Below are 57,671 nucleotides of genomic sequence, written 5' to 3' on the forward strand. Positions count from 1 at the left end.
GTTGCGCATTATGCCAAAAAGATCCTGCTTGTTAGTGATAATGATGCTTTTAACAGGTTATATGAATTCATTGGACAAGAAGAATTCAATGATTCGCTGCACAAGAAGGGCTTTAAAAATGTTCGGATTGTTCACCGCCTGGAATCATCCATTGGTGCGGAAAACAACCGATACACGAATCCGATAAAGTTTGAAAAAGATGGAAAAGTCATTTTTGAACAACCGACCAAATATGCTGCCAAAGAGCTGAAATCTGCAACCCCGATTTTGGAAGGCAAGGGTTATATGAAGGGCACGGAGCTGGTGAATGAGCCTTTTGACTTTTCAAGTAAAAATTATTTTGCCTTGGAGGATCAGCATCGCTTGTTAAAAACTATTTTTTTCCCGGATCAGGTGCCAGCGAGCCAGCGGTTTAACCTCACGCCCGACGATTATCGTTTCATGTATCAATATATGTCACAATTTCCTGTTGAAACGAGTTTTCCGGAACATTACACGGATGATTATTACGATGGTTATGCCAAGTTTTTGCTTTTTGGGGCGACAAAAACGAGGTTACCAAGGCACATTCGACTGTTCAATAAAGTGGGCGACGCTTATGGCTTCCTTTTGGACAACGCTTACATTGCCGACTTTGAAAAGGGAATTGAGTTTATGCTGACTGCCGTAATCTATTGCAATGAGGATCAGATCTTTAATGATGATAAATACGATTACGAAAAGGTGGGATTTCCTTTTATGGCAGATTTGGGCAAAACCATTTTTGAATATGAATTGAATCGAAAAAGGCCGAATAGGCCGGATTTAAGCCGTTTTGAAGTGCAATACGATAAATAGAAGTTACGAAACCTTCCATTTAATCTTGGGTGCGATCTGGCAGAGATATAAATTGAGCAAGTGGCCGAAAATCAACAACGCCGAGCCTGCATAGCCCAACCATGTGAACACTAGATGCTTAGCTTCCAAGATCAGGGAAACCGAAAAGATGGCCAGTGCTCCCCAAAGAATTGCTCTCACTGCCAGTGATTTATGATTGCGTGTCGCGTAAAACACAGCCACCCCATTGATCAAGATAAAAAGATAATCGAGCGAAACCAGTCCTGCATGCGCGTGATGCGACATCGTTGTTCCAAATGCCAAAGCAGGAACCAGCAGGCAATGCACAATGCACAACACCGAACCTAGAATTCCAATATAATCTGCCTTGCTGTGGGAATGTGATGCTTTCATGCTAAATACAATAACGTTGCAAAAATAAGGTTATCATTCTTCACATGCAACAGAGTTGCACAATTATTTTCTCTGCTTTTGCTTGTAATGTTTCCTTGTGTCGGAAATGCGCATTGAAAATATAGCAGTAAGAACTTAACTTTGGCAGGAGGGGTTTTATTTAAAGAACACCAATAAACGATAAACTGTTGGAAACAATGGACCAGTTAAGAGAAACGCTGAAAGGGCATCAATTGCGGACAACAACATGCCGTGAGGATGTGCTTTCGACATTTATCAATAAGAAAAATGCGCTGTCGCACGGAGATTTGGAAGGAGCGTTGGGAGAAAATTACGACCGCGTAACGATTTATCGTACGTTGAAGACGTTTCTTGAAAAAGGCATTATCCACAAAGTTTTAGATGACGAGGGACTTCGTTACGCTTTGTGTTCGCACAGTTGCTCTGAGGAAAAGCATCAGCACGATCACATTCACTTCAAATGCAGTGCTTGCGGAGAAACCAATTGTTTGGAAACCCTTCATATTCCTTCCATTCAGCTTCCAAATGGTTATCAGCCGGAGAATTTTAATCTGCTGATTCAAGGCGTTTGCCCCAAATGTAATTAGAAGTTAACCCGCCTTCTTGGCACATTAAGAGCCAAATTTCCATTTCAGACGCAGTGACGCATTGCGTCCCATTTCATCTGCGTAATAGCGGAATCGGTTCAGGTAATCCCTGTAAGCAACATTGAAGAGGTTTTGAACCGAAATTCCAATTTCGAGTTCCTGTTTTTCGGATAAACTAAGCGAAGCGCCCATTTGCAAATTCCACAAAGAATAAGCACTCGGCGGCGCCAAAAAATCGCTTGCTGGCGGCACACGTTTTTGCCTCGCCACATAAAGGTTTCCAATTGAAATAAAAGGCTTCCGCAACTTTCCAGCCTCCGCAACTTCATATTTGATCATGTTATCAACCCTGTTTGATGGAATCATCACGAGATAACTGTCATTCCGCTGATCATAAACGCGCAGATAACTTACTTTGCTTGAAGCCGTTAAGTTCTTCGCGAATTCCCAGCTTGCCGTCAGGTCAAAGCCCTTGAAAGTCGCATCCGTTTGTGTGTATTTGAAATAAGGAAATGCGCCGCGAATGGTCAGAATCGGTTCAGATTGCGGTTTTAAATAAATAAAGTCAGAAATGAAATTATAGTAACCGCCGATTTCTGCTGAAAATCTTGGCGAAGCATATTTTACACTGGCGATGGTGTTCAGCGCCTTTTCCGATTGCAAACTTGCATCACCCTTTTCATAAGCCGCCGCGCCGTGGTGAACGCCGTCGCTAAAAAGCTCGCTGACATTCGGTGCGCGCCACGCCGTCCCGAAATTCAATCGGGCTGATAAGCGCTCAGACAAAGTTTTTGTTGCCCCAATCGTTCCTGAGAAATTGGCGAATGTAAATTCGCGAGACACTTTTTCGCGGTTGACAATGCGATAAGTTTTCAATGTTCTGTAATCATATCGCGCGCCAGCTTCCAGCTCCCAGCCATTTTTCACATAACGTTCAATCCAAAAAAGACCAATGTTGAATTGATTGAAATTGGGAATAAGCGGCCGCCCGTCCATCAAATTATATTGATATAACGAGCTCACACCCACCTGGCCGGTCAGTTTGCCAGCAATGGGCTTGTGGTCCCAAACCACATCATTGGTTAATGTGCTTAGCCTGAAAGTAAGCTCGGGATGGTTGAGGTTTGCTATGGAATCATTGCGCGGGCGGTGCAAATCATATTCGTTGCGATCATTCAACTGGCGGGCAATGGTCCATTGCAAACGGTTGCCGTTTGCGAAATGATAATGTGTCTCGACTTTAATCAGCTCATGAATTACATTTTGGTTGGGCCTTCCAATGGCATAGCTGAAACCCGATTTCACAAACGGCTCGCCATTTTCGATCACATTCAAAAGGTCCGTGACGCTTCCAATGTGTGAGCCCGAGAATATGCCAATTTTTGTATCAAAACGACTGTAAAACGCATCAATGCCAAATCCTTTGACGCGATAACCTGCTGCAAGCGAGAAGTTTTGCTCGCTAATGCCCGTGTTGTCCAGGAAATAATTGGGCGTGCGAATGTTCCCGCCCCGCTTCATTGTTCCCTGCGCGCGCCAGCCAAAACCGTTCAAACCCTTAATGCCGCCCTGCAAGGTGCCCGACGCCACGCCTTGCCGACCATTGGTAAAGCCAACTGCATTCAGTTCACCGCTTATCGATTTGTTAAACGGAAGTTCTTCCGGCTCAACCAAAATAACGCCTCCAATGGCATCAGAGCCATAACGAACGCCAGCCGCTCCCTTCACAACGCTCAATCGGGTTGCGATAAACGGGTCGATTTCTGGCGCGTGCTCCGAACCCCATTGCTGACCCTCTTGCCGAACGCCGTTGTTCATAATGAGAATGCGGTTGCTGTGCAATCCGTGAATGACCGGCTTCGCGATCGAAGATCCTGTTTGGAGAGAAGTCACTCCCGACAGACCTTTTAGGCTTTCTGCGAGATTTTGCCCGCGTGTTTTTTCCAAGTCACTGCCGCTGATCGTTGACAATGGCTGCGAGCTTGGCGAGTCTGTCCGATGCGCTGTAATTTCAACGTCTTTTAAATGGACTTCCTGTTCCTGTAAATTGAAATTCTCCTCATGACCAGCCGTCAAATCAAGCTTCTCCTGAAAAGCATTATAGCCAATAATCCTGCATTCAAGCGTGTAGGAGCCCGGACAAAGATCACGCAGTTCATAACGGCCTTTGTCATCTGTAAAAACACCCGTGTTTTGCCCAACGATCAAAACAGTTGCACCGACGATCGGCTGCCCCGTATGCTGGTCCTTCACAACGCCTTTGACAAAACAGGCGCAGCCGGCATTCTGCGCTTGGGAAATATAGGAAGTGAGTAAAAAAATGAAGCTTAAAACAATTCTGGTCATTGGTTTGCGCTGCGCTCGATAAGTGGGTCCGTGCAACTGTGCGGTGTTACAATTGTAAACTTATACTATCTGCAACTGTGTTGCAAATGAATGTGCGAACTATTTTTCGATTTTAACAGCGGTTTAATTGCTTGCTTGTAAATTTGCGATTGAAATTTATGCCCTACCACCTTGTCAGATCTATTGTTAGCCAAAATCCTCCTGATGCCTCCATTGATCGCAGGCGTTACACTTGCCGTTCGTAAATGGGGAGAAGGCCTGGGTGGCTGGATCGGTGGATTTCCATGGGTTGCAGGGCCCATATCGTTTTTTATTGCATTGGAGCATGGCCCATTATTCGCTGCTTCCACAATCACGTCGGCATTACTGGGCTCCGTCGGCACCATCCTCTTTGCATTGGTTTACTCGGTCGTTTCTTCCAGACTTTCGTGGTTGCCAACTGTTTTGATCAGTTATGTGGTCTTTTTCATTGTTGCGCTTTTGTCTCTCGGGAGCACAATTTCGCTGATATCGGCGGTCGTTTTGAACTTGGTTGTGTTAACCGCCGTCTTATATTTTTTTCCAAAACCAAAAGGGAAGGGAGAAGCCAGGAAGCAGCCGGTTTACGACATTCCTTTGCGCATGCTGGTGGCGACGCTTTTTGTGGTTCTACTAACGCAGGCAGCGGATTATCTTGGGCCAACTTGGAGTGGAATCCTCACTCCATTTCCGATTATGACGTCAACATTGGCCGTTTTTACACATTCGCAGCAAGGCTCAGACGCAGCAGTGCGCATTCTTTATGGGTTGCTCCTAGCAGGTTATGGATTTGTGGCTTTTCTGGTTGGCGTGGCTTATCTCGTGCCGCAAATGCCAATCGGCGCCGCTTATGCTCTTTTGACGGTGGGAACAATGATTGTCAACGGCATTACAATCAAGCTGATTCGCTAACTGGCTGCAAATCAGCCTGAATATTTTGATTTAAACACGCTCTAACTTAACTGGATAAGTCTTTTTCGCGTTCCACTGACAAACGTAAATGTTTTCGTCATTGTCAACACAAACGTCGTGGCAATGCATGAAAATAGGCTTTTCCTGCACCATTAATTGTAATTCGCCGTTTTCGTAAACTGGCTTGGTGCCTCCGGGATTGGAAATCACTTTGTTATTTTTATCAATAATTGTTACAAAACCTGAGTTTGGAGTCTGGTTCAAATAGCGCAGTCTTGACCAGCAAACGCCTGCAAAAAGCGTGTCGCCTTTGAAAACAGGCCTGCACACAAATGCGCCGGGCAGGAATAATGTGCTGAGATATTTGCCGTCGAGCGTGAACTTCTTGAATGAATTGTGCGCCCGCGAAGTCACCAGCAGCGTCGGATTTGCCTTGTCCCGATAATCTATCGCGACGCCGTGCGCAGTTGAAAACTGTTCGTCGCCGTCGCCTGAGCCGCCAAATTTGTCAATAAATTCACCTTTCTGATTGTATCGCAAAATCCATTGCGAGCCGTAACCGTCTGCAACATAGATCGTTCCGTCTGGCCCGATGGCAGTTTCAGTTGGCTTGAACGGATCTGCTTCTTTATAAGCGCCTACTTTGGAAGGATGCTCAATGGTCAGGAGGATCTTGCCTTTCAAATCCGTTTTGAAAACTTTGCCGATGTTCGGATCGCTTACAAAAAGAAACTCTTCACCATTTGCATTCCAAAGCGTTAAGCCGTGACCGCCGGGAAATTCATGACCCCAGCTTTCAAGCAATTTACCCGACCTGTCGTATATAAGAATGTTGTTTTTAACCTCGTCGCCCACCATGATCAGCCTGCCTTTGCTGTCCTGCACCATTTCGTGACAATTGTTAACCGGAAATTTGGAAGCGTCGAGATTTCCCCAACCCTGGTGCACCTTGTATTGATAAGCTCCATGACCAATGACTTCCCCGTCAACCTTTGGTTTGGCATGAAGAATGTAAAATGGCTTGAAAGTCAATGCGGCAGCAGTGACGGCAGTCAGTTTCGCAAAATCGCGGCGGGAATGTTTTTCAGGCATGACGGATGTTTTCTATGCAAAAGACGCAGGCAATAATTTCTTACTATTTGCGCCTCACACCAGAAACTCAGCTTGCTGAATAGCGCTTTCCATAACGGTTCAGCCAATCCATCAATCGGTTGACGTCCTGCATTTTAAACAATTCGCTGCCTGAGTTCATTGTTGCGGCTGTTCCGCATGCAACGCCCATTCTCACGGCTTCACGAGCTGATTTGCCTTGCGACAATGTCCATACAATTCCTGCAAGCATGCTGTCGCCGGCTCCTACAGTGCTTTTTGGTTCTACGGGAGGCGCAGGAATGTGTTCAACCTGGTCTTCTGTAACGAGCATAGCGCCCATCGCACCCATGGAAACAACAACGATTTCGCATTGACCGCGGATAATGAGTGCTCTTGCGGCATCGTCCACTTCGTCAAGCTCCAATTTTTCAACGCCTACGAGTTCGCTCAGCTCGTCAATGTTGGGCTTTAAAAGATAAATTCCCGCTTCTGTGGCATATCTGAGCGCATCTCCGGAAGTGTCTGCAATGAATTTGGCGCCTTGCTTGTTGGCTATTTTGGCGATTTGTCCGTAAAAATCGGCCGGAACGCCTGGGGGAAGGCTCCCGCTGGCAATGATGTATGAAGGTTTCGGATCAAGTTCTTCCAATGTTTCCAGGATCGCCCTGACTTCCGTTGGCATCATTTCGATTCCAGGCATCCCGAAACGATATTGAAATCCAGTGCTCGTTTCCAGAACATGAAAATTTTCCCGCGTCCATTGTTTCGTTTCGATGACGATCGTTTCCACGCCTTCCGCTTTTACAAGCTTGTGCAATCTTTGGCCGGTCGGGCCGCCGATGGTGAATATTGCGATTGGATTTCCGCCCAGTCTGTGCACGGCTTTGGCAACATTAATTCCTCCACCGCCCGCCTCAAAATTGGGCGCGTCGCAACGCAGTTTGTTGTCTGGGACAATGCGTGAAACGTTTGAACTCTTATCTAGGGCAGGATTAATAGTTAATGTTACAATAGGGCCGGTTGCCATATAAATACAATTGCGTGAGTGAAAAACCGATCAGTGGATTACTTATCCGACGAATTTACGCGAATAAAACAAAAAAAGTGATGTTCACAGCGCGCATTACGAATTCTTCACAAAAGCATTAACCTTGCAATGTTAAAACTGACCGTCGGTGATTTCCCAGCCACCATCGACTGTGAAGATCTGCCCGGTTGTAAATCTTGCATAATCAGACATGAAATATACCGCCGCGCCATCCAAATCGCCAGGAAGTCCATATCGACCTCCATCGAGCGGTTGTTTGGTTTTGATAAACTGACCTGATTCTTCAGTGCTGTTTTCCAAACCTTCAATAATGCCAGGCGTGAGCACATTAACCCTTATATTTTTTTGCGCATAAGACGACGCAACGGACCTTGAAAAGCCGATGACCGCTGATTTGGCTGTTGCGTAAGCGTGATTGGAAAAATGCCTGGATGAAGGAGAATGGGCTAAAACAGAGCTCATGTTCAAAATGCTGCCACCTTTGTTCATGCCCATGAATGTCCGGATCGCGGCTTGATTGGACAACATTAAGGAAGTCAAATTGAGATCCAATGTCTTATTCCAGCCTTCCAGCGACAATTCATGCAGAGGCCCGTCGCCAAATTGCTCTCCACTTCCGCCGGCAACATGATATAGGCCATCGAAACTCCCGAATTCGCGGATGCAAAGCTGAATGGCGTCCAATGCAGTTTGCGAATGTGTTGCATCGCCTTGTTTTGCGCGGGCAGTGTTTCCCAATTGCAGTTCAGCCACAAGGCAATTTTCCGGATTCCTGCCAACAACGACTACATTGGCTCCATTTCTCACAAAAGCCTTAGCAGCAGAAAAGCCTAAACCCGTCGTTCCGCCGATGATTACAATCGACTTATTTGCTAACCAATTTTCCATTTCTTGTAAATTAATTTGACGCAAAATAGGAGGATTGCCATAAAAAGTAAAACGCTCTGCATTCCTGAGCGGATTGCAGAGCGTTTATATCAAGCCTAAATTGCTTCCTAAGCCACAGAACGCAATAAAGACATGGAAGATTTTTCGAATTTGTCTTTCGCATAATCCAGCGAAAGTGTGAATTCTTTTATGTCCTTTTGAGACGGAAGATCGAACATTGCATCGGTCATAATCGACTCGCAGATGGCGCGCAAACCACGAGCGCCAAGTTTGTACGTCATCGCCTGGTCAACAATGAAATCCAGCACTTCTTCTTCAAAATGAAGCGTAATGCCTTCCATCGAGAACAGTTTCGCATATTGTTTTACCAAAGCATTTTTCGGCTCAGTCAAAATCCTGCGCAATGTTTCACGATCCAAGGGATTCAAATGCGTAAGAACAGGCAGACGGCCGATCAGCTCAGGAATCAATCCAAAAGATTTAAGGTCCATTGCAGTCACATAACGCATCAAATTTCCTTTATCGAAAATTTCAATGATGCGGTTATCGCCGGAAAATCCAATCGGACGCGTGTTAATGCGCTTTCCAATGTGTCTTTCGATGCCATCAAATGCGCCTCCGCAAATGAACAGAATATTCTCCGTGTTCAAAGTGATCATTTTCTGATCCGGGTGCTTGCGACCTCCTTGTGGCGGAACATTCACGGACGAACCTTCCAATAACTTTAAAAGCGCCTGCTGAACGCCTTCTCCGCTCACATCCCGCGTGATCGAAGGATTATCTGACTTGCGGGCAATTTTATCAATTTCATCAATGTATACAATCCCGCGCTCAGCCGCTTCAACATTATAATCAGCAGCCTGCAACAATCTTGTCAAAATCGTTTCAACATCTTCACCGACATAACCCGCTTCGGTTACAACCGTTGCATCGGCCACGCAGAAAGGAACTTGTAAAATTCTTGCGATGGATTTGGCAAGATAAGTTTTACCCGTTCCCGTTTCACCCACCATGATAATGTTCGATTTTTCAATAACCACATCATCGTCGGTCGTTACCTGGTTCAAGCGCTTATAATGGTTGTAAACAGCAACAGCCAATGAACGCTTTGCTTCGTCCTGGCCGATTACATATTGTTCAAGAAAACGCTTTATTTCAGTCGGGGGGATTGGTTTGAGTTTGGGTAACTTCGTTTTTTTCTCCTTTTTGTCTTCTTTCGACCCCAACTCTTCTGTAATTACCTGATGTCCCTGCGCAATGCAGTGATTACATATGTGTGCGTCGATTCCGGAAAGTAAAAGATCTACTTCGTTTTTCTTACGTCCGCAGAACGAACAACTTACTTGTGCCATTGATTTCTTAATAGTTTTGAATTTTACCGGTTCGTAATGAAGTTTGCAGAATGTGTAACACTTAAAACCGGAACCAGCTTAACAAGAAGACTGAAAATAATGTTTCAAAAATCTCGCCCGTCCTCATCCACGTAGTTATACTTATACAAATTTCCGGTTTTTTGTCCGGGATACCAAATCGGCCTACATCCTTATAATAAGAACGCCCGGGCAATTCACTTGCCCGGGCGTTTCAAAAAGACTCCAATTAAGATCACTTATCTCTCGTCAACACTTCGTCGATCAAGCCGTATTCCTTTGCTTCTAAGGCTTTTAGCCACTTATCACGGTCAGAATCGATGGCAATTTGCTCAGGCGTCTGGCCCGTGTGGTTAGCCAGGATTTCGTAGAGTTCGTGACGTAATTTTACGATTTCACGTGTAGTAATTTCAATGTCAACAGAAGTGCCTTGTGCGCCACCTGATGGTTGGTGAATCATCACACGCGCATGTGGAAGCGCGGATCTTTTGCCAGCCGCACCGCCTGCAAGAAGCACCGCACCCATGGAAGCTGCAAGGCTCGTACAAACCGTCGCAACATCAGGACGCACATATTGCATTGTGTCATAAATGCCCAAACCTGCGTAAACCGAACCACCCGGACTGTTAATATACATCAGGATGTCTTTTTTTGCATCAGCAGATTCTAGGAACAAAAGCTGTGCAACGATAATGTTCGCAATGTTGTCGTCAACACCAGTTCCCATAAAAATAATGCGGTCGGCCATCAGGCGCGAGAACACATCCACTTCACGGAAGTTCATCGGACGCTCTTCGATAACCGAACGCGTCATATTTTCAACTGTATGGTTTACGTAGCCATCAACTGTAAGGCCATTCATTCCAAGGTGGTGAACGGCATATTTTCTAAATTCATTTCCGTGGTTCATCGATCAACTTAAATTTTAATTGAATTTATAATTAAAGGGCAAATGACTAAAAGAACAAAAAGCACTATATGTTAGTTTCTGATAATAATGAGGCTTCTTCATTCTTGGGGTTTCACAAAATTGACTATTTCATTGAATAATCCTTGTCTATTGAAGCGATAAATTATCGAAAATTGCGAGAGTCAGCGAAGAAGGTCTTTATTACATTGCATAACAAATGATAAATCGGCATGAAAAACACGGTGGCTATGAATGTTACATCAAACTTGTCTGAAAAAATTCGCCTGATCCGTTTGCAAAAAGGGCTTTCTCAGGAAAATATGGCTGATATGCTCGGCCTTTCCACAACAGCATACGGTGATCTGGAACGCGGCCGGACTGAACTTTCCGTTTCCAGAGTCGAAAACATTGCCAAACTGCTGGACGTCCCGCTCCCAGAATTACTAGGCTTTGACGCATTGACCATGTCAGAAACCGAATGGCTTCGTCAGGAAAATACGCGGTTATTGGGAGAAAACCGGCGGATGCAGAACGAGCTCGACCAGTGGAAAATGAAATTCAAGCAATGGTTTGGTGACGGCATCATTCGGCACATTGGTGAAGAACGCGAACGGATAGGTTTTAAATAAAAACACTGGCCCGCATAGGGCGTCCATAAACCGGGACGCCCTATGCAGGCCAATGAAAAAAATATCATTTTAACTGATTAAGCAGCAACTTCTTCGCCCTTCGCCAATTTTTCAAATTCACTTACTTCAATGGTTTGTTCATCCGTAGAAACCTGGCTGCGGATGATCTCCATCACTTTGTTATCAAAAACCTGATTGAAAACATTTGTGTAGTTATCACGCTCTTTGTCTGCAAGATATCCTTGTGCAACGCGGTCGATGGTTTCTTTCATGCTGTCGTCATCGCCGTAGATTCCGAACTGTCCTTTCACTATGTTACGGGTAAATTCAAGGATTTCAGGATATTCGACTTTAACGCTTTCTCTGTCAGCAATTTTATTTTTAATCAAGCTCAACTTCAATGATTTCTGGAAATCTTCGAATTGCTCTTCAATTTGCTCACGTGTGAATTTTCCTTCGTTTGTGCGCTCCAACCAGTCTTTCAAAAAGTCGCCCGGAACTTCAATCTTAATGCTGTCAAGCAAAGCATTCTCGATGTCGCGACGAAGCAATGCTTCTGTTTCGCGTTCGTAGTTTCCTTTGATGATCTCCAAAAGCTTTTCGTTGAACTGCTCTTCGTTTTCAACCTGGCCTGGACCTAACACTTTATCAAAAAGATCCTGGTTCAATTCCGAAGATGCTGAACGCGTTACGTCTTCAACAACCAATGTAAAATCGCCGGAAAGTGTGCCGATATCTTCTTTTTTCTTTCCGGTTACATGCGCAATGGCAGCTTCGTCAGAAAAAGTATTTTGAATATCAAAAACAACTTCGTCACCTTTCTTAACGCCGATGAATTTCGAAAGTGATTCTGCATTCACTTGTTTTGTAGGAATGGCGGTGCGCGTTGTGAACTCAGAAGATTCCTGTTTCAATTCTCCGAAGATCATATCGCCTTCTTCGCTCACCTCAGGGTGAATGTTTTCTGCAAAACGCTCACGCAGGCTTTCGATTGTTTTATTTAATTCAGCATCATCCACATTAATCGTGTAACGTTTCACCGCAGGAAGCTCAGAAAAGTTAACGTCGAAATCCGTCGCTACTCCAAGGTCGTAGCTAAATTCCAATTCGCTAGGGCTGTCCCAGTTAACTTCCGCTGCTTTATCGCGATTCGGAACAGGGTCACCAACCACCTGCAATTTATTTTCTCTGATATAGCTGCTAACCGCAGTGCTTAAAAGGTTGTTCACCTCGTCAACCAGAATGCTTTTACCATACATGCGCTGAATCACATGGGATGGCACTTTACCCGGACGGAAGCCTTTCAGGTTAACCTTTTTGGAATAATCCTTGATCGTCTTATCAATTTTTGGCTGATAATCGTCTTTGGTCAACGTGACTTTAAGAGAGGCTAATGTCGGCGAATTTTGTTCTAATACAACTTCCATGTGTCGCTTATGCTATGGTAAATACCTTTTAGATTAAATAGAAAAGAAAAACAAAAATGCCCTCAAAACGAAGTCCTGAGGGCATTTGACGGGTTTAACTTTGGAGCAGCTCATTTTTCTTATCGAGATAGGAATCTTGACGCCCCGTCATTCCCTTGTTATTCGTACGGGCGGAGGGAATCGAACCCCCACGCCTTGCGGCACTAGATCCTAAGTCTAGCACGTCTACCAGTTCCGCCACGCCCGCTCACTTATTCACCCTTTTTCAACGCCTTTTGTCGAATTGGGAGTGCAAAGGTATTCTTATTTTTTAGATACATGCAAACATTTTTGAAAATTTTATCTTCGGGTAAAATAAAATTGAAAAATGTCGTCGGAATTTGTTATTTTGGTGAAGCATACCAATTAAAATATAGCAGTGGAGCAACTCGTTGAACCCCTCACCATTGATCTGGAACAGGAGCGGAAGGACATTCTTAAAAAGTACCGGAGGTTATTACGAACAGCCAAGCCCTTTTTGAAGGATAATGATGCCAAATTAATTAAAAAAGCCTTTTACACCTCCGTAGACGCACATAAAGACATGCGCCGCAGGTCGGGGGAACCATACATATACCATCCGCTTGCCGTTGCCCAGATCGTTGTAGAAGAGATCGGATTAGGGACAACGGGCATTGTTGCAGCTTTACTTCACGATGTTGTGGAGGATACGGATATGCGGATTGAGGACATTGAAAGATTGTTTGGCAAAAAAGTCGCCAAGATCATTGACGGACTTACCAAAATCTCCGGAAGGTTCGAGTATGGCAGCTCGCAGCAGGCCGAAAATTTCCGGAAAATGCTGCTCACATTGTCTGACGATGTGCGCGTAATTCTTGTAAAGCTCGCGGATAGGCTGCATAACATGCGGACGCTCGACAGCATGCCGCGGGACAAGCAGCTGAAAATTGCCTCCGAAACCATCTTCATTTACGCGCCGCTCGCGCACAGGCTTGGGCTTTACAGCATTAAATCCGAGCTGGAAGAACTATATCTGAAATACACCGAGCCGCAGGAATACCGCGCCGTTGCCCGGAAGCTTAGGGAAACGAAAGGCATTCGTGATCGCTTTATCGCGAAGTTCATGGAGCCTATTGCGCAGGACCTTGAAGCTGCGGGATTGAATTTTATCTTAAAAGGCCGTCCCAAGTCGATCTATTCGATTTGGAACAAAATGAAAAAGCAGAATAAGCCTTTTGAGGAAATCTATGACCTTTTTGCCATTCGCATTGTGCTTGAATCTTCTGCTGAAAATGATCGGGAAAAAGCGATTTGCTGGCAGGCTTATTCCATTGTAACGGATCATTATAAACCCAACCCGGATCGCCTGAAAGACTTCCTCAGCACGCCGCGTGCGAATGGTTACCAATCATTGCACTCCACGGTTATGAGTAAGAGCGGGCAGTGGGTGGAAGTGCAGATCCGGACTTCGCGCATGGATGAGATTGCGGAGAAGGGTTATGCGGCACACTGGAAATATAAGGGCAATGACACCAAAGTTAGGGGCAACATTGAGCAGTGGATCACGCAGGTTAGGGAGACATTGGAGAATGGTTTTGGAGATAAAACGGCCGCTATTGAGTTCTTGGATGAGTTTAGGAGCAATTTGTTCAATGAGGAAGTTTTTGTTTTTACACCAAAAGGAGAACTGAAAGTGCTGCAAAGTGGTGCAACGGCGCTTGATTTTGCATTTGACATACATTCGGAAGTAGGGGCACATTGCATGGCCGCGAAAGTGGGCGGAATTCTGGTTCCGATTAGTTATGTACTTAATAATGGTGATCAGATTGAGATCATCACGTCCGGCAAGCAAAAACCGAATGAGGATTGGCTGCGCATAGTTGTAACCTCTAAGGCACGGGCGCGGATTAAGGATTTTCTCAAAGAAGATAACCGGCGTTACGAAACGGACGGTCGTCAAATGGTTGAGAAGAAGTTGAAAATCCTTGGCGTTGAGCTTACAGCCGAAGTTGTGAATCAGTTAAGAGCGTTTTTTGAATGTAAAACTTCCGCCGATTTCTTTTACAGAATAGGAAAAGGATACATTCAACTCGATGAATTAAAGCGATTCAAAAAAGATAAAGAAGCAAAAGAACGCAAGGCGACAGATAATAACGTCACAACTGCCGCGCCTGCTCCCGGGCCAGGAGATGGCAAAACACTAACCAAATTTTTGAAACACATTCATGGCGACCGGGCGGATAGCGACACGCTGCTGATCGGAGACGACATGGATAAAATCGATTACAAACTTGCCATTTGCTGCAATCCAATTGCCGGCGATGACGTTTTTGGTTTTGTGACAATTAATGAAGGCATTAAAATTCATAGAACAACCTGCCCAAATGCTGCGGAACTGATGTCCAAACATGGAAATCGCATTATTAAAGCTAAGTGGGAATCAGGCAAGGATGAGGCATTTTTGGCAGGACTTTACCTTTCCGGAACGGACCGCGTGGGTTTGGTGAATGATGTAACACGGATTATTTCCAACGAGCTGCACATTAATATGCGCGGCCTGACCATTGATACAAAAGATGGTGTTTTTAATGGCGATATTAAGCTTTATGTGCAGGATACCAAGCACTTGGACATTCTGATCGGGAAGTTGGAACAAGTGGAAGGCGTGTATAATGTGCAGCGTTTTGACACAAACCTGATCGACAAATAGCTGCGTCGAACGATTAACATGGTCATGTGTTATAAATTGAGGCAGTCGGAACTATGACTGCGAAAGTGACAATGATTTAAGTAAAAAAGCGTATTTTCGCGCAAGAATTTCAGAGATATGCCACAAGCCAGCAAACCGAATTTTGAAGCCGCAAAGAAAATCTTAACGGCTTACCTGGAAAATAAAGGACTTCGTAAAACGCCTGAGCGCTTTGCGATCCTGGAAGAGATCTACACTAGGGAAGATCACTTTGATGTAGATGAACTTTACATCAGCATGAAAAACAAGCGATATCGGGTGAGTCGCGCCACTGTTTATAATACATTGGACGTGCTTGTGGATTGTGATTTGGTTACCAAACATCAGTTTGGCAAGAACCTGGCGCAATTTGAAAAATCCTACGGTAACAAGCAGCACGATCACCTGATCTGCACGGATTGCCATAAAGTGATGGAATTTTGCGATCCCCGGATTCAGTCTATTCAGAACATGGTGGGTGAAATGCTGAATTTCAGCGTAATGCACCATTCGCTTATTTTCTACGGTAACTGCACCAAAGAGAACTGCCAAAACCGCAACGAAGTCCGTGAAACTGCTGCGGTCTACGAAGACAGATAATACAATATTAGGCCGGGCAGCACTCGTTTGCCCGGCCAACCTTACACCATATTAGTTTCAGTAATCATAAATTGAATGAAAGTTGACGTATTACTTGGTCTTCAATGGGGAGACGAGGGAAAAGGTAAAATTGTGGACGTTCTTGCGCCACGTTATCAGGTTGTAGCCCGTTTCCAGGGAGGGCCAAATGCAGGTCATACATTGGAATTTGATGGAATTAAGCACGTTTTGCACCAGATTCCATCAGGTATTTTCCGCAGCGATATCCAGAATATTATCGGAAACGGAGTCGTTTTGGACCCCATCGTTTTCAAAAGAGAAATCGAAAATCTCGCCAAATACAATCTGGACCTGATTAGTAATCTTTTTGTTTCCAAAAAAGCATCGATTATTGTTCCAACCCACTCATTGCTGGACGCTGCTTACGAACGTTCAAAAGGTGATTCTAAAATCGGTTCAACATTAAGAGGAATTGGACCTGCTTATCAGGACAAAGTGGCAAGATTAGGCTTGCGCGTAGGAGATGTTCTTTCTCCAAACTTCGCAGCCAAGTATAAAAAGCTTGTTGACGCACACAAGACAATTCTTGATTTCTATGCATTTGACTACTCAGAAGTGCTTCCAAAATCGGAAGAAAACTTCTTTGGTGCAATCGAATTCATGAAGCAGTTTACTTTGGTGGACAGCGAATATGTTGTGAATGAAGCATTAGCAGCATCAAAAACAGTTTTGGCAGAAGGCGCGCAAGGCTCTTTATTAGACATTGATTTCGGTTCTTACCCATTCGTAACAAGCTCCACAACCATGACGGCCGGCGCTTGCACAGGTTTAGGCATTGCGCCAAGCCAGGTAGGAGAGGTTTTCGGGATTTTCAAAGCCTATTGTACACGCGTAGGAAGCGGCCCATTTCCAACAGAATTATTAGAAGAAACAGGCGAAAAAATGCGCCAGGAAGGCCGTGAGTTCGGCGCTACAACCGGACGCCCACGCCGCTGCGGATGGCTGGACTTGCCTGCATTGAAATACGCAATCATGATTAACGGCGTTACGCAGCTGATTATGATGAAAGTGGACGTGTTGACAATCTTTGACAACATTCGCGTCTGCACTAACTATCGTCTTCCAGACGGAACCTTAACCGATCATTTGCCATACGATTTGTGTGACGAAACGGTCGAGCCGGTTTATAAGGATTTCAAAGGCTGGGAAACATCATTGGATGGAATTCATGATTTTGAAGCCATTCCGGATGAATTGTTGGCTTATGTGAAGTTTCTGGAAGAAGAATTGAAATTGCCGATTACATTTATTTCGACTGGACCAGATAGAGAGGCGTTGATCAGCCGTGAGGCATCTGCGCTGTCGGTTTAGAATAAAGTTATATTTTAAAAATGTCATCCTGAATGTTCGGGATGACATTTTTTATGCCAATAAATTCAAAACATCCTCCCGACTTAGCGATTTAATAAACCCTTCTTCATTAGAAATCAAATCGTCCGCAAGTTGCTTCTTAGTCCTTTGCAATGCCAGAATTTTTTCTTCAACGGAGTTTTTCGTAATAAACTTATAAGTGAAAACCGTCCGATCTTGGCCGATGCGGTGGGCGCGGTCTATGGCTTGGGCTTCGATGGCGGGGTTCCACCAGGGGTCGAGGATGAAAACGTAATCTGCGGCGGTGAGGTTAAGGCCTAATCCGCCTGCTTTGAGCGAAATCAGGAAGATTTTAATGTCATCATTGTTTTGGAAAAGCTCCACTTGTTCCTGGCGGTTTTTGGTTGAGCCATCCAGATATGCATAAGTGATTTCTTTTTCATTCAGGAACTGCCTGAACAAATCCAAATGCTTTATATACTGGCTGAAAATCAGAATTTTATGATTCTCGCTGATGACAGTCTGCATCTTGTAAAGCACATCTTCAAACTTTCCCGAGCCGTGTGTATAATCCGGGTCCACCATTAACGGATGGTTTGCCAATTGTCTCAGCTTCGTAAGTCCTTGCAAAACAACGAGCTGTGATTTGGAAATGCCTTCTGTGTCAATGCTTTGCAGAATCATGTTGCGATAATAAGCTTTCGCTTCTTCGTAAGCTTTTTCCTGCTCCTCGGACATGTCGCAATATTGAACGCTTTCCACTTTTTCAGGCAGGTCAGTCGCGACCTGGGATTTTAACCTTCTTAAAATGAAGGGTTTAATGAGATTATATAGTCTTTTCGTTTTCTCCTCATCGCCACGTTTTTCGATCGGGATTTGAAATTCATCCCTAAAAAATGTCTGACTTCCGAGCAAACCCGGATTTACAAAAGACATTTGTGACCACAGATCCAATGTGTTGTTTTCGATGGGCGTGCCCGTAAGTACCAGCCTGTTGGCAGAATTTAATTTCCTAACCGCCTTTGTTATAATAGAAGCCGGATTCTTAATCGCCTGACTTTCATCCAAAATCACATAATTGAAACAATAAGACTGGATAAAGTCAATGTCCAATCTGACGATTCCATATGATGTCAAGATCAGGTCATAATTGTCAAATTGCGCTGTGTCTTTTTCACGGTTTGTGCCTGTGTAAAGTAGCACGCGCAGCGAAGGTGTAAATCTTTTCGCCTCCAATTGCCAGTTATAAAGCAATGAGGTGGGCATAATGAGCATGGACGGTTCCTTAATGCCGATTTCCTTTTCAGCCTGCAATAACGCGAGCGTTTGCACTGTTTTGCCCAAACCCATATCATCCGCAAGGCAACCTCCGAAGCGATATTGTTTCAAAAAGCGCAGCCAATCGTAACCAGTTTTTTGGTAAGGGCGCAAAATCCCTTCAAAATGCTGCGGCGGGTCAACGGCTTCAATGTGATTGAAATCTCTTAGATTTTCGAGTTTGCGGCTGATCACGGCCGTGGCAAGATTCTCTTCTTTAAGCTCCTGAACCAATGCTAAATGATGCATCCGCAACCTGAGCGGATCATCGCCGCCATCGTGCTCCGTAAAAGAAAAGAATTCCGAATATTTGGTAAACCACCATTCAGGAATCACCGCAATTTCTCCGTTAGGAAGCAAAAATTCCTTTTTTCGATTGAGAATGTAACTCCTTAATTGAAGAAACGGGATCTCAAATTCGCCAAACTTTACTTTTGCATTGATATCAAACCAATCGCGCCCTTCCTGGATTGAAATGTCAATGGACGAATAACCCAAGAAATAACGTTTCGCGTCGCTGGTGTTTTGACGCACGATAATACCATTGTCTGTCAGTAAGTTAGCATTGCTTTGCAGCCAACCGAAAGCCTGGGATTTCGGCATTTGAACCTTGCCATTGCGAATGTTGAGTCCCCATTCTTTCAGCAAAGCCACGTTCTGACTTTCGGTTTCAATGCTGCGTTTTACTTTATTGAAAAGATAATCATTGCCTTTTTTTTCCATATGCACGCTTGACGCATGCGCAAAACTGTCGTAATGGAAAGAAAAATTGGCATATTGAAACGACAAATCGAATGCAACGTCGTTATCTTCTTCTTCCAAAACTTCCACGTCCGAATCCTGAAAAAATGCGGGCGCTTTTTTCGTGTTGGAATTGTATTCTGAGATCGTCAGGACCGTTTTGGGCATAGATGACACATTCCTGATCTCGAACCCTCTTGCCACAACGTCATAGGAAGCAATGAGTGGTGCCACGAAACGGCCGTAATATTGCTCCTCAACCTGGCCTGGAATCGCAATAAATTTTTTGGCCAAAAACGGTTTTATTTTTTTGCCGTCGACATGCCCTTCAAAATGAAACAAATGCCCATCCAGGACGAGCCAGGCAGGTTCTTCGCAAATGAGGAAAGCATTTTTATATTGGAAATCAACCTTTTGGAATTTGTGGCGGATCGTGGGAAAGTAATGCGTGTTGTCTTCATTTCTGATAAAATGAAAGCGAATTGTGGCTTTCTCCGGCTCCCAAGCGACCGGTTTCCAAAGCGGATTGCCGTCACTGCCCATGATAAAGATGTCTTTGCCATTCAAACGTTCAAGAATGCGGGCCTTACAATTTTCCAAATAGCCTGCAATGGCTTCCTGAACCGTTTTATCACCTTTTTGCGGATCATAAACTTTCAGAAAAAAATCAACTGCATGGAGCTTTTTGGGATTGAATTTGCGGAGGATGACATCCTGCTGAATGTCATCTATTAAGCCAACGAGCTCCACGTCGCGCTGGTCTATGCCGGTGCGGAATTCCTTGATGTTTTTAGACGATATGTTCTGGATTTGGAAAGTAAAGTCGCCCTGCGCATTCAATTGAACCACGAAGGGTTCGAAGATATATCCCAAAAACTCGTGGTTGAGAATGGAATAAATAATCTTAAACGGCTCTAAGGGAGAGACTTTCATTCTTTATCGTTGGCTAGGCGTGACTTTCACTGTAAAAAGGAGCTTGCCTTACATGATATAAGGGTCTTTACATTTTGGAAAACTTCAAATATAGGTGATAAGCCACCAAAAAAAAAGACTTCACTGAGGAAGTCTTTTATATAATTTATAGAATAAATTCTTAGACACTTGTGGCTGAATGTTTGTTTGCTTCCAGCCTAATTTATTTACAAAACATAAAACTGCTCTGGCTGCAAAACGGTGGCGGGAGCCTGTTTGTCACACATCATTTGCTTCAAATCGCGTTCAATATTTTTCGATATCGTAAGCATTGGCGTGTCTGTTGGCTTATTTTCAAAAGGATCTTGCAGATGAATCGCCATTTTCTCAATCAGGAAAAAACATGCAGTAATTACGATCAGCACAGGAACCATCAAAAATCCGAAGAGTTCGACTAATCCAAACGGCAGCAACAAAATGAAGAAATTGAGCGCCAAATGAATATATAAGCTGTAAGTTGAAGGAAAAACGGTGTTTTTGATCCGTTCGCATCTTCCCATTGCATCAGTCAGGCGCGTCAATGTTGCATCCAGTTGAATCTGCTGATATGGGTTTACCCAGCCTTGTTTCAATGCATTGTTCAGATCCCGGGCATGTAACTGGATCAGCCCCACGTGCTTATTGTCGTAATCTGCCAATGAGTCACATTCTTCCAGCGTAACAAGTCGCTTAATTTCCGGCATGGTGTCTTCCTTGCGAAGGCCGTTTGCAAGCGCAAAACACCATGCGATCTGGCGATTGATAAAGCGCCGTTTGAAGCCATCAATTTGCTCCGGTTCATAAGGATCTTCAATCAAAAACATAACTTGGCGAGCCAGCGATCGGGAGTCATTAACGATCGATCCCCAGATAATCCGGGCTTCCCACCAGCGGTCATAAGCCTGGTTTGAACGAAACGCCAGCAGGAGTGAAATGATCGTTCCCAGCACTGTGGGGACAGTCATTGGAATTGAGATCTCTGTTATATTAAAATTTTTATAGATGATCTCAATGGCAAAACCATAAATGGCGACGAAAAATATTTCGTATTTGATCTTGCCAAAAATATATTTAATAGGAATGTTTTTTTTCAGAAGCATATTTCTTGTGCCTTAGCTGGTTCTTCGAGTAAGTCTGTGTCAATGAGTGGGATTCCGGCTTTTTTAATGACCGGCAAGGCATCCAGGCTGCTTTTGCAAAGTTTGGGAATGCCGAAAGTTTCGGAGTAGGCGATGAAGTCGGCATTTTGTGCGTCAAGAAAGTTCTTGAATGCGGCCAATTTGTTTCCGTAAAAGAATTCGACCTTGATGCTTTTCAGTTTGTTTCCGTACAAGTCTTTGAGAATGTGACAATCCCGCCAGAATGCTTCGGAAACAAAATCGTATTCTTTTTTTCTGTAAGTCGAGAAAAGCAAGTCCTGAATATCGTCTGTCACATGGAACAGATGCGTAAAAACGATGGAAAACTCTTCGTGCGCATTGCGCGTAAATAGCTGCGCAACCTGCATGGTTTCCACACTAAAATCGCCGGGGATAACAACTGTTTTCATATCTTGTCGCTTTTGTGAACAATGCATTTATTTGATGATGCAATGTTAAGGCGAGGATGTTAAGACGGGTTAAATCGGACGTTATAATGTGGTGAGAGAAATATTAGAAGAAGATTAAAACATTAAAATGAGATTAGAGAGGCTATTTAACAAAGGGCAAAAGCACCTTAAAGCTCGTCCCCGCACCAACCTGGCTATTGACGACAATTGCGCCCTCATGTTTTTTAATGATGTTATTGGCCAAAGGAAGGCCGATTCCATATCCTTTGTAACGTTCTGTATTGGATGCCCGGAAAAACGGAACGTAAATCTGCGCAATCTCACGATCGGGAATTCCAATGCCGACGTCGTTTATCTCAATGACTGAATGTGTTTTATCCGCAGAAATAATAATGCTAACCGGCTTGTTATCAGAATATTTACAACTATTCAGCACAATGTTGGAAAGAGCCGCTGTCAGCAAAGTCTCGTTTCCATTGATTGTTAATTTGGCCTCATCGTCGGGCAAATGGTCAAAGTTGATCGTAACCTGATTTGCAGGCATAATCTTGTCGACCGCTTCTTTGACCGAAAGCACCAACTCGTCAATTCTGATCCTGGACCATTGCTCTTTTTTGCCGTCAAAACCTGTTTGTGCGAGGCTTAACATGCTGTTTGCCAAGTGTTCAAGTCTTCCTGTTTCTCTATAAATGGTTTCAAATGAGGCTCTTGCGGCAGGCGGAATGTTGTCTAGGGAAAGTCCCAGTTGCGCCTCTCCGCTAATTACAGTAAGCGGCGTTTTGAACTCGTGAGATGCGTTGCTGACGAAGTTATTTTGTATATCAAACGTGATTTCCAGGCGATTAAGCATGTCATTGAATGTGTGTGAAAGATCTTCGATCTCATCTTTGCTGCTGCCCACATCCAACCGCTGATGCAGGTTATGCGCGCTGATTCCCTTCACATTGCGGATAATCCGGCGAATCGGATTGAAAACCTGCGTTGAAAAAAGCCTTCCGAATGTAAAAACGAAGAACATGGAAATGAAAAATCCGACTGTCAGTAATTTTTTCAGGTTGTCGATCTCTTCAAGTCCGTAAAGGTCAACAGCGGAGGAGAGAATGATGATGGACTGGCCGGCTTGGTTAATGTTCAATCCTATGTAGGAAGTGTCATTTTTAAAGAAGCGGGCAGGCTCTTTTCTGACAATGTTGTCGTAAAACGAGGGCGGCATCGGCATCTGTTCCCTCAGGCGTTTTGCTTTTTCAACTTCACCGCTTTTGATAATTCGATGCTGTTCAAATGGCAAGTCGCCCAAATGCCGTTCCTTGATATCGTAATAAATAGATGTTGTGCGTTTGCTTGTCTGCAATGCAGCGTGTCCAACGATGTCGGCCCGCACTTCCAAACGGTGATAAAAGCTGTTTGAAACGCTTTCTGACCCGAAAATATAAATGAAGATGCTCAGCGCCAGGATGATGCCGGAAGTGAGTATGGTGAAGCTGAGCGCAATTTTAGTTTGGATCTTCATATGACTGGCGCATGACGTAACCCATTCCGAAAATCGTGTGTATCAGCTTGTTTTTCTGGTTCTTATCAACCTTTTTGCGCAGGTAATTAATGTACACATCGACCACATTGGTGCCCAGGTTGAAATTAATGTCCCATACATTTTCAAGGATTTCCATCCTGTTCAGCACTTTGTTTTGGTTTACCATTAAAAATTCGAGCAGCCTGAACTCCGTCGCTGTGAGGTCAATAATGTGCCCGTTTCGCTGAACAATCTTGGTTTCGGTGTTTAAAACAAGGTCCGAAATTTCAATGGTTGTGCTGTTTTTCTCCTTTTCAACCTCTTTGCCACGTCGGGTAAGCGTTCTGATACGGGCTTCCAGTTCTGCTAATTTGAAAGGTTTTGTCAAATAATCGTCCGCACCAGCATCGAGTCCCGAAACAATGTTTTCCGTCGTTCCCAATGCGGTAAGCATTAAAATCGGCGTTACAGACCCCGAGCTGCGAATTTTCCGGCAAACCTCCATGCCATTTATTACGGGCAGCATCAGATCCAGGATAATCATGTCGAAAACGTGCTGCGAAGCCATTTCAAGCCCCGAACGCCCGTCCATTGCCACGGTAATCTCGTGTCCGGCAGCGGAAAGGCTTCTTTGGATCAGGGAAATTACGCTCGGTTCGTCTTCGATAAGCAAAAGCTTCATGCACGCAAAGGATTGGAAAACATAAGGATTAAATGTAGGAAAGTATTGCCTAAGTAAAGCAATCAGACATTAAAAAAGCCCTTAGCGCGATGCTAAGGGCTTGTACCGGGGACGGGAATCGAACCCGTACGAGCGTTTCGGCTCACAGGATTTTAAGTCCTGCGTGTCTACCAGTTCCACCACCCCGGCATTAGCCAATTATTGAGATGGCATATAGAGAAAAAAAGCACCGTTTCCGGTGCTTTAACCTCTGAGCGAAAGACGGGGTTCGAACCCGCGACCTCGACCTTGGCAAGGTCGCGCTCTACCAGCTGAGCTACTTTCGCATAACCGTTTTTGATTATGGTGGTGCAAATGTAGAAACCGCTGATATGTGACGCAAGTTTTTGAGTGAAATATTTAACAAAAAAATTTCAACTTTTTATTAACAAATTGTTACTCAATTGATATGCAGGGCACATTTTTTTATAGGCGTCGAAAAAAAGTGAAACATTCGACGACGCATTGCCCGGTTTTAATGGGCATCATCCCTGCCGTACATTAAATTTCCGCCGCCCGTCCTATTTAATTTAAGCACTTTATATTTTAGTTACCTTTGCCTCTTTGACAGGATTGCATAGATTGCTATTTATTGTTTTATCCTGTCTCTGGTCGATTTATTTTTATTAAATATACATTCATGTTTTCCAACGAAGTGCTGTTTTTTGGCGGGTTTATATTGGTGATCAGCATCATGCTGCTTTTAGACCTTGGCGTTTTTAATAAAAAAGATCACGTAGTAAAATTTGGTGAAGCTGCGGCCTGGACGGTTGCGTGGATTTTTTTGGCGCTCGTCTTCTACGTCATCATTAACACGCATGGAGATCTGGTGCATGGCATGGAAAACTTTGCCGATTTATCGGCGGTGAAAGACAAGTATGCGCCGCAATTGAAGCTGATTCCGGGAAATTATGAGGGCAGCCTTGAAATTTACAGGAAGAACATGTCGCTTGAATTTATCACAGGCTATCTTCTTGAATATGCACTCTCGGTGGACAATATTTTTGTCATTATCCTGATCTTTTCTTCCTTCGGCGTTAGGCCACAATATTACAAAAAAGTGCTTTTCTGGGGCGTTTTGGGGGCAATTGTCATGCGGTTCATATTCATTTTCCTTGGATCTGCATTGATGCAGCGCTTTGAATGGATCATTTATATTTTCGGATTGCTGCTCGTTTATCAGGGTGGAAAAATCTTTTTTGAAGGCGGGGAAGATGAAAAAATTGATCCGGCGAAGCATCCTGTTGTGAAATTTGCTGCCAAATATTTGCCTGTCTTTCCAAGATATGTTCGCGAGCATTTCTTTGTTTTGAAGAAAGGAAAATGGCTTGTAACACCGCTTTTCGTGGTTGTGCTGATCGTTGAATTCACTGACCTAATCTTCGCTGTTGACTCCGTTCCGGCCGTGTTTTCAGTGACAAAAGATCCTTATGTGGTCTTCTTTTCCAACATATTTGCCATCATGGGGCTTCGATCCATGTTCTTTTTCCTAAGCAATATCATGGGCCTTTTCCGGTTCCTCAAATATGGTTTGGGCGTCCTGCTCGTCTTTATCGGCGCGAAAATGCTGTTCCACAAGCCTTTGGAGGAAATGGGCTTTGAAACGGTTTATTCCCTGTATGTGATTGTGGGCATCTTGGCCGTGAGCATATTGGCGTCCGTAATTTTCCCTGAGAAAAAACAGGTCACATCCGGAGCCGTTGCCAAATAGTTAACCGTTCAGGATCGTTTGGTTTTTATGGATCGCATTCTCAAAGCTTACTTAAAACGGCTTACAAATCTTAGTACGCGCAACAAATCGTTGTTATTGCCGAGCTTGCCCTCGGAACAATTCCTGGATCTGAATGAAACAGATTTTCTTCTTGAAAAGCCTTCTGTTGAACTGATTAGGCAGTTAATCCAGGGAAAAACGCGCATTGCACTTTGCGATGTTGCCGATGCACGTTTTGAGAAAGTAAATGAGGTTAGCAAAAAGCTAAGGAAAATTTCCCGCACCGAGCGTTTTATTGAAGAGGAGCGGGGTTCGCGCGATTTATATGTCGGATATCCTTTTGTGAAGGGTAAACTTTCAGACGGCACGCCAATCCATGCGCCGCTGCTGTTTTTCCCGGTCACATTAAAAATGGATTGTGAGCAATGGTGTCTGTTTGAAGTTCCGGAAAGCGAAGTGCTTCTTAATCAAAGTTTTGCGCTTGCTTACGCACATTTTAATGAATCGGTAATTTCGGACGAAACGCTTGAAAAATCATTCGAAGATTTCTCCAAGGATTTTCTGGAATTCAGGACGCAATTGTACGAATGGTTGAAGTCTACACCATTCAAAATCAATTTTAATCAGGAGCTTTTCGAGGATAAGCTGATTCCATTTAATGCGCAAAAAAGCTCAGAACTTGATGTTAATGAGCGCAATGGAGAGCTGAAACTCTTCCCGGAAGCGGTTCTCGGCATTTTCCCCCAAGCCGGATCTCACTTGGTCCCGGATTACAACTTGCTGATCGAAAACGCGCAAGAATCAACTTTCAACATTCCACTGATTGAGGCGGATTTGGAAGAAGACAAAAAGGATATTTTAAGCCCGCCATCCAAATCAAGGATCGTCAAAGAAGAGGAAATCCTAACGCCGTTTTCGGTTGACCAGTCCCAGGAAGAGATCATTTTAGCAGTAAAATCTGGGAAATCTGTCGTGGTGCAAGGGCCTCCGGGGAGCGGCAAATCGCAGCTGATTTGCAATTTAATGGCCGATTTTGCTGCGAGAGGTAAACGTGTTTTGCTGGTTTGCCAGAAAAGGGTCGCGCTTGATGTGGTTTACCAAAGATTGCAAACTATTGGAATGACTGATTTTGTCGGCCTCATTCATGATTTCAAAAACGACCGGCCTGGTTTATATCGTCAGCTGGCGTCCCAAATTGATAAAGTTGAAGCTTATAAACAGCAAAATTATAGCCTGGATGCTGTTTTTTTGGAACGGCAATTTACGCAGCAAAGCCGGGCAATCGATCGCACGGTGCAGGAGCTCGACGCATTTCGCAAAGCATTGTTTGATGAAAATGAATGCGGTGTAAGCATTAAGGAACTGTATCTGACCAGCGATCAAAAAGCGCCCCAGGTTAATCTGAGTGAAGTTTTCCGGTCTTTTCGGATGGACAACCTGGATGTTTTCCGAAGGAATTTGAAAACGTACAGCAGTTACGTTGCATATTTTTTGCCCGATCATTTTTGGGAGCAGCGCAAGAGCTTTGCAAACTTCGGGTTGGCGGAGCTCCGCAACATGGAAAAGATGCTCAGCGAATGGCCGGCAATTTATCAGAAACAAGCGCAAAAGTTCGAGCAGCTAACGCGACAGCCCTTTTCATTGGATTTTCTCGAAAACAAAAACGAGCTCATTGAACGTCTCACAGACATTTCTGAGCTCGTATCGGACCCGATAACATTCAAACAATTTCAAAAATACATTTCATCCAACTCCAATGTGCACGAGCGGCTTGCATTCATCAGGCAAACCACGGATGCATTGGAAGGATTTCTGGCGGAAGATGGCATTGCGTTTTCGCTGCCTTCTACGAAACTTGCTGCTTTTGCACAAACATTGAAAAAATCGATTGAGGCCAATCAGTCCACGGTTTCTGGACTATGGTGGAATATGTTTGGCAAAGAAAAGCGCGAAGTGGAGCAAGTGGCAAAGGAAAACGGACTTTCTATTTCTTCGGAAGACCTTTCAATCCTTGAAATCAGGCTCAGAAATCGCATTGAATTGGAAAGTTGGTTGGGTAACAAACTTTTGATCTTCGATAATAAAGACATTGATAATGATGCATCTGACGTTGGCGCGGAATATTCATTGTTTTTCCAAAAGGCAGAGGCGGCGGCTGATGCGGCAGTCAGGGCATTATTGAATCCTTGGACATCAATTCTTAAAAAGATCGCAACTGAATGTCCGGATGCTGCGATTTTTCTTGACATTATAACCAATCTCAAAAACTGGGCGGAAACTTGGAACCGCATTGAAGCCGCTATGTCGCCGTTTTTGTTGAATGAGCAAATTCAAAAGCTGCTTGACGAACCACCATTGTATAGCGAGCAACTTTTGGCGTCACTGCGCAAGGATTTTGATTCAATGGTTGATATGGACAAGCTTTTTAGCAGCCTGACTCATGTTGAACAAACTGTTACAAAGCTGGTTGTTGAAGCTAGCCGCAAATTAAGCCACACCAATGTTGACACAATTCCAAATCTCTTTGACAACAGCATTAAACTGGCCTGGATTGAACACATTGAAAGCAAATATCCAGACTTGCGAGCGGTTACTTCGCTGAAAATGAAGCAATGGGAGGATGGTTTGCAGGAATGTATCATTGGAAAACAAAAGTTAAGCACCGACATCACCGGCATTAAACTTCGTGAGGCGACTTACGAAGACGTTGCTAAAAACAGGCTTGGCAACCGCGTAACATATCGCGAACTGGGTCATCAAGTGACAAAAAAGCGTAAGATTTGGCCGATAAGGAAGCTGCTTGAAAATTATACGGATGAAGTTTTCGCCCTCATGCCGTGCTGGATGGCTTCTCCGGAGGCCGTATCAGCCGTTTTTCCAATGCAGGCAGCGTTATTTGATCTTGTGATTTTTGACGAGGCTTCGCAATGTTATGCGGAATATGGTTTGCCGGCGGCGTTTCGCGGTGCGCAAATTGTGGTTACGGGAGATAGCAAACAGCTTTCTCCAAGTGATTTATACAAAATCCGCTACGAGGATAAAGCGGAGCCAGACACTTATTCGCCGGCAATGGAAATTGAGTCACTGCTCGATTTGGCGGCGCAATCGCTGGATCAATATCAGCTCACAGGCCATTACAGAAGCCTTTCTTTGGATCTGATCGATTTCTCAAACAGGCATTTTTACAAAGACACATTGCGGCTCCTTCCTGATTTTGCAAAAATAAATGAGAGCCAGCCCGGAATCCATTACATCAAAACAGACGGCGTTTGGAAGAACAATGTCAATCTCATTGAAATAGAAAAGGTTGTGGAGCTGGTTAGGGAGCTTGGGCCTTCCGGTAAGAGTGTTGGTGTGGTCACATTCAATTTTTACCAGCAGGCTGCAATTCAGGACAGGTTTGAAAAGGATGGCGTCTTGTTTAAAGATCTTTTTGTGAAAAATATCGAGAACGTCCAGGGCGACGAGCGTGATATTATTATTTTTTCAATGGGTTATGCGCCGGATGAAAAAGGGAAAGTTTCCATGCAGTTTGGAAGCTTGAATATGCAAGGCGGGGAGAACAGGCTCAATGTTGCCATCACCAGGGCGCGAGAGCAGATTTACTTCGTAACGAGCTTATGGCCAGCGCAGTTACAAACTGATCAGACTGCGAATGCAGGTCCCAAAATTCTGAAATCCTATCTCGAATATGCGTTAGAAGTTTCGGAAGGAAAGTTTCGGCCCATGCCTGTGCCGACGGGCAAATTCAAGTCCGACTGGCTTTTGAAGGATCAGTTGGTGAAGCGTAATGATGATTTTGAGAAGGAGCTTCCTTTTGGTGATATAACTGTAAAAAGGGAAGGGGCTTATAAGGGCTTGGTTCTGACGGATGATGATTTGTATCATTACAGCAAATCATCAAAAGAACCGCACGCTTACTTGCCCCTTCTGCTCCGGCAAAAAAACTGGCCGTTTAGCCGCGTTTATAGCCGTGAATATTGGTCTGGAACTCTGAATTCGGAAGCATTAAAGCTCCTTAATCCGAATGTTTCTGAATGAAACTTTGTCGCCGTGATCTTGCAAAGCAATTTTTCCTTTTGGAGATGCGCCGAATCCTTCCCAGGTTTTGAATTTGCTGTTTGCAACAAGCTTGTCCCATTCGCCGCCTTGCGCCGGAAAATCAACGACTTTTTTGCCGTTCAACCAGCTTTCGCCTTTTCCGCCTTTGATGATCACTTTCGCTTTGTTCCACTCGCCAGCAGGTTTCACCACAGCAAAATCGGTCGGAGGAAGCATGTCGTAAAGTGAGCCTGACTTGTGGTTTCCTTCTTTTCCAGCCTTTGCATCAGGGTGTTTAACATCGTCAAGAATTTGAATTTCAGGGCCAGTTGAGTAAGGGCAGCAATATTTTTTGTCCTCAATCACGTGGTAAATGATGCCGCTGTTTCCGCTTTCTGCAATTTTCCATTCCAATTCAAGCTCGAAATCGCCATATTCTTTATCAGTTACAAGATCTTTTCCGCCTTTTTCTGAAAGAACGATTGCGTCACCTTCCACTTTCCACTGAGGCAATACTTTGTCAGATTGCCAGCTGTGCCAGCCGTTAAGGGTTTTGCCATCAAATAATTTCACCCACTTTCCCTTATCCTGAGCTTCTGCCGGATCTGAGATCAATGCAATTGAAAACAATGCGACAACTGTTCCTTTCGTGAAAGCACGCCATTTTGTAAAATTCATATCCTTGTTGTTAAAGTTTTGGAGCACAATATTAAGTACTTTTAAGTTTTTAATTACTTATTCCGTGGAAAGATAAACGAGCGTTGCTGCGCTAAATTTTGCCTGGAATCTATATTTAACACAAATCTGATGGCTTCTATATTCTCAAAAATTGTCAGCGGCGACATTCCTTCACACAAGATTGCTGAGTCAGAAGATTTTCTGGCTTTCCTCGACGCATTCCCGATTACAGCAGGGCATACGCTTGTCATTCCCAAAAAGGAAATTGATTATTTGTTTGATCTGGATGATAAATTATACGCAGAGCTGTTTCTTTTCGCGAAGAGCATTGTTCCTGCAATTCAGAAAGTGGTGCCGTGCCTGCGCATTGGGTTATCTGTAATTGGGCTGGAAGTGCCCCATACACATATTCATTTGCTCCCGCTTAACAGCATGCAGGACGCTGATTTTTCCAAAAAAATAACAATGTCTCAGGAAGAATTAGCAAGTTTGGCGGCAAAAATCCGTGCAGAAATTCACTGATTAAGGAGCCAAGGAACCGAATGCTGCTGCTTAATTGAAGGAGAATTCTTTTCTAATTCCAAGCATAAAGCCATGGGTTTTGCGATACAAATCACCAATGTCGCTGGCGTAAGAACCTTTTACAATCATTCCGCCCAGAAGGTTTACATTCGTTTGTGCGCCAATGAGGCCTGAAAATTGTTTGGGTGAATCATGGAAACGTTCTCTGTAAGTTCCGGAATTACTCGAGTAGGAAAGTTTGGTATGCCATTGCAATTTTCTGAAAAGTGTTCCTTTTAAGCCCATATGCCATACCAGTACCCGATTGTTACTCGTAAAATTGTCGGCATAATTTGGCCAATTCCATTTGGTTTGTGAAGTTGGTGGAATGAACGGGGTTCCAATGGTGCGGTCATGATAGGACCATCCGTCACGGATCTGCTGATTGTTGAAATAGTTATCATTGCCTCGCTTTTTGCCATTTCCCATGTCAAACTGATCGCCGCCCTGGTCCTTGGTAAAAAGCATTTCAAGAACGCCTTCAGTTATTTCGAAATTCGCTCCGTAAGAATTTTTTCTTCTGATGCGAATGCCATTCAGGCCATCTTTAACGCCTTTCAGATAAAACAGAGAGCCGTCTTCATAGATAAATTGCCTGTAAACATAAATGCTGCTTCCATAAGTTTCGACTTCAAACGCAACGTCGAGTGATCCCAAGTGGTTACCCACCCGGTTTGTGCTGTCAAAGAATGTCACATCTTCTCCCGACCCACCGATGGTCCCGAAAACTGCGTGTAAATAGTTCGCAAAGCCGTCGGGAAGATTTCCGCTTTCGGAAACAAGATCTTTCGCTTTACCGCCCCACTGCACTTGATGGTTGAAACCGCCATATAATTTGAGTCGGGAATCGATTTTTCCTAGGCGAAGGTAAAATGCTTTTTGATGAAATTTAAGCCCACTGGTTGACGGTCTGCCTTTTTCAAACAAGCCATCGGAATAAAAGCCATTGAACGAGATCCAGCCTTTTGTGAGGGGAACGGCAACAAAGCCGCTCGTTCCAATGTAAAGTTTTGGAATCGGCAGCGCATTGCCTGACCAAGCATAAGAACCTGATCCCAATGTCGAGTCAGCCAATCCCACATATTGTTTTTTTCTTCCGATGAAGAGCTCCCAGTTTTTAAACTTTAATGTTGCATGCAGCTGCGGCAAGAGCAGTTTCTTGTTTTCGTTGAAATTCCCAACTGCTTCAATCCCAATGCCTGCACGCCACTTCGGAGACAAAGGCCAGTAATTTTCCAATGAAATGCGGGCGGTTCCGGCAGGGACATCTAGCGGCACAGTTCCAAACTGGTTCGCCTGAATCCAAAACGGCATATGTGTATTATTGCTTCCAAAGCCAGCAATCTCGACGAAATTGATTGTAGAATCTGCATATTCCGGAACTTGGTCAGGCTCGGATTGCGAGAAGCCGGCGAAAGAAATGCATAGCAAAAATTGAAGGAAAGGAAAGAATCTCATAAGCGTGCCCTCAAGCTTTTCGTAATGTGTATAATGTGACTCTTTGACAAAAATAAGTATAACTTTTTGCTATTCATATTGGACATAACAGTAATAGCAAATGTAACCATTAGTCAAGGAATCCACTTTTACGAATGCCAGCAATCAGACCGTAAGATTTTGGGTAAAGTTGACCGAAATCAGAAGTCAGATTTGTGAAAACGCTACACCCATTAAGCAGTTTAACGTTTTTCTCCGCCGTGAGCGACAAGGAAATCTGCTCTTTCATTGTGTCAAACGGGCTGAGTAATGAGCCTGAATTTCTTGAATAAGTGGCTCTTAAACCAAAATATGCTTTTAGCCATGTTGCCGTTATCCCGCCATGAAATGCCCAAAACCTATTATTATTGGTGAACTCTGTGGCATTGAAGGGCAACTTTTTATCAGTTATTGTTTTGCCTGGTGCGAGCGGCGTTCCAATTCCGCGGTCAAAATACGACCAGCCGCGTTGGTAAATGTAACTGTTATAATAATTGCCTTTTTCGTAGATGGAAAGACCGGACAGCGGAGAGCGGTTCACTTGACTATTTGTTCCAACAACTTCAATTAGAGCACTTTGCAGTGCAAATGACGACGTTTTTACAAAAGAAGCTTTTATTCTTCTTAACCTCAGTCCATTGAGTCCATCCTGGAAGTTAATGAGCTTAAACAATGAGCCAGTTTCATAAATATTCTGCCTATAGAGCAGGTAAGACCACTTTTTTCCTTGCCATTCTCCGGCCAGGTCAACCGTTCCGAAGTGGTTGCCAACCTTGTTGTAATTCAATGTTTTCCCGCTGATTGTATACCAATAAGCCTTCAACGGTTCCAGCTCAAAAAGTGGCGTGATTTTCTCTTCGCCTCCCCAAACTGCCTGGTGGTTGGCGCCAAAGTGGATTTTTAAACGTCCGTTATCTTGTCCAAAGCGAAAATAAAGCGATTTTTGGTGAAAGTAGGTGTAGGAAACTTCGCGTTCGACACCATAGTTTAAGCGGCTGCTCCCTAAGAAGCCTTCGGAATAAGAGAATTTCAGCGCGACAAAGTTTTTGGTAAAATATAACGGCAGATAATTAGGTGCTGAAATTTGCACGCGTGGAAATGGCCTTGCATTGCCCGCCACTGACAGTGACCCGGATGTGAGTGTGGTGTCCATGATGCCCATCACATTGCTTTTTTGGCCAGCCATGATTTCAATTTTCCCAATCTTTGCAGCAAGGTAAGCATCGGATAAAAAAGCATTTGCGGATTTTCCATAACTTCCAATGCCTTGAATAGCGCCGCTCCATTGGAATGTCCTCGGGTTGTGCGGATTATAAACTTTATAAATGCCCGCATTAACAAGTCCGAAGTTGCCATCAAGTGGAATGCTGCCATTTTGATTTGCGTGTGCCCAAAACGGTGTTTGGTCCGTGGCACCGGATACCAGAATGCTAGCTTTGTAATATACAGTGGAGTCCTGGGCGTGTGAAGCCAATGCGAGACAAGTGATTACAGCAATAAGGAAAAGTTGCTTCAGATAGAGTGGGACCGGCATTTAATGTAATAATTACTCAAAACGGGACAGCGTTCAATTTGCCAAAGTTATCTGATAAAAATGGATTTTCTCCATCTAAAATGATAGCAATGTTTTTGAATTAAGTTGTCTAAAATACGTGCCTGAGAATTTGTAAAAGTAATTCGCAGACGAAATTGAACAGCGTCTTTAACGGAGTAACGAAGCGTTAATAAAGAAGAATCACCGACCTCTTTTGCCAAATATAACCACAGCGGTCAGCAAGATTATCTTCAATTCCAGCATCAGCGTCCAGTTCTTGATGTAATATAAATCATACATCAATTTATGGCGCGCATCAAAAACACCCGCTCCGTAAGAGTACATAACCTGAGCATAGCCTGTAATTCCAGGTTTGATGCTGTGGCGAGCGTTGTAGTAGGGGATTAATTCGTCGAAAGTTTCGGTGAAAACTTGCCTTTCTGGCCTTGGACCGATCAATGATAAGTCTCTTCTAAAAATATTGATGATTTGGGGCAGTTCGTCTATCCGGCTCAATCTCATGAATGATCCGTATGCGAACGTTCTGGAATCGTTTTTCTTGGAGAACGTGGCTCCATTAGATTCCGCGTCTAAGGACATTGAGCGAAATTTTATACACTTAAACGCTTTGTTGTCCATTCCAACCCGTTCCTGATAATAAAATACAGGCCCAGGGGATTCAAACTTGATTCTGAAGTAACTAAGAACCCACAAGGGGAATGTAAGGCAAAACAAAATGATTGAGACTGCCACGTCAATAATCTTCTTCGGATATCTTACTCTCCTGCCGAACGACGGCATGTCGGACAAGTTTGGATTTATTTCAGAAATGTCTTCCGGGATATAAACTTTCTTCAGGTTTTTTTCGCAAAAATCGTAGACTGTTGTGATTCTAATGGATTTGTTTTTGCGAATAACTAACTCGTAGATAACCTTGTTACGCTTGTCGTAATGTGGATTTGTGACAAGATGGACCTTTTCAAACTTGTCCAGTAACGGTCTGACAGTGTAGTTGATCAAATAATCGTCATCTGCTGTGTGCGGGACCAGGATTATTTCCCGGTAGGTTTCTCGTAGATTCTTTAAATCGTATTTCTGTAGAAAATAGTCATAACTCGTGATAATCAGAATTTCATCGGTAGAAGCGTGTTTGCTCAACAATCGATGTACGTACTTTCGATTAGAAACAGAAGTTTGATCCATATGTGTGCGACAAAAAATTAAAGCGTGTGCAAAAGGAATGCAATTATAAACTAAAAAATCCTATTTTGAAACAATTTGCTGACACATTGAACCTTCGGCAGGTCTCAATTATCAAAAGGCCTATAATCTGACTAATACAGAAACACTGTATTAAAACATTATGGAGTAGGGAGGGTATTTCAAGTACGCTATAAAGGTAGACAAAATAATTTATGCTTATTTACCTTTCTGTATTAAAATCGATTAATCAGCGGCCGCTTTTCTGCGAGACATTTTCGTTGTAAAATGCAAGAATGGTTCTCCAAAGCTGCTGCTGCTCAAAGTTTTGTAGTACAAATTGTTGTGCCAGTTTTCCCATTTCTCTGCTTGCCTGACGATTTTCTATCAATTTCTCACAAGCCACTACAATGGCTTCGACGTCTTTTGGCGGAATCAAAAATCCAGTTTTCCCATTTTCGATCATTTCATTGCAGCCATTAATGTCTGTCGCTATGCATGGAATGGCCATTCCGCTGGCTTGAAGAAGTGCTTGTGGAAAGCCCTCCCGATAACTTGGAAAAACAAATATATCGGACGCCGCCAAAAATTTCCGAACGTCTTTTTGATGTCCTACGGCGAAGATGGAATTATTGTTTTTAATTTCCCTTTCAGTGGACTCCTTTAATGGATTTAACGCCTCGGGCGCACCGATCAGCAGCAATTTGACATTGGGATGTGTTTTTTGCAGAATTAAAAAGGCTTCCACCAGCTCGTTAACGCCCTTATAAAAGGCAAGCCGGCCCATAAATCCCAGCACAATCTCTTCCTCTTTAATGCCATTTTCAAGTCTGAATTTTCTGCCTTCTTGAAACACCGACCCTGTACTGGAAAAGTAATCAAGGTCAATGCCGTTGCTACTTCCATTGCCCAATACAATGACCTTCTTTTCGTCAGGCAATAAGTTGTTCAAAATGAATGATCTAAGCTCGAAAGAATTCGGGAGGACCCAGTCTGCGCACCAATAAGTGAATTTTTCAACCGAGTCTAGTAAAATTCGCTTCGCGCCGTTCACTTCCATTAACGGCAATCCGGCCACTGTATGCATTTTGACTGGAACTCTGCACAGAAATGCAGCTAACATGCCAACTGTGCCAGCCTTGGGTGAGTGCGTATGAACAATGTCTGGCTTTAATCTTCGTATCAACCGGATTGTATGAAACAATGCGATCAAATCTTTAATCGGCGTGAGCTCCCGAGAAAGAGGAAGTGGAAAGAAATCTGCTTTTTGGTCTCTGATCAAATCGGGGACGTGCGAGTCCGGCGTGCTCGCCATGTAGACTTCAATGTCCCGTTGCGACATATATTTTAACTGGCCTTTCAGTAATATACGCAGCGAATAAGTTTCAGTCGAAATTCTCAGTAGTTTGATTTTACTCATGCCAACTAAACCACAGCTTTGAAATAGGAGATTGTTTCTTTTAATCCGTCTCTGAACAATGTTTCCGGCTGATAATCGAGCCATGACTTTGCTTTCGATATATCGGCCAGGCTGTGTTTTACGTCTCCTTTTCTTTCAGGAACATAGCTTGCTTGCACAGGGCTATTGACTTCGCTTGCGATAGTCGATACGAGCTGTGTTAATGTTGTCTGCTCGTTACAAGCGATGTTGAAAACCTCGTGCTTGTTTAAGTTTTGAGACAAAAGCGCTTTCACATTCGCCTGGACAACATTGGAAACGAAGGTGAAATCTCGTGAAGTTAGCCCATCACCATTGATAACAGGGCTTTCTCCTTTCAGTATTTGTGTGATAAAGAGCGGAATTACCGCCGCATAGGGCCCATTGATATTTTGTTTTGGGCCAAACACATTAAAATAGCGTAACCCAACACTGTGGAAATTGTATGTACGCGAGAAAACATCTGCGTAGAGTTCGTTGACATATTTTGTTACTGCATAAGGCGATAGCGGATTGCCTATGACCTCCTCCTTCTTTGGCAATGAGGGGCTGTCACCATAAGTTGATGAAGATGCCGCATAAACCATGCGCTTTACTCCTGATTCCTTAGCCGCCTGCAGCACATTGAGAAAACCGCTGATGTTCACATCATTGGTCGCGATTGGATCTGAAATCGATCGGGGGACAGAGCCAAGTGCAGCCTGGTGCAAAACAAAGTCCACGCCCTGCATTGCGCTTACGCAAGTGTTGTAATCTCGAATGTCCCCTTCAATAAATTCAACCTGGCCATTCTCAATAAACTCCGCAATGTTCTCAATATAACCTGTCGAGAGATTGTCCAAAACAATGATTTTTCCGGCTTGATGCTGTGCAAGATATTCGACTAAATTAGATCCGATGAATCCTGCGCCTCCGGTTACGAGAAAAGCCAGGGAGCTGATATCTTCCTGATGATATTTGTTAAAAACCATGTTATTTAAATGTTGAGACTTTATGATTTCAAAGGCGTGCGGCAACTTTGTTTTTAGGGAAAATACCTTTAACATCGTAGATCACGGGCCCGTTTGTTTCGTCTGGAAGATCGAGCTGCAAGAATTGTTCGTGACCAACTGCGGCAATGATGCCCTGGAACTTACTTAGGTCACTTAGTTCACTTGTTAATGTAATGCCATATTCATGCTCCACTTCTGCCTTGTCAGCCCAGGGATCATAAACGTGCACGTTCATTTCGTAACTTTCCAATTCCCTGATAATATCAATGACCCGACTATTCCGAATGTCAGGGCAATTTTCCTTGAAAGTTATGCCCAACACAAGAACGTCCTGGCCCTTAATCTTGCGTTCACTTTGTATGAGCAATTTAATAAATTGAGTAGCGACGTAAGGCCCCATCGAGTCGTTTAACCTGCGGCCAGCCAAGATTATTTCGGGGTGATAACCAACTTCCTTGGCTTTTTGAGCTAGATAAAAAGGATCGACGCCAATGCAATGGCCACCAACAAGGCCGGGTTTAAAAGGAAGGAAATTCCACTTTGTGCCAGCTGCTTCCAAAACTTCGCTCGTATCTATTTTTAACAAATTGAAGATTTTGGCAAGCTCATTAACAAAGGCAATGTTTATGTCCCGCTGCGCATTTTCAATGACTTTGGCCGATTCGGCAACTTTAATGCTTGAAGCTTTGAAAGTTCCTGCCGTGATGATCGAGCTGTAAAGCTCATCAATTTCATTTGCGATTTCAGGAGTGGATCCGGAAGTAACCTTGCGAATTTTTGTAAGCGTATGGTGTTTGTCACCAGGATTAATTCTTTCGGGAGAATAGCCGCAGAAAAAGTCTTTATTGAATGTCAAGCCCGAAATTTTTTCAAGAATTGGCACGCAATAATCCTCGGTGACACCCGGATACACAGTCGATTCGTAAATTACTATATCGCCAGCCTTTAAATTATGGGCAACTGTTTCTGTCGCTTTGCGGACAGGCGTCAAATCGGGATTGTTGAATTGATCAACTGGGGTCGGGACTGTAATGATAAAGATAGAAGCGCTATTTATATCTGATGGAACAGACGTGAATGTAAGCCGCGATGAGGCTTTAAGGCCCGCTTCATCAACTTCAAGCGTTCGATCAAAATGCTGTTTTAGTTCTTCTATTCTTTTTGTGTTAATGTCAAGTCCGATTGTGTCAAACTTTTTCCCAAATTCTACTGCCAGTGGAAGGCCAACATAACCCAGGCCAACGACGCAAATTGATTTATTTTCTTGGTGCATATATAGTTGTGATTGTTTAATTTTTTGCTCCCGATCTATTATGCGGTTAGGAGGCTTTGTCTAGATCTTCTTGTATTGTTTTTGTCAAAGTTGCCGAGTAAGTGCTTATGTTTCGAGCATTCTCAAAGCAAGTTGTGGATATCTGTTCATAAAGACTAGGGTTTTGGAAAACCTTTTCGATTTTTGCCAACGCAACATCCCATTCTTTCTGATCCGTAATGTCCACGAATATCGCAGATGCCATATCTTTTGCGTAATTAGGGATTTCTCCAACAGGAGATACAATGCAAACCATTCCATGTTGCATAGCTTCTGCAACGCTCATGGCCATTCCTTCTTTTGAGCTAAGCTGGATAAGAAAATTGTGGCTGCTAAAAGCTGCAAGCTTCCCCGAGTGATTCACCTCAGCTTTAAAATTAATGTAGTTGCTTAGCTGTTTATTCTCAATGTGCTGAATAGTTTCGTTTAATACGCCATTGTCTCTCCCGTAAATGTCCAATGTGACTGGCCATCCTCGTTCACGAAGATCGTGAACCATGTCTACGGCCAGCGGTAAATTTTTTATAGGGTTTAGCCGTCCAAGGAACATCAACTTAATGTTATTCGAGTTAAATTCGGCTATTTTCCGCTCAGGGGGCGAGGGGTGTGTGTAAAAAGAAATAACCTTTACGATAGTGGATGGTTTTTTGAAAACAGAAATAAAATCTGAAGCTGCCTTGGAGTCGGCAAGGATTTTGTCGGCTGACTTGCTTGCTGCAAGCGTGCAGATTCTGTCAAAAACGTGCGCGAACCTTGTGCTGTGAATAAAGGAATAGAATGTAATATTCTTATTTAACCGCTTTACCATAGAACCAATCAGCGATGCCCTCCACAGCGAGCAGATCATTATATCAGGCTGGAAATTCAGGACAAAAGATACAAGTTTGGAAAGGTGCGCCGGATATGTATAGAGTTTATAATTAAAAGTTTGAAGGCACGCCTGCTCTTCAAGTGAAAGGTGCGCTGTTAATCCCGGATCAATTTTCCCAAGAACCATGACTTTTAACTCGAACTTCGCATTGAGTTCAGGAATCGCCGATATAAGCGCCATCTCAACCCCGCCCATTTCTATGTCATGCAGGATGTAAATAACTTTTTTCTTTTTCAAAATATTGCTTAACGAGATGTGTGAGGAAGCAGACAGGGATTGCCGAAGTTATATTTTTAACAGCTTACTATAACCATTGACCATATTACTCAAACTGAAATTGTTTTCGTAATGCGTGCGTGCGCCTGCGGCTAAGGCTTTTGCTAGGGCTGGATTGGATACAATGCTTTCTATCTTGTCCACCAGATCGTCCGCATTGCCACACTCGAATAAGAGGCCATTTTTTTTCGGAATAATAAATTCCTGAACTCCTCTCACGCGCGTTCCTAGAAAGATTAAGCCGTAGCCCATTGCTTCCAACATGGAGATACTCATTGCCTCACCCGTTGTGGACTGGATATAAATGTCAACATTCTGATAAAATGCCTTCATACTCGTTTTAGACAACAGTCCGTGAAACGCGACGTAAGGTCTGAGTTGGAGTTCATCTACCAGTTTTTCAATCTTCGCTCTGTTTGGGCCATCCCCGGCAATTTCAAAAATATATTTTATAGAACCCGATGCATTCAGCTTTGCAGTTGCCCGCAAGACTGTTTCAAAATCTTTGCAATCATCAAACCTGGCAGCCATCCCGAGCTTGATCGTTTGTTTGTTTGCAAGCGTTTCGGCGGAAGTGGTGCGTGCAGGAATATTTAATCCGTTAGGAACGACAACGAGTTTTCTTGCAAAAATCTTGGAAAGAGGACTCATTTTCTGCGAAAAACCTTCTGCGTATGCTTGTGAAGCGGGCACAACATATTCAAAAAACGCAAATCCAATATATGAATGTAAGTATTCCTTGATGCTCGTGAGATTGAGCGGATGTTGCTCAATGGTGATGATATTTGACCGAAAGAAGTTGAGCAATTTATATGCTAGTATGCCAAAAATTGGCGCAGAAGAAGCTAGCAGTACATTTTTCGGTTTGTGTCGTTGAAGAAATCGAAAAACCTGAAATTCGGCAGGAAGGTCTATTTTCGGGCGCGTCTTTTTTGCAAAGTGATGATTTATTCCAAAAGAATTCAACTCATCGATGTATCCTGAATTAACAGATTCGGTTTTGCCGTAAAAAATAAATATCGTGTCTTCTTTTGGTATATCTACGCCTCCTGCAAAATTTAACCCGACCTGCGTTGCTCCACTTAGCCCACTAAAACCTACAACAGCTAATTTTTTTGACTTAATCATTAAAGAAATAAGGCGAATGTGTGTAAAAAGAACTTCTAATTGCAAAAATAGCCAATAGACTTTAAATTGACGTGACGAAACTCAAATTAAGTGTGTAACCTATTGATCAATACGCAAAAAATGCAATCTGTAAGTGCAGACTGCATTCGGAGGATAAAGGAGAGTTATTGTGGTATACGCATTCAAAAAATCATCCGGTTCTGGTAACGCTGATTTTCCCCAAAAATTTTAGTTCTGCTCCGCTCTCGACTTGAATGTTTTTAATGGTAATGTTCTGGCCGAGTGTCACCTTATGCCCAGTGTTGATTTTTACGTAATCTTTGGGGCCGGGCATTCTATTGGATGACCAAACGGCGCGATCGGGCCAAGAACCTGAGGAAACCGTTTCGATCGTATCGGAGAAAAGGGATGTCGTTCTATAATTTCCAAACAACATAGCATCTGTGGCGCTTTTACTATTGCCAAACCAATCGTTGAGGATGTCAGAATAGATCCTCCGAAAGTCAATTTGCATTTTGATATCCTGACTTTTGCTTGAATTCGGAACTAATGGCTCCATGTCATTGGTGAGGTCCGGATTGGTTCCTACCAATTGTCTTTTGATTCCGGTCCCGAAAACGAACATTGGTGCAGCAACACCGTGATCTGTTCCTTTGGATAAATTAGAATTTGCTCGTCTCCCAAAATCTGAAAAAGTCATTCCGACCACTTTATCCTCAATTCCTTGAAGCTTCAAATCATTTTGAAAGGCCGAAATACCCTCAGAAAGCTTCTTCAACAAAAGCGCATGAGGGCCATCCGTTGTGGACGTTCCCACCTGAGCAGCGTGTGTATCAAAGCCGCCCATTTCTACAAAGTAAATTTTAGATTGCAAGCCGCCATGTATAAGGCGCGCAACGATTTTCAATTGCTCGGAAAGGTCGTTTACTCCAACCGGCGTAGGATACGCAGCTAAATTTTGTCCTGCATCAGCTGCTTTCTTGATCTGGGCCGAATATCCGATTGAAAGGATTTGCTGCTGCTTTATAAAGCTTACCAAATCTCCGGCATCACAACACGGAAGGCCGCTTGACTCAACACTTCCCAACGTTCCCATCATTTGATGAAATTTCGAAGGATCTTCGAATGAAATACTTACGGGTTGCACGCGCCCTTTGAGTGCAACTGCATCAACATAGCCAATCTGAATTGCAAGCGGATCTGGCATTGCCGGACTTGGGTAATTAGCCGGATAATTTGGAAATCTTCCTTCGAGGTAACGGGCCGCCCATCCGGTTTCGGAATACTTATTAGCGTCAACCCCAGTCATCCATATGTCCGTTGACCTGACATGTGATTGGTTAGGATTTGGATATGAAACAGAATGAATGATTCCAAGCTTTCCCTCATCATACAAGGCTTTCATGCCTGTCATTACAGGGTGGAAACCCGTCTCTGCATTTCCGGAAAGTTTTAAGACCTGATTTTCGGGAATTGCGATATTGCTTCTTAGGTTATAGTATTTAGAATATTGATCTAGCGGAATTACTGTATTCAATCCATCATTTCCTCCGTTCAAATATATCACCACCAGACATCTATCACCAACAGCTGCATTGGTATCGAGTATTGACTTTACCAGCGGCGAGTCGTCGGCTAGGCTGCTAATACCCATGCCACTTAAAGTAAGGGGCAGAAGCATTGAAGTTGTTGAAGCTATAAATTCTCTCCTTTTCATAACGTCGTGTTAAAAAATATGATACTCAGCCATCCTCATCATGTATCGCATCACCAAACCACCCCGCCACATGACTGCATTCTTATTATTAATGTTATTAGGATCATTCCGAAGGTTCGTCATTTCCCTTGTAAACGTGCTCCTGGGAAGGCTTTTCATCATAATTGTATCAATCAGAAAATTTTTCTGAGGGGCAGTTAAGTCGAATGCGAAGAGATTTTTCGACAATTCTTCAAACACAAGTTCGCACGTAATGGATGGAGTATTTGCCACGTCAGAAAAGTTGGGTTGCAGTGACTTTATCCAGGCTAGGAAGTCGATTCCAATCAACTTTCCGGGTTTGTACTCAATGTATGGGTGGACAAACTTGTCAATTTGAACTCCACGAATTCCTAAGGCATTTCCGTTGATCCAATTTTTGGAATAGCCAGTCTGGTAATAAGCAATTGAGCCAAAAACCAGAGGCTGATTTAATAAGTCTAGTTGTAAACCAGCCATATTCCAGTGCACAAACTCCATCATCTTGCGAAAAGCAACATAATCGGTTGTTTTGTCTGGGATTTCCTGTCCAAAAAATCTAACCATGCCAATTGCGAATTCGGTAGGAGATTTGATAATTGCGCCCACATTGCTTTCCTGGTAAAAAATTTCGCTGGAAAGCAATTTTTCTAACACTGGCTGGATTGCAAAGTTGTTTGCAGGACTTGCGAAAAAAGAGGCAAGCGGACTTATAACATTATTTTCAATCTCTTGTGTAACATTAGGATTGACATACCATCGATATAGCTTTCTGCAAATGTGTTTCGATGACTCAGAATGCCTTAACAACATATCAATCAGCTCTGCTAGCTCGCTATCACCCGCCGAAGCGTCAAATCGTCCCTGAATTACTGTGTTGTTATAATACGAGGAAAAGGTCTTATTGGCAGTGTCATGCCTGGCCGCGGTGAAACCAGAACTAAAAGTGTTCACGTCACTGAAAACCTGCCAACCGGTAAGCACTCTCGCAGCTTCCTTTACATCGTCTTCTGTATAATTTTTTTGACCTGCGAAGTTTTTTTCGCCTACCACAAAGAGCTCTTGAAGTTCCCTGGCATAATTCTCGTTTGGAGAAACCTTCTGATTGACATTGCCATTTTGAAAAAGCAACATTCCGGGATCTTTGGTTATTTCGATCATGAGATTCCGAAAACTGCCTAAGCCCTTGCTTCTGAGCAGCGTAAGGAATTTGTATGATATGCGGTAATCACCAATTGTCCCTTGTCCTACAATAAAATGATTTTGCCAGAAAGCAGTAAGTTTTTCCAAAATAGAAGGATTTCCATTTTGTTCACACATTAATCCGACCCACCAGTAACGGAGAAAAATGTTGAATGCGACTCTCCGCTGCGTGCTATACGGTAAGTTCAAAAACTGTTGACCTGCTGTGGGTTGTGTTTCATCATAGTCTATCGGCGGAGGCGGAGAAGCTGTAAAACTAACGTTAGCTGAAAGCCTAGCAACAGCCTGAGCTGGCGTAAGGCCCGTAAAATCTACGATTTCTTGCCTGGTCGGCCCCATTGTTGCTCTCCTAAGTAAATGAGCAGCGGTGTGAGCTGTTAACGGGACAGTGTATGTATCTAGATATGGCATGGCACGCTGAAAATGGTTTTTAACCTACCGGTGATTTTGTAAAGCTAAATTATTCTAATATGTTGTTTGATTTTATTTGATATAAAAGTACAATTATTTCTACAAAATTGTGCATTGTTAATCTTTTCCGTCTCGTTTTTGCCAAAGGTTTTTCAAAAGGCTATCACTGAGGCGTTCCAGAGCATTAACTGGCTTTCGAATAGCGAGTTGTTGCTAGGCACATTATAGTATGACTTGAAGATTGATGACGATCGTCAGCAAGTGTCTCAGAATGGAAAAGATGTTGTCATAAACACTTAAAGCTCCACAGGGAGCTTTAAGTGTTTATAGTTTGACAAACCAACTTTTTAGAATTAAAATATTCCAATGCTGCCAATAAGAGCAGCATTGCCTGGCTGGTTGGGGCCATCCGGTTTTAATATTTTAAGGAAGACAAATCGGGCACTGGTCGGATTAAAGTTGATCTCTACATGTGTGGCATTGTTGTTTTCTTTGCCGCCAACTTGAGTGGGTTCATTCATAGTTTTTCCAACATCCACGCGCAGACTTGTCGCGTAGCCATTGTTATGAAAATCCACTACCACTTTTTTGATCATCCGGTCTTTCAAAAGGTCAATAACAGTTACGAATTGATAGTCACCGCTTGCCTGTGCATAGGAATTGGAATCGCCATCGGTGGCATTGAAAGCATAATAAATAGCAGCATTTGGATTCAGTATTTTCCCCGATTTCGAATGTTGAAACCAGATAGGCTTGCCTAAGGCAATATTACCCGTTTTATTTTCGGCCAATGTGTACTTAAAGTTTATCAGCTGACCTATTCCATCCTGAACTACTGGTTTCCTGTCACCGTTGGGGTTTAAGATCATGTTTCCCAGTATTGTAAAGTCAGGACTCGTTGGATTTTGTTTAAATGTGTGCGCGTAATATTCATCTGCTTGATTTTCCTTAAATGCGACATAGTAGGTCATTCCTGCTTTCAGGATGAGCGGAGGAATTTCAGCATATTGAAATCCATTCTCTTCTTTATCATCTCTTTTCAAAACATCTGACAGAATCGGAAAGTCATTCCAATATTTCTTGATCAACAGCTCATGGTCTCTGCTCGTGCCGGAGAACTTCCTCCCTATTGCATTAACAATCATGTCCTTTTCCCCGACAGTAAAATACATTCCTCTGTAATAGTTGCTGGTTTCCTTTGCCGTGCTGTTCTCGGCAGCAGCGCGGGCATTTGCAGCTGATGCTGCAACTTTTTTGCTAACAGGCGCTGCGATAACGCTCGTCTTCTGCTGACCAATTTGGCCCTTAGCCGACGAATGTATCCTCGCAGAAAAATGAGCTGTTCTCACAAAATTATTTGTACCTGATGCCTTATTTCGAATACTTGCTTTTACGAATGCTCCGATTTTTTTCAGTGGTTCTTTATAAGCTGGATGGATGACTTCACCAGACGGCGGAACAGGCCAGTTGAGCATATAAGTCGCTCCCGCCGCCCAATTATCTTTGATATTTTTTATGATCGCGTCCGTAGATTTGGCCGGCGTATGCGGAATGCCTTGGGACGTTTGCCATGAAAAACTAGTGTCCAAAATATTCACAGCCTGAATTGCCATCTTTTTTTGCATGATGCACGGTACAGCGGTAATCAAAGTTGTAGGATGTAATGTGCCTGCACTTCCTTCAAAAAGAACAACATCGATCAGAGGATATTTCCAAAGGTTACCTGGCGCGGCTGTACCAGGGTTTACTGCGATTGTTATAAAAGGGTTATTATGACGAACGATCGGAGCGATTTCATCCCAAGGAAAAAAATCAGGCTCAATGGCTCCTTTTTCATATAAACTTGGATCGGTGGCACCCACATCGATCCATAATCCGTCGATATCCATGAGTGAGAGTTCCCGTATCAGACCAACATTCCTCTTATGCCAACCTGAAACATTGCTGGGATCCGCATTTTTTGCATCCCGGCCATTTGCTATACTGTCAGGAGCAAAATATACCTCTATCATGATGCCGCCTGCTCGACACGCGGTGATTAGCTCTTGCAAATAATTTCTTTTTGTCTTGAATTCTTTTTGTGTGGGGGTCGTTGACGGCCACATTCGGACCGAATCGCCAGAAAACGCGCTGTAATTCAGGATTCCGCATCCCATGTCTTTGATGGCCTTTACCCACTCATTAGCATTGAATTTTGTAGTTCTTGCTTCAAATACGGGTATATTTTCAGCCCCTACCAATCTTGGCTCAGACATCATGCCACAATTAAGGTAAGCGCCGAACTTTGCTTTAACCATACGTTGGGCCCTGAATGGGTGGACAACAAATGTTAGTGCTTTGGTTGCAGATTCTTTTCCTGAAACAACTTTTACAACAAAATTGTACGTGCCTTCCTTCAACGGAGTGCCGAAAATTCGGCCGTTAGAATACATAGACAGACCTGGGGGCAAAGTGCCATTCAAAATCTCCCATGCGTAACCCGAGCCGCCTTCCGCGGCGAGTTGAAAAAAATCCAGTTTTGCAGTGGGAGACCACGACTCATAAGGCATATTATCAGCAAATGCAGGATAAATCGCATTTGCTCTATCTTCTAAATAATTTTTACTGGAAGTAGTCGTGATTTTGAGAGCCATAAGAATCAGTTCAAAGCTGGTTTAGAATATAAGGTTATGAATGCTATCCGGCGATTACCAATTATAGCATCATTGAAATGTAAGGAGAGAGGATGTATTTGAAAAGGCGAAGAATGCTTAACTATTGCTGGCTTGTTTATAGGCCCAACCCAACAAGATGACATATATAAGTTTTGTTGCTACATAGGATACTACCAGAAAGAGTAGCGACCAGAAAATGAAGTTCGTAAACACATTAATATCGTCAATTAATGAAGGGGCTTGATAAGCGAATATCACTGCTACTAGATAGCTGAAATAGGACACTTGATATGGATTTATTTGCCGGAAAGTATTCCTTATAAAGCCGATAAATAGTCCGATTGCCAATGAATAGAAAGGTGCTCCATTCAATCCAAAGAAATGCAAGGCTAAATAATTGTGCCGCGCATTTGGTCCGCCGCCTTCGAGAGCGTTTGTATAATATTCAAAAATATCGCTTCCTATCAAACGAGGGGGAGTAATTGCAAACCCTAAATTCTTCAAAATGCTGCCCCAGCCGGGGTAAAAAGCATATTTAAAAAACGAGGATTCGCTTAGGCCGGCCATGATCTCGTCATTGTATCCGAGGAGAAATATGTCACCGCTCGCAAGTAGCCGTAGATAAACCTGCTGAGCAGCAGTAGCTGGATTAGCACCCACCTTAATCATAATTACTGCGATAGGGAAACTCATCAGAATAATCAGAAAGGGAAGCGACACCTTTATTTTTTGTATTTTACCAGCGTTGATTAACGGATACGAAATAATAAAGTACAAGAAAACAAACGTCAGGATGGAAGACTTTGAACCACTCGTAAGCACGCCAAATAGTAGAACGAGCAAGCTCACAATTTCGAACACAGTCCAGCTTCTTTTTAAGACTATTCGTTTATAGAATAAGACAGACGTCATAATGATCCGGTACGAAGCGACGAAGGTTCTTAAAATTCCGTGGTCGCCGAATGCTGATGCGTGGTTTTCCTCCTGACTAAATATAATTATCCCAACCGTCGCTATGGAGATAAATTCAACGACAATGTAAGTACAGCTGATCAGGAACGCAAATACATCAAACTCACTCACAATTTGTGCGTCGCTAACGTCATCAAAAGGGGATTTACTTGGCGAAAGTTTCAAAACCGGAAGATACATTGAAAGCAGAAACCCTACTATGAGGCCAATTTCTGTAGTAATGAAAGAATTGAGATACAAGGGTTTAAGGCTTCCCTGATAATTTAACAGCCATACGCAAAATGCTCCTCCAACAAGATTAATTATTGAATAAAACATCGGATCTAAAATACCCCAAAATACTTTCCAATATAGCACCAAATAAATGGCTATAAACAGGAGATACATGGCAGCGTAAAACTCCAGTTGATCAAAAACCAAATAAAAAAGTTCTGATGCTCTCAATGTCTCATTTTCTTTTTTACTCCGGCTATTTCTCTGCGCGCCCATAAATATGCACTGGGCAGTGATCCGAAGTTGTTTTTAATTATATCAATGATGTCTGCATTATATTGTTCATCAACGTTTGTTGAGCTGCTGCCTTGATCATTATAGACAGCAATTACTTTCGAGATGTATTTGAACGAATTCTTTGAAGATGCGTATAATTCGAGGTTATAGACATGGTCTGCAAAGTACTTATACTTAGTTTGATACTCCTTTTCCTTGTAAACTGATTTGGGATAAAATATAGCCTGATGAGAAATATTGCAAAGCAAAAGCTTATACAAATTGACCCTTCCATTGTAAAGCCTTTTGCTGCTTTTTAGATAAATATCGCCGTAATAGATTGTGTCAGCCTCATTGAAATGTTGAACCATGTCTTCAATGGTAGACGGTGTCATTATCACATCATCGGCTCCCAAAAAGTACACCCAATCGCCCTTTGCATAGCCAAGGGCTTTGTTCATTGCATCATATATTCCACTATCTTTTTCACTGACGAACACTGACAAATTTGAACGGTAGTTACGAAGAATCTCCAAAGTTCCGTCAGTAGAAGCTCCATCTATAACAACGAATTCAATGTTACTGTATGTCTGCTCAACAACACTTTTTATTGTATACTCCAACGTAGCAGCCGCATTGTATGTTACTGTGATAATAGAGATTAATGGAGCTCGCGGGTCGGTCATAATAATAGACACAGTCAAATGTCACTCATGTTAAGATCTATTGCAAAACTTCCAGAATTGACGAACTGAACGCCCGAACGCTGACCATATAGTCTTGTTTTAATCTAATAGGTCTGCTATTCAACATTTCCTCCATTATTGAGGCCAGTTCATCAGAGTTGTTTGGATCGAAAAAATGGCAGTTTTCAGTAATTTGTTCTTCGTGTACAGCAATGTTACTCAGAACAATGACCTGGCTTAAAGCTTTCGCGTCTTCAACAACAGTACTCCAACCTTCAAAGAATGACGGCTGAATGATCGATATTGCATTATCCATCAGCGCCAACTGTTCGGTCCTGTCAATAAAGCCGAGCATCTTTACCCAGGGCTGTAAACTATTAGAAACTATGAATTCTTTGAGGGTAAGGAAGTAGTCTTTATTTCTAAAATCATTTTCGCTTCCTGTAAAAACAACCTCAAATACTAACCCCTTGTTTTTCAGCTTTAGTATTGCTTCAAGAACGACAAAATGGTTTTTATGCTTCCAAAACTGATTTGGAGACATAAAATACGGCTTTGATATGGCAAATTTGTCTTTAAGGGCCTCAATGTTTTCATGACTAAAATCTGGCAGACTGCAAGCAAAACGAAGGAGTTTTAATGTACAGGAATGAACCGGGTAAAACTTCTTGAAGTCACTCATCGCATTTTTACTGCTAAATATCACGGTTCCTTTGCTTTGGGCAATGAAAAGGTGGGTTTTCACTCGGGCGTCAATGTCATCTTTGGAAAACATATGTGGTAAATAGCGCTCTTGAAAATCTGGAATCCAAAAAAACTCTCTTTTCCCATAGGTAATTCCATGATTATAAGGGTATACCACATCCGGCAGCTTGTCTAAAAATACGGTTTTTTTAGTCAATATCCGTACGATCTTATTTTTGATTCGTTGCGGTAATGTCAGGTTAAGGTCTATCCGTTGTAGGGTAAGATAGGGATAACCTATAGAGAGAATGTCTTCGATTGGAGCCTCATCAGTATGAATAAGAACAATCTCTGGTTTCTGATCGTCGTCAGCTAAATTGAGTGCGCTAACGATATTTATGATGTAAATGATTCCACCAGACCATTTTTGATATGTCGATAGAAATATGAGTCCGATTTGTCTTCTTAATGTTGCTGGCTTATCCATTGATAGTAATTTTTTAATCCATGTTCCAGTGTGGTGGATTTGTTATATCCCATGGATCTTAATAGTGTGATATCAGCTCTCCAATTGACAGGATCGCCCGTTTTTATAAGACCATTAAACTTAGCCTTTTTTTTGTCTGGAAAGAAATGCAAAAGCATCTCAACAGCATGCGATATCTTGATTTCCTCCCCGTTAGCAATATTGATTGCTTCGCCTTGAAATTTGGCATCCGACAGGCAGCATTGAACTGCAGCCACCAGGTCGTCTATATAAATAAAGTCCCGTGATTCTTCTCCCGTACCAAACATCTCAATTTCGTCTGTCTGGCCCGCCTTCTTACAAATATCCCAAAAAAGCTGTTTTTTAAGTCCAGGACCATATGCTGAGAACACACGCAGTGAACAAGTTGGTATTTGATAGTAAGTATGGAAGATTTTACAAATTTCTTCGGCTTGCATTTTGTGAATGCCGTAAGGAGAAATCGGTGCTAATGCCAGCTGCTCTTGTATAGGAAGGCTCAGGGGATTCCCGTAAACAGCCGCACTTGAAAAATTAATAAATTTACAGATTGGCTGATTTGCTCGGATTGCATCAAGGATTTTGTAGACATTCAATGTATTAAGCGTGAAGTCTCTCATCGGATTCTTCAATGAGTCAGGGACACTAGCCGCTCCTGAGCAATTGATGCATGCATCGAACTGATAATCCCGAAAGACTTTTTGGAAGTCAGAATTCGTCGCGTCAACCAAAAAATAATTGGTCTTTTCATAGTCGACCATCACATCGCTCTCAAACACCTCGTAGCCAGGCAAACTCTGGAAAAAATCGCATAAGTGGCTGCCTATAAATCCCTTGGAGCCAATAACAAGTACTTTCATATTTTTCTTAATTCCATAGGTATCTCATTGATAATTTTAGCTGGGTTTCCTCCCACTACGGTCCATGCTGGAACGTCTTTTGTGACGACGCTGCCTGCGGCGACTATCGCCCCTTCTCCAATCGTGACACCCTTCAAAATTATGCAATTCATACCTATCCAAGTGTGCGAATGTATTTTGACGGGGCTTGACTTAACATTGTCCCAATTTTTACTGTACAAAAGATGTCTCCCATTTTTAAAATCATCAAGTTGTTGCTCAATGTCAGCCATTCGATCTTTATAATCGATCGAATGAGAGTTGTGATCACTGATGATCCCACCCCATGATATAAAAACGTTATCCCCGATTTCGATGCTTGTGCGACTGGCCAATTTGCTATTGCCAATCCAACAATTGCTGCCTATCGAAATTTTAGCAAAGTCAGAATCCAGCGTAATTGCGCAGTCTAGAATGCTGTTATCACCAACCTTCAAATGTTTTTCGTTTGGATTCAGCTTAATGTAATGGAAACTGAAACTATTATAGAAATGAGAATTTCCAAATTCGATAAACTGGTCTATCTCTTTTAGATGGCGGCTTTGCTTATACTTCTTAATGTAATAAATAGGATTAAGTCTCATAGCAGCCTATACTGATTGGTTGTTCAAAACTTTAATCACCTTCGCCGGATTTCCACCAACCATGGTAAAAGCGTCCACGTCTTTTGTCACTACAGATCCGGAGGAAATGATTGCACCTTCTCCTATCGAAACACCCTTTAGAATAATGCTGTTGAACCCAATCCAAACATCATCTGCAATACTAACCTGCGATGTTATCACGCGCCCTTTTAAATATTCTGTTCCTTTAGTGAGCGAGTTGATAAAACCATCAGCTCTTAGCTTACAATCGATTTCATGGCAATTGGTATCCATTATATTTACGCCATGGGCGATTAACACATTGTTGCCAATTGAAATCTGATCACCCGACCAAATCTGAGAATTTTCACCCACATAACAATTCTGGCCAATTCGAATAGAACCGCCATAACCAAAGACCAGCAATAAGCCTCTTATATGCGTTCCTTCGCCAACTTGAATTTTAGTTTTGTCCGCTTGATGATTTGCAATCTTTGCCTCTTTGTGGAAAATCGCCTTTGCAGCATCTGTTGCGTTATAACAGCGCTCAATTTTTTCCGCACTGGCCAGCCACTCGACTGCCCTGTGTATTGGGAAAATTTTGCCTAGTTGCAGTAAGATTTTCTTTAAAGGTCTCATTTAGAAAAAATTCTCTTTACAAGTCGTTTAAGCCTTGTCGATTTATTGATACGGATACTGTTGTCAAACTGAAATTTGTCAGCTTGCCTCGAAATTTTCACATCCGAAGGATGTTTAAGTGCTGGTAACGGAACTGAGTTAGCTGTCAGATCCAGATACCAATCAGGCGTTTTCTGTGTGTGTGTGCCCTGGCTGTTAAAACCAATATTAGTTATTAAGTTAGCATTCGGCACGATGCAAAGCCCGTTATTTTTCCAGATCGTGTAAAGCCATTGGTAGTCCCAGGTGTCGAGTTTCTTTGCCGACGGTAACGTAAAATTCCAGAACTTTTGCTGATCAGCTTCCGGAAAAATTTCACCCATCTTGTTTTGATCTATAAATTCTGACAACCCGGACATATCAAAATCATACTTTTTCCATGCACGGGCCCAGGTGGCCCAGCCCCAGATTCCGCCGTAACTTGAAAAATAATAGGATCCATCGCCTCGAATGTTTTTACCTTGCAGGTTAGTCCCGGTTATCTCAAAAATGTCTTGATAATCCGCATAGTATTCAAGTAATTCAGTGCAAAATGAGAAAAATTGAGGATCGGGAAGACAATCATCTTCTAAAATTATTCCGTGACTCACTTGCTCGAAAAACCAATTGATTGCGGAGTGGATCGCTCTGCCGCAACCAAGATTGTTGTCTCTGAATAATGTCTTTACCTCGCACCCCCAATCAATGTTTGCAAGCACAAATTCTCTGATTTCCTGTACGGCCGCTATCTCGGCTGACTTTCCTTCTCTCGGTCCGTCCGATGCGATGAACAACTTACCAGGCTTTTGTTTTCTTATTTGTTCGAATACAAGCTTCGTAGTATCGGCACGATTGAAAATCAAAAACAATATCGGAGCAACATGTTTGGGCATCCCGGTCGTCTATTAAATAAAACAGTATCGATGTATATTCGATGTCTTCTAAATATAATTCTTTAACGAGGGTCGGAGTAAGTTTCGCAGTGATTTGATTTGCAACCAAAATACTGGCCTTGTCTTGGTAAAAAATGCATTTGCTAAAACGGTAGCAGCGATTTGGGAAATCAACGTCGCAATGGCTGCGCCGACACCCGCATAGTAAGGTATGAGGATCAAATTCAATAGGATGTTTATCACCGCCCCGGAAACAGTTTGCACGAGAGAGTGTTTCTGCATATTGTGCAACACGAGCCAGTATCCGGAAGCTGAGCCAAGAAATACGGCTACCCCCGTCCATATATGAATCGATAAGATTAGTCCAACACCTTCGTATCTGGATCCGTACAGCAGTCCTGTAACTATGTTTGAGCAAAATGTAAACAAGACAGCGATGGCGACTGATATGACTGCAAGCAGGTTAAATAATTTCTGAAATCCCTGCTTCACTTCGTCATCACCTTGGTTTTTCAGCTTGACCAAAGTAGGATAGAGTGAAACGCAGATCGCGATAGGAATGAAATACCAAACTTCTGATAGCCTGACCGCAGCGCTATATCTGCCAAGTTCCTCATTTCCAACCATATTTTTCAGCATAATCTGATCCAAGCGGGTGTAAAGGATAATAAGCATCTCCGCAATTAGAAATGGCCATGAGCGCATTACCAGCGATTTTAGGATTCCTACATCCAGCCTCCACTTCGGGACTGGGTTATTCGATAATTTAAAGTAAAAAATGATCAGAATGATGCTTGATACAACCCATTCAAAAACATTTAGCACGGCAAAAACATATAAGCTCGTTTTTGTAACTAATGCGATGACTTTGCAAATATTGACTAAAATATATGCGCTCGTTTTCGCTCTTACCGAATTCTTTGATTCAGAACGGGACTGATAGTACAGATCAAAAATATCTGATGCTTGAAAAATACATTGAAAAGATAAAATGATGAGTATTAGCCTTGTTAAAGGCTCGCTTTCCAGACTGCTAAATATGAAAATGAAAGAAGTGCATAAAACCCCGGTGAATAGCTTAAGGGAAATACCGGCAATCATCAGACTTTCTTTTTTCTGCACACTTGTTTCATTGTTTGCCAAATCCGTCAGCAATGTGTTATTGATGCCGAGATTTACGATTGGTGTTGCTAATGCAACAATGCTGTAAGCATAGTTCCAGAGTCCGAATTCGTATAGCCCAACATACCTTGCAAACCAGATTCCCACAACCAGTCCGCCTACCATTCTGATCACTTTATCAGTAAGGACCCAAAGCGAATTGAAAATGATCTTTTTCTTTTCTTTTAATTTTGCTACTAAAAGCTTGAAGGAATTCACTCAGGTTTAACAAAAATAGATTGAATGAATAAGAATATTGAGTACAAACCGCATATCACTAACGTTCTGATTATGCTACTTTCTTATTGCAACGATATTTTGAAATGCAAACAGTTCGAAGGTCAAAGCTCTGTACGTTCCTAGTGGTTGAAGGCCATCAGGAAAGAGTCTGTAAAAAGTATAATTAGAGAGCAGGTCAACGATATCTTTCATGAATGTCCTCGATACAACATTCATTTCATTGAATTCAATTTGAATAACGTGAATCAAATTTCTGTCGATAGCAAGTCGGGCGCCTTTTAGTACATTCAGTTCATTGCCTTCTGTATCGATCTTTAACAGCGCAATTTCAGTGATGTTATTGGCTGATACAAAGTTATCGACCGTTGTCAGCTCTATGTCAGTTCCTTTTGCGCTGCCTTTGTGGATTTGTTCAATTACATCCTTATATATACTCGCATGCTCAGAGCCCTCATTGCTGGAATAATCGTAAATTTTTACAAATTCATCTCTTTCACCTAAGCCCTTGGGAACAGCATTAAAGCGATGTGAAAGTGATGCCTCTTTTAAGCTTTTATAAGTGACAGGATGCGGCTCAAAAGCGTAAATGGTTGATTTGATGTTTTCATTTCTCAGCATAACAGAGTAATGCCCCACATTCGCTCCAACATCCAATATCACACCGGAATCCAGTTTCTTGCTTTTTATCAAATAGTCAATGAAAGCCTTTTCTCCGCTGATAAGGTCATTTTCATAGTTCAAAATCCCCAGACCGTTTAAGCTAAGCTCGAAAAGAAAGTTATTGAGACCAAAAAACCTTCTTTTCGCAAATAAGGCAATGTAAATTTTTCTGATAAGTTTTCTCATACAAATGGTTTATGTGTGTTAGCAGCCGTAAATGGTAGTCTGGGATGTAAGCCAGAGCAGGATGAATTAAGAAGATATCTAGCCGCGATTTACCTTGGCCATTTCGATAATTGAGGACAAAATTTTCTCTTTTATGAACAAAATGTATAGAATGGATATGAACGCACCAAAGCAAGCTCCCATTATGCCAATTCGCAGGCGTTTTGGGCTGCTTTTTGCAAGAGGAACCTTTGCTGGCTCCAATGTCTTGAAAACAGGTTTTTCATCCTTTATCGTGATTCTGGCCTGTTCATATCTGCCAACAAGGTCACTGTAAAGGGACTGAGCAAGGATGTATTCGGATTGCAAGCGCTGCTCCTCAATCCTGGCAACATTGGCAAACATGTTTCGATTGCGGTCCCGATAACTTTGCAGATTGACTTCAGATTGTGATAACCTTTGCCGCGCTTCTGCAACTCTGTTTTTAAGGACATTAAGATTTTGTCCCGCTTTCGTGGTCCGATAATCCTCTACATACTGCATTAAGTAATTTTTCGCATTTTCAACTGCGATCGCTGATACAAACGGATCTTCTGTTTCTGCGGTGATTTCAATTACTCCGTTTTTCTGATCCACGCTAGCATTGAACAAGCTAAGCGCTTGACTAATGTTGGCCTGTTCCTCTGGCGTATAGGATAATACGCCATTGTATGCAAGCTTCACCGGCGCTTTTTCAACCTCAGGCTTGGGGAATAACCATGACAAAAGTCCGGGTGATTTTTTGCCTGCATTGCGGTTAAGGAAAAGCTGTAAAGTTTTATAACTTTTATTATTTTGATCCGTAACCGGCTTATTAAGTAAATATGCACCGAAAGGGCTACTTTGTAAAATTGTGGGATACAGCTCCGGAAGCAGCTTTTCTGCGCCATCTCCTGTCAAGCCCGAAGTAAGCAGCGAAAGAGAGCTTTTACGTGATGAACCATATTCTGGTAGTAGTACAATTCGTGACTCATATTTCTTTTTAAAAGAGAAACTAAGGATAACCCCTAGTATTCCAAATACAACAGTAGCAATTGCAATAGCAACCAGATATTTGCTAAAAAAGAGAAAGATGTCTGTAAAGCGAACCTCAAAGATTTTTTTGGTCGAATTATGCTCTATGATGTCTGATCCGCTATTCTGAGGGTTAGTAATCATCTTACCTGTTCAAAGTTATAAGGGCCAATGTAGCGGTGCTCAACATTGACGCAATGAAGGAAAGTAGCGCAATTCTCTCGCCTGGGGTTCTTTCTCGTTGTGGGCGGGCCGCCTTGATTGGGACGGTAACAACAGATCCCGGAACCACTTTTGGATATGATCTGAAAAATAGAAAGTTTTTCGTTCTGTATGTTCGACCGTTTGGATGTGAAACGTAAGCCCTTGTCTTCCAGCTTTGCTCAGTGTAGCCGCCCGCTTGTGATATATATTCGTCGTAACCAAACTTAGAGTCGAAATTCATTACGGATGGATTATGCACTCCTCCCTGGATTCGCACGGTCTCTGATTTCCTTGGAATAACCAGTGTGTCCCCGTCTAATAGGAGCAAATTTGAAGGCAACGATGGTTTCTGAATAATTGCTTCAATATCCACTGCAATCAATTCGCTATTTCTGTAAAACCTTGCTCCTGAGAGGAAAGCTCCAGGCTTGATGCCTCCTGCCTTAGCGAAGACATCGGAAATTCGTTCAAAGTTGTTGATAATGGTGTAGCTGCCCGGGTAAGTAACTTCGCCTGCTATGGTTATTGTTTTTTGCGGTTCGTATCGCGGTGATTTTCTTACAATGACAATATCTTGCGGTTCCAGCTTAAACTTCTGGTCTTCTGGATTCAAAACCAGATTGTCAGCCACA

46 protein-coding genes and 3 tRNA genes (2 of these 49 cut by a window edge) are annotated in these 57,671 nt (G+C 42.9%); 10 read left to right on the plus strand and 39 right to left on the minus strand.

Features of this window, described 5'->3' with window-relative positions:
* Positions 1 to 837 carry the 3' portion of a serine hydrolase gene (locus tag LZG73_RS08610; protein ID WP_233847691.1) on the plus strand. The gene continues 420 nt to the left of window position 1, outside the view, so the window shows 837 of its 1,257 coding nt (coding positions 421-1,257); its start codon lies off the left edge, out of view; its stop codon occupies positions 835 to 837.
* A gap of 3 nt (positions 838 to 840) precedes the next feature.
* Here the strand turns inward: LZG73_RS08610 and LZG73_RS08615 are convergent, their stop codons facing one another.
* The gene (locus LZG73_RS08615) at positions 841 to 1,230 is read right to left on the minus strand and encodes a MerC domain-containing protein (protein ID WP_233847692.1); all 390 of its coding nucleotides are present in this window, start codon (positions 1,228 to 1,230) and stop codon (positions 841 to 843) included.
* 197 nt (positions 1,231 to 1,427) lie between these two features.
* Here LZG73_RS08615 and LZG73_RS08620 point away from each other — a divergent pair, with 197 nt between their 5' ends.
* Complete coding sequence (locus LZG73_RS08620; protein ID WP_233847694.1) at positions 1,428 to 1,838, plus strand: Fur family transcriptional regulator; 411 nt, start codon at positions 1,428 to 1,430, stop codon at positions 1,836 to 1,838.
* 24 nt (positions 1,839 to 1,862) lie between these two features.
* Here the strand turns inward: LZG73_RS08620 and LZG73_RS08625 are convergent, their stop codons facing one another.
* Complete coding sequence (locus tag LZG73_RS08625; protein ID WP_233847697.1) at positions 1,863 to 4,184, minus strand: TonB-dependent receptor; 2,322 nt, start codon at positions 4,182 to 4,184, stop codon at positions 1,863 to 1,865.
* A 204-nt stretch (positions 4,185 to 4,388) separates the two neighbouring features.
* Here LZG73_RS08625 and LZG73_RS08630 point away from each other — a divergent pair, with 204 nt between their 5' ends.
* On the plus strand, positions 4,389 to 5,114 hold the full coding sequence (locus LZG73_RS08630) for a hypothetical protein (protein WP_233847699.1): 726 nt from the start codon (positions 4,389 to 4,391) through the stop codon (positions 5,112 to 5,114).
* 30 nt (positions 5,115 to 5,144) lie between these two features.
* Here LZG73_RS08630 and LZG73_RS08635 read toward each other — a convergent pair whose 3' ends face one another.
* From LZG73_RS08635 to LZG73_RS08655, 5 genes are all read right to left on the minus strand, one after another.
* On the minus strand, positions 5,145 to 6,206 hold the full coding sequence (locus tag LZG73_RS08635; protein WP_233847702.1) for a 6-bladed beta-propeller: 1,062 nt from the start codon (positions 6,204 to 6,206) through the stop codon (positions 5,145 to 5,147).
* 67 nt (positions 6,207 to 6,273) lie between these two features.
* Complete coding sequence (locus LZG73_RS08640) at positions 6,274 to 7,233, minus strand: 1-phosphofructokinase family hexose kinase (protein WP_233847704.1); 960 nt, start codon at positions 7,231 to 7,233, stop codon at positions 6,274 to 6,276.
* Between the two features lie 132 nt (positions 7,234 to 7,365).
* On the minus strand, positions 7,366 to 8,142 hold the full coding sequence (locus LZG73_RS08645) for an SDR family NAD(P)-dependent oxidoreductase (protein WP_233847705.1): 777 nt from the start codon (positions 8,140 to 8,142) through the stop codon (positions 7,366 to 7,368).
* Between the two features lie 107 nt (positions 8,143 to 8,249).
* Positions 8,250 to 9,494: an ATP-dependent Clp protease ATP-binding subunit ClpX gene (gene clpX / locus LZG73_RS08650; RefSeq protein WP_233847708.1), complete on the minus strand. Its 1,245-nt coding sequence runs from the start codon at positions 9,492 to 9,494 to the stop codon at positions 8,250 to 8,252.
* Positions 9,495 to 9,747: 253 nt separating this feature from the next.
* The gene (locus LZG73_RS08655; protein WP_082213823.1) at positions 9,748 to 10,422 is read right to left on the minus strand and encodes a ClpP family protease; all 675 of its coding nucleotides are present in this window, start codon (positions 10,420 to 10,422) and stop codon (positions 9,748 to 9,750) included.
* A 248-nt stretch (positions 10,423 to 10,670) separates the two neighbouring features.
* On the opposite strand from LZG73_RS08655, the gene LZG73_RS08660 reads away from it, so the two are divergent.
* Positions 10,671 to 11,051, plus strand: coding sequence for a helix-turn-helix domain-containing protein (locus tag LZG73_RS08660; protein WP_233847709.1), 381 nt, complete (start codon positions 10,671 to 10,673; stop codon positions 11,049 to 11,051).
* A 77-nt stretch (positions 11,052 to 11,128) separates the two neighbouring features.
* Here the strand turns inward: LZG73_RS08660 and tig are convergent, their stop codons facing one another.
* Positions 11,129 to 12,478: a trigger factor gene (tig, locus tag LZG73_RS08665; protein WP_233847713.1), complete on the minus strand. Its 1,350-nt coding sequence runs from the start codon at positions 12,476 to 12,478 to the stop codon at positions 11,129 to 11,131.
* Between the two features lie 165 nt (positions 12,479 to 12,643).
* A tRNA-Leu gene (locus LZG73_RS08670) sits at positions 12,644 to 12,725 on the minus strand.
* 171 nt (positions 12,726 to 12,896) lie between these two features.
* On the opposite strand from LZG73_RS08670, the gene LZG73_RS08675 reads away from it, so the two are divergent.
* The 3 genes from LZG73_RS08675 (at position 12,897) to LZG73_RS08685 (ending at position 17,177) form a co-directional block, all read left to right on the plus strand.
* Positions 12,897 to 15,188, plus strand: a complete 2,292-nt coding sequence (locus LZG73_RS08675) for a bifunctional (p)ppGpp synthetase/guanosine-3',5'-bis(diphosphate) 3'-pyrophosphohydrolase (RefSeq protein WP_233847715.1) — start codon at positions 12,897 to 12,899, stop codon at positions 15,186 to 15,188.
* A 117-nt stretch (positions 15,189 to 15,305) separates the two neighbouring features.
* Positions 15,306 to 15,806 carry a Fur family transcriptional regulator gene (locus LZG73_RS08680; RefSeq protein WP_233847717.1) on the plus strand — a complete coding sequence of 167 codons (501 nt, stop codon included), beginning with the start codon at positions 15,306 to 15,308 and terminating at the stop codon, positions 15,804 to 15,806.
* A 75-nt stretch (positions 15,807 to 15,881) separates the two neighbouring features.
* Positions 15,882 to 17,177, plus strand: coding sequence for an adenylosuccinate synthase (locus LZG73_RS08685; RefSeq protein ID WP_233847718.1), 1,296 nt, complete (start codon positions 15,882 to 15,884; stop codon positions 17,175 to 17,177).
* 51 nt (positions 17,178 to 17,228) lie between these two features.
* On the opposite strand, the gene LZG73_RS08690 is transcribed toward LZG73_RS08685, so the two are convergent.
* The 7 genes from LZG73_RS08690 to LZG73_RS08720 form a co-directional block, all read right to left on the minus strand.
* Positions 17,229 to 20,168: a DEAD/DEAH box helicase gene (locus LZG73_RS08690; protein ID WP_233847719.1), complete on the minus strand. Its 2,940-nt coding sequence runs from the start codon at positions 20,166 to 20,168 to the stop codon at positions 17,229 to 17,231.
* A gap of 206 nt (positions 20,169 to 20,374) precedes the next feature.
* Entirely contained in the window at positions 20,375 to 21,286 is a 912-nt protein-coding gene (locus LZG73_RS08695; RefSeq protein ID WP_233847723.1) for a bestrophin family protein, read from the minus strand.
* Complete coding sequence (locus LZG73_RS08700; protein WP_233847725.1) at positions 21,277 to 21,735, minus strand: hypothetical protein; 459 nt, start codon at positions 21,733 to 21,735, stop codon at positions 21,277 to 21,279. The genes LZG73_RS08695 and LZG73_RS08700 overlap by 10 nt, the downstream gene beginning before the upstream one ends.
* A 142-nt stretch (positions 21,736 to 21,877) precedes the next feature.
* Positions 21,878 to 23,245, minus strand: a complete 1,368-nt coding sequence (locus tag LZG73_RS08705) for a HAMP domain-containing sensor histidine kinase (protein ID WP_233847727.1) — start codon at positions 23,243 to 23,245, stop codon at positions 21,878 to 21,880.
* The gene (locus LZG73_RS08710) at positions 23,229 to 23,927 is read right to left on the minus strand and encodes a response regulator transcription factor (protein WP_233847729.1); all 699 of its coding nucleotides are present in this window, start codon (positions 23,925 to 23,927) and stop codon (positions 23,229 to 23,231) included. The genes LZG73_RS08705 and LZG73_RS08710 overlap by 17 nt, the downstream gene beginning before the upstream one ends.
* 103 nt (positions 23,928 to 24,030) lie before the next feature.
* A tRNA-Leu gene (locus LZG73_RS08715) sits at positions 24,031 to 24,116 on the minus strand.
* Positions 24,117 to 24,180: 64 nt separating this feature from the next.
* A tRNA-Gly gene (locus tag LZG73_RS08720) sits at positions 24,181 to 24,253 on the minus strand.
* Between the two features lie 353 nt (positions 24,254 to 24,606).
* Here LZG73_RS08720 and LZG73_RS08725 point away from each other — a divergent pair.
* Together LZG73_RS08725 and LZG73_RS08730 are read left to right on the plus strand one after the other, a co-directional pair.
* Complete coding sequence (locus LZG73_RS08725; RefSeq protein ID WP_233847737.1) at positions 24,607 to 25,677, plus strand: TerC/Alx family metal homeostasis membrane protein; 1,071 nt, start codon at positions 24,607 to 24,609, stop codon at positions 25,675 to 25,677.
* A gap of 27 nt (positions 25,678 to 25,704) precedes the next feature.
* Positions 25,705 to 29,718, plus strand: coding sequence for an AAA domain-containing protein (locus tag LZG73_RS08730; protein WP_233847738.1), 4,014 nt, complete (start codon positions 25,705 to 25,707; stop codon positions 29,716 to 29,718).
* On the opposite strand, the gene LZG73_RS08735 is transcribed toward LZG73_RS08730, so the two are convergent.
* Complete coding sequence (locus LZG73_RS08735; RefSeq protein WP_233847739.1) at positions 29,686 to 30,396, minus strand: DUF1080 domain-containing protein; 711 nt, start codon at positions 30,394 to 30,396, stop codon at positions 29,686 to 29,688. The two genes, LZG73_RS08730 and LZG73_RS08735, sit on opposite strands and share 33 nt — an antisense overlap.
* Before the next feature lie 129 nt (positions 30,397 to 30,525).
* Here LZG73_RS08735 and LZG73_RS08740 point away from each other — a divergent pair, with 129 nt between their 5' ends.
* Positions 30,526 to 30,918 (plus strand): HIT family protein, encoded by a 393-nt coding sequence (locus LZG73_RS08740; protein WP_233847740.1) that lies wholly within the window; start codon positions 30,526 to 30,528, stop codon positions 30,916 to 30,918.
* A 30-nt stretch (positions 30,919 to 30,948) separates the two neighbouring features.
* On the opposite strand, the gene LZG73_RS08745 is transcribed toward LZG73_RS08740, so the two are convergent.
* From LZG73_RS08745 to LZG73_RS08855, 22 genes are all read right to left on the minus strand, one after another.
* Positions 30,949 to 32,415, minus strand: a complete 1,467-nt coding sequence (locus tag LZG73_RS08745) for a capsule assembly Wzi family protein (RefSeq protein ID WP_233847743.1) — start codon at positions 32,413 to 32,415, stop codon at positions 30,949 to 30,951.
* 109 nt (positions 32,416 to 32,524) lie between these two features.
* Positions 32,525 to 33,967 (minus strand): capsule assembly Wzi family protein, encoded by a 1,443-nt coding sequence (locus tag LZG73_RS08750; RefSeq protein WP_233847745.1) that lies wholly within the window; start codon positions 33,965 to 33,967, stop codon positions 32,525 to 32,527.
* Between the two features lie 201 nt (positions 33,968 to 34,168).
* On the minus strand, positions 34,169 to 35,170 hold the full coding sequence (locus LZG73_RS25575; protein ID WP_310588393.1) for a sugar transferase: 1,002 nt from the start codon (positions 35,168 to 35,170) through the stop codon (positions 34,169 to 34,171).
* A gap of 247 nt (positions 35,171 to 35,417) precedes the next feature.
* A complete protein-coding gene (locus LZG73_RS08760) occupies positions 35,418 to 36,587 on the minus strand; it encodes a glycosyltransferase family 4 protein (protein WP_233847747.1) in 1,170 nt (389 codons plus the stop codon).
* Between the two features lie 5 nt (positions 36,588 to 36,592).
* Positions 36,593 to 37,576 (minus strand): SDR family oxidoreductase, encoded by a 984-nt coding sequence (locus LZG73_RS08765; RefSeq protein ID WP_233847749.1) that lies wholly within the window; start codon positions 37,574 to 37,576, stop codon positions 36,593 to 36,595.
* Positions 37,577 to 37,604: 28 nt separating this feature from the next.
* Complete coding sequence (locus LZG73_RS08770) at positions 37,605 to 38,870, minus strand: nucleotide sugar dehydrogenase (protein ID WP_233847754.1); 1,266 nt, start codon at positions 38,868 to 38,870, stop codon at positions 37,605 to 37,607.
* Positions 38,871 to 38,916: 46 nt separating this feature from the next.
* Positions 38,917 to 40,017, minus strand: a complete 1,101-nt coding sequence (locus tag LZG73_RS08775; RefSeq protein WP_233847756.1) for a glycosyltransferase family 4 protein — start codon at positions 40,015 to 40,017, stop codon at positions 38,917 to 38,919.
* A 48-nt stretch (positions 40,018 to 40,065) separates the two neighbouring features.
* Positions 40,066 to 41,184, minus strand: a complete 1,119-nt coding sequence (locus LZG73_RS08780) for a glycosyltransferase family 4 protein (protein ID WP_233847758.1) — start codon at positions 41,182 to 41,184, stop codon at positions 40,066 to 40,068.
* 190 nt (positions 41,185 to 41,374) lie between these two features.
* Entirely contained in the window at positions 41,375 to 42,901 is a 1,527-nt protein-coding gene (locus tag LZG73_RS08785; protein ID WP_233847760.1) for a DUF1501 domain-containing protein, read from the minus strand.
* A 9-nt stretch (positions 42,902 to 42,910) separates the two neighbouring features.
* Positions 42,911 to 44,533: a DUF1800 family protein gene (locus tag LZG73_RS08790; RefSeq protein ID WP_233847762.1), complete on the minus strand. Its 1,623-nt coding sequence runs from the start codon at positions 44,531 to 44,533 to the stop codon at positions 42,911 to 42,913.
* A gap of 353 nt (positions 44,534 to 44,886) precedes the next feature.
* Entirely contained in the window at positions 44,887 to 47,166 is a 2,280-nt protein-coding gene (locus tag LZG73_RS08795; RefSeq protein WP_233847764.1) for an Ig domain-containing protein, read from the minus strand.
* A 117-nt stretch (positions 47,167 to 47,283) separates the two neighbouring features.
* Positions 47,284 to 48,648, minus strand: coding sequence for a hypothetical protein (locus LZG73_RS08800; protein ID WP_233847769.1), 1,365 nt, complete (start codon positions 48,646 to 48,648; stop codon positions 47,284 to 47,286).
* The gene (locus tag LZG73_RS08805; protein ID WP_233847771.1) at positions 48,600 to 49,334 is read right to left on the minus strand and encodes a glycosyltransferase family 2 protein; all 735 of its coding nucleotides are present in this window, start codon (positions 49,332 to 49,334) and stop codon (positions 48,600 to 48,602) included. The genes LZG73_RS08800 and LZG73_RS08805 overlap by 49 nt, the downstream gene beginning before the upstream one ends.
* Before the next feature lie 37 nt (positions 49,335 to 49,371).
* Positions 49,372 to 50,505 carry a glycosyltransferase family 1 protein gene (locus LZG73_RS08810; RefSeq protein ID WP_233847773.1) on the minus strand — a complete coding sequence of 378 codons (1,134 nt, stop codon included), beginning with the start codon at positions 50,503 to 50,505 and terminating at the stop codon, positions 49,372 to 49,374.
* A complete protein-coding gene (locus LZG73_RS08815) occupies positions 50,484 to 51,383 on the minus strand; it encodes an NAD(P)-dependent oxidoreductase (protein ID WP_233847774.1) in 900 nt (299 codons plus the stop codon). Before LZG73_RS08815 ends, LZG73_RS08810 begins: the two co-directional genes overlap by 22 nt.
* The gene (locus LZG73_RS25550) at positions 51,380 to 52,006 is read right to left on the minus strand and encodes an acyltransferase (RefSeq protein ID WP_304488735.1); all 627 of its coding nucleotides are present in this window, start codon (positions 52,004 to 52,006) and stop codon (positions 51,380 to 51,382) included. Before LZG73_RS25550 ends, LZG73_RS08815 begins: the two co-directional genes overlap by 4 nt.
* A gap of 6 nt (positions 52,007 to 52,012) precedes the next feature.
* Positions 52,013 to 52,645: a DapH/DapD/GlmU-related protein gene (locus LZG73_RS08830; protein WP_233847776.1), complete on the minus strand. Its 633-nt coding sequence runs from the start codon at positions 52,643 to 52,645 to the stop codon at positions 52,013 to 52,015.
* On the minus strand, positions 52,642 to 53,556 hold the full coding sequence (locus LZG73_RS08835) for a nucleotide-diphospho-sugar transferase (protein ID WP_233847778.1): 915 nt from the start codon (positions 53,554 to 53,556) through the stop codon (positions 52,642 to 52,644). The genes LZG73_RS08830 and LZG73_RS08835 overlap by 4 nt, the downstream gene beginning before the upstream one ends.
* 48 nt (positions 53,557 to 53,604) lie before the next feature.
* Positions 53,605 to 54,936 (minus strand): flippase, encoded by a 1,332-nt coding sequence (locus LZG73_RS08840; protein WP_310588394.1) that lies wholly within the window; start codon positions 54,934 to 54,936, stop codon positions 53,605 to 53,607.
* A 75-nt stretch (positions 54,937 to 55,011) separates the two neighbouring features.
* Positions 55,012 to 55,803: an FkbM family methyltransferase gene (locus LZG73_RS08845; protein ID WP_233847782.1), complete on the minus strand. Its 792-nt coding sequence runs from the start codon at positions 55,801 to 55,803 to the stop codon at positions 55,012 to 55,014.
* A 78-nt stretch (positions 55,804 to 55,881) separates the two neighbouring features.
* The gene (locus tag LZG73_RS08850; protein WP_233847784.1) at positions 55,882 to 56,979 is read right to left on the minus strand and encodes a hypothetical protein; all 1,098 of its coding nucleotides are present in this window, start codon (positions 56,977 to 56,979) and stop codon (positions 55,882 to 55,884) included.
* Between the two features lies 1 nt (position 56,980).
* Positions 56,981 to 57,671, minus strand: the end of a protein-coding gene (locus LZG73_RS08855; protein ID WP_233847790.1) for an SLBB domain-containing protein. 1,688 nt of this gene lie beyond the right edge of the window; 691 of the gene's 2,379 nt are visible here — the last part of the coding sequence; the start codon falls outside the window, past its right edge — the gene reads right to left on this strand; its stop codon occupies positions 56,981 to 56,983.

It is taken from the genome of Dyadobacter sp. CY326 (assembly GCF_021390515.1).
GTDB lineage: Bacteria > Bacteroidota > Bacteroidia > Cytophagales > Spirosomataceae > Dyadobacter.

Bases quoted from the DNA above. Each gene is read 5' to 3' on its own strand.
- LZG73_RS08615 (WP_233847692.1), bottom strand. From the start codon at position 1,230: ATGAAAGCATCACATTCCCACAGCAAGGCAGATTATATTGGAATTCTA.
- LZG73_RS08620 (WP_233847694.1), top strand. From the start codon at position 1,428: ATGGACCAGTTAAGAGAAACGCTGAAAGGGCATCAATTGCGGACAACA.
- LZG73_RS08625 (WP_233847697.1), bottom strand. From the start codon at position 4,184: ATGACCAGAATTGTTTTAAGCTTCATTTTTTTACTCACTTCCTATATT.
- LZG73_RS08630 (WP_233847699.1), top strand. From the start codon at position 4,389: ATGCCTCCATTGATCGCAGGCGTTACACTTGCCGTTCGTAAATGGGGA.
- LZG73_RS08635 (WP_233847702.1), bottom strand. From the start codon at position 6,206: ATGCCTGAAAAACATTCCCGCCGCGATTTTGCGAAACTGACTGCCGTC.
- LZG73_RS08640 (WP_233847704.1), bottom strand. From the start codon at position 7,233: ATGGCAACCGGCCCTATTGTAACATTAACTATTAATCCTGCCCTAGAT.
- LZG73_RS08645 (WP_233847705.1), bottom strand. From the start codon at position 8,142: ATGGAAAATTGGTTAGCAAATAAGTCGATTGTAATCATCGGCGGAACG.
- clpX (WP_233847708.1), bottom strand. From the start codon at position 9,494: ATGGCACAAGTAAGTTGTTCGTTCTGCGGACGTAAGAAAAACGAAGTA.
- LZG73_RS08655 (WP_082213823.1), bottom strand. From the start codon at position 10,422: ATGAACCACGGAAATGAATTTAGAAAATATGCCGTTCACCACCTTGGA.
- LZG73_RS08660 (WP_233847709.1), top strand. From the start codon at position 10,671: ATGAATGTTACATCAAACTTGTCTGAAAAAATTCGCCTGATCCGTTTG.
- tig (WP_233847713.1), bottom strand. From the start codon at position 12,478: ATGGAAGTTGTATTAGAACAAAATTCGCCGACATTAGCCTCTCTTAAA.
- LZG73_RS08680 (WP_233847717.1), top strand. From the start codon at position 15,306: ATGCCACAAGCCAGCAAACCGAATTTTGAAGCCGCAAAGAAAATCTTA.
- LZG73_RS08685 (WP_233847718.1), top strand. From the start codon at position 15,882: ATGAAAGTTGACGTATTACTTGGTCTTCAATGGGGAGACGAGGGAAAA.
- LZG73_RS08690 (WP_233847719.1), bottom strand. From the start codon at position 20,168: ATGAAAGTCTCTCCCTTAGAGCCGTTTAAGATTATTTATTCCATTCTC.
- LZG73_RS08695 (WP_233847723.1), bottom strand. From the start codon at position 21,286: ATGCTTCTGAAAAAAAACATTCCTATTAAATATATTTTTGGCAAGATC.
- LZG73_RS08700 (WP_233847725.1), bottom strand. From the start codon at position 21,735: ATGAAAACAGTTGTTATCCCCGGCGATTTTAGTGTGGAAACCATGCAG.
- LZG73_RS08705 (WP_233847727.1), bottom strand. From the start codon at position 23,245: ATGAAGATCCAAACTAAAATTGCGCTCAGCTTCACCATACTCACTTCC.
- LZG73_RS08710 (WP_233847729.1), bottom strand. From the start codon at position 23,927: ATGAAGCTTTTGCTTATCGAAGACGAACCGAGCGTAATTTCCCTGATC.
- LZG73_RS08725 (WP_233847737.1), top strand. From the start codon at position 24,607: ATGTTTTCCAACGAAGTGCTGTTTTTTGGCGGGTTTATATTGGTGATC.
- LZG73_RS08730 (WP_233847738.1), top strand. From the start codon at position 25,705: ATGGATCGCATTCTCAAAGCTTACTTAAAACGGCTTACAAATCTTAGT.
- LZG73_RS08735 (WP_233847739.1), bottom strand. From the start codon at position 30,396: ATGAATTTTACAAAATGGCGTGCTTTCACGAAAGGAACAGTTGTCGCA.
- LZG73_RS08740 (WP_233847740.1), top strand. From the start codon at position 30,526: ATGGCTTCTATATTCTCAAAAATTGTCAGCGGCGACATTCCTTCACAC.
- LZG73_RS08745 (WP_233847743.1), bottom strand. From the start codon at position 32,415: ATGAGATTCTTTCCTTTCCTTCAATTTTTGCTATGCATTTCTTTCGCC.
- LZG73_RS08750 (WP_233847745.1), bottom strand. From the start codon at position 33,967: ATGCCGGTCCCACTCTATCTGAAGCAACTTTTCCTTATTGCTGTAATC.
- LZG73_RS25575 (WP_310588393.1), bottom strand. From the start codon at position 35,170: ATGGATCAAACTTCTGTTTCTAATCGAAAGTACGTACATCGATTGTTG.
- LZG73_RS08760 (WP_233847747.1), bottom strand. From the start codon at position 36,587: ATGAGTAAAATCAAACTACTGAGAATTTCGACTGAAACTTATTCGCTG.
- LZG73_RS08765 (WP_233847749.1), bottom strand. From the start codon at position 37,576: ATGGTTTTTAACAAATATCATCAGGAAGATATCAGCTCCCTGGCTTTT.
- LZG73_RS08770 (WP_233847754.1), bottom strand. From the start codon at position 38,870: ATGCACCAAGAAAATAAATCAATTTGCGTCGTTGGCCTGGGTTATGTT.
- LZG73_RS08780 (WP_233847758.1), bottom strand. From the start codon at position 41,184: ATGATTAAGTCAAAAAAATTAGCTGTTGTAGGTTTTAGTGGGCTAAGT.
- LZG73_RS08785 (WP_233847760.1), bottom strand. From the start codon at position 42,901: ATGAAAAGGAGAGAATTTATAGCTTCAACAACTTCAATGCTTCTGCCC.
- LZG73_RS08790 (WP_233847762.1), bottom strand. From the start codon at position 44,533: ATGCCATATCTAGATACATACACTGTCCCGTTAACAGCTCACACCGCT.
- LZG73_RS08795 (WP_233847764.1), bottom strand. From the start codon at position 47,166: ATGGCTCTCAAAATCACGACTACTTCCAGTAAAAATTATTTAGAAGAT.
- LZG73_RS08800 (WP_233847769.1), bottom strand. From the start codon at position 48,648: ATGGGCGCGCAGAGAAATAGCCGGAGTAAAAAAGAAAATGAGACATTG.
- LZG73_RS08805 (WP_233847771.1), bottom strand. From the start codon at position 49,334: ATGACCGACCCGCGAGCTCCATTAATCTCTATTATCACAGTAACATAC.
- LZG73_RS08810 (WP_233847773.1), bottom strand. From the start codon at position 50,505: ATGGATAAGCCAGCAACATTAAGAAGACAAATCGGACTCATATTTCTA.
- LZG73_RS08815 (WP_233847774.1), bottom strand. From the start codon at position 51,383: ATGAAAGTACTTGTTATTGGCTCCAAGGGATTTATAGGCAGCCACTTA.
- LZG73_RS25550 (WP_304488735.1), bottom strand. From the start codon at position 52,006: ATGAGACTTAATCCTATTTATTACATTAAGAAGTATAAGCAAAGCCGC.
- LZG73_RS08830 (WP_233847776.1), bottom strand. From the start codon at position 52,645: ATGAGACCTTTAAAGAAAATCTTACTGCAACTAGGCAAAATTTTCCCA.
- LZG73_RS08835 (WP_233847778.1), bottom strand. From the start codon at position 53,556: ATGCCCAAACATGTTGCTCCGATATTGTTTTTGATTTTCAATCGTGCC.
- LZG73_RS08845 (WP_233847782.1), bottom strand. From the start codon at position 55,803: ATGAGAAAACTTATCAGAAAAATTTACATTGCCTTATTTGCGAAAAGA.
- LZG73_RS08850 (WP_233847784.1), bottom strand. From the start codon at position 56,979: ATGATTACTAACCCTCAGAATAGCGGATCAGACATCATAGAGCATAAT.